The sequence below is a fragment of the Bacillus songklensis genome (assembly GCF_042649685.1).
Taxonomy (GTDB): Bacteria; Bacillota; Bacilli; order Bacillales; family Bacillaceae_H; genus Bacillus_BA; species Bacillus_BA songklensis.
Genome location: NZ_JBHRZT010000072.1, coordinates 689,461 through 746,015, shown reverse-complemented (window position 1 = coordinate 746,015; position 56,555 = coordinate 689,461). Strand labels below are relative to the sequence as shown.

General features: G+C 41.0%; 58 protein-coding genes, 3 pseudogenes, 1 riboswitch and 2 other annotated features. Of the genes and pseudogenes, 34 read left to right on the top strand and 27 right to left on the bottom strand.

Annotated elements, in window-relative coordinates; genetic code table 11:
* Positions 1–223 precede the first annotated feature (223 nt).
* The 5 genes from ACFOU2_RS22760 to ACFOU2_RS22740 all read left to right on the top strand — a co-directional run bounded on the left by ACFOU2_RS22760 (position 224) and on the right by ACFOU2_RS22740 (position 4,953).
* A complete protein-coding gene (locus ACFOU2_RS22760) occupies positions 224–721 on the top strand; it encodes a GNAT family N-acetyltransferase (protein ID WP_377918565.1) in 498 nt (165 codons plus the stop codon).
* Positions 722–821: 100 nt separating this feature from the next.
* Positions 822–1,949, top strand: a complete 1,128-nt coding sequence (locus ACFOU2_RS22755) for a recombinase family protein (protein ID WP_377918564.1) — start codon at positions 822–824, stop codon at positions 1,947–1,949.
* 222 nt (positions 1,950–2,171) lie between these two features.
* A complete protein-coding gene (locus ACFOU2_RS22750; protein ID WP_377918563.1) occupies positions 2,172–2,447 on the top strand; it encodes an adhesin in 276 nt (91 codons plus the stop codon).
* A gap of 407 nt (positions 2,448–2,854) precedes the next feature.
* Positions 2,855–3,080, top strand: a binding site (T-box leader).
* Between the two features lie 40 nt (positions 3,081–3,120).
* Positions 3,121–3,333: a binding site (T-box leader), on the top strand.
* 55 nt (positions 3,334–3,388) lie between these two features.
* The gene (locus tag ACFOU2_RS22745; protein ID WP_377918562.1) at positions 3,389–4,468 is read left to right on the top strand and encodes a bifunctional 3-deoxy-7-phosphoheptulonate synthase/chorismate mutase; all 1,080 of its coding nucleotides are present in this window, start codon (positions 3,389–3,391) and stop codon (positions 4,466–4,468) included.
* A 158-nt stretch (positions 4,469–4,626) separates the two neighbouring features.
* Complete coding sequence (locus ACFOU2_RS22740) at positions 4,627–4,953, top strand: hypothetical protein (RefSeq protein WP_377918561.1); 327 nt, start codon at positions 4,627–4,629, stop codon at positions 4,951–4,953.
* A gap of 105 nt (positions 4,954–5,058) precedes the next feature.
* On the opposite strand, the gene ACFOU2_RS22735 is transcribed toward ACFOU2_RS22740, so the two are convergent.
* The gene (locus ACFOU2_RS22735; protein WP_377918560.1) at positions 5,059–5,700 is read right to left on the bottom strand and encodes a YitT family protein; all 642 of its coding nucleotides are present in this window, start codon (positions 5,698–5,700) and stop codon (positions 5,059–5,061) included.
* Positions 5,701–5,869: 169 nt separating this feature from the next.
* Here ACFOU2_RS22735 and ACFOU2_RS22730 point away from each other — a divergent pair, with 169 nt between their 5' ends.
* The 4 genes from ACFOU2_RS22730 (at position 5,870) to ACFOU2_RS22715 (ending at position 12,219) form a co-directional block, all read left to right on the top strand.
* Positions 5,870–7,057 carry a chromate transporter gene (locus tag ACFOU2_RS22730; RefSeq protein ID WP_377918559.1) on the top strand — a complete coding sequence of 396 codons (1,188 nt, stop codon included), beginning with the start codon at positions 5,870–5,872 and terminating at the stop codon, positions 7,055–7,057.
* A 139-nt stretch (positions 7,058–7,196) separates the two neighbouring features.
* Entirely contained in the window at positions 7,197–8,147 is a 951-nt protein-coding gene (locus ACFOU2_RS22725; RefSeq protein WP_377918558.1) for a sporulation protein, read from the top strand.
* 610 nt (positions 8,148–8,757) lie between these two features.
* A riboswitch (Lysine riboswitch) is annotated at positions 8,758–8,935 on the top strand.
* A 132-nt stretch (positions 8,936–9,067) separates the two neighbouring features.
* Entirely contained in the window at positions 9,068–10,495 is a 1,428-nt protein-coding gene (locus ACFOU2_RS22720) for an amino acid permease (RefSeq protein ID WP_377918557.1), read from the top strand.
* Between the two features lie 257 nt (positions 10,496–10,752).
* Positions 10,753–12,219, top strand: a complete 1,467-nt coding sequence (locus ACFOU2_RS22715) for an S-layer homology domain-containing protein (protein ID WP_377918555.1) — start codon at positions 10,753–10,755, stop codon at positions 12,217–12,219.
* A 56-nt stretch (positions 12,220–12,275) separates the two neighbouring features.
* Here the strand turns inward: ACFOU2_RS22715 and ACFOU2_RS22710 are convergent, their stop codons facing one another.
* Positions 12,276–12,431, bottom strand: coding sequence for a YflJ family protein (locus ACFOU2_RS22710; RefSeq protein WP_377918554.1), 156 nt, complete (start codon positions 12,429–12,431; stop codon positions 12,276–12,278).
* 524 nt (positions 12,432–12,955) lie between these two features.
* Complete coding sequence (locus ACFOU2_RS22705; protein ID WP_377918553.1) at positions 12,956–13,591, bottom strand: spore coat protein; 636 nt, start codon at positions 13,589–13,591, stop codon at positions 12,956–12,958.
* A gap of 251 nt (positions 13,592–13,842) precedes the next feature.
* Here ACFOU2_RS22705 and ACFOU2_RS22700 point away from each other — a divergent pair, with 251 nt between their 5' ends.
* On the top strand, positions 13,843–14,052 hold the full coding sequence (locus ACFOU2_RS22700) for a YozQ family protein (RefSeq protein ID WP_377918552.1): 210 nt from the start codon (positions 13,843–13,845) through the stop codon (positions 14,050–14,052).
* 307 nt (positions 14,053–14,359) lie between these two features.
* Here the strand turns inward: ACFOU2_RS22700 and ACFOU2_RS22695 are convergent, their stop codons facing one another.
* The 4 genes from ACFOU2_RS22695 to ACFOU2_RS22680 all read right to left on the bottom strand — a co-directional run bounded on the left by ACFOU2_RS22695 (position 14,360) and on the right by ACFOU2_RS22680 (position 17,171).
* Positions 14,360–14,620 carry a DUF6154 family protein gene (locus ACFOU2_RS22695; protein ID WP_377918551.1) on the bottom strand — a complete coding sequence of 87 codons (261 nt, stop codon included), beginning with the start codon at positions 14,618–14,620 and terminating at the stop codon, positions 14,360–14,362.
* Positions 14,621–14,793: 173 nt separating this feature from the next.
* The gene (locus tag ACFOU2_RS22690; RefSeq protein ID WP_377918550.1) at positions 14,794–15,594 is read right to left on the bottom strand and encodes a DUF2935 domain-containing protein; all 801 of its coding nucleotides are present in this window, start codon (positions 15,592–15,594) and stop codon (positions 14,794–14,796) included.
* Positions 15,595–15,943: 349 nt separating this feature from the next.
* Positions 15,944–16,426 carry a spore coat protein gene (locus tag ACFOU2_RS22685; protein WP_377918549.1) on the bottom strand — a complete coding sequence of 161 codons (483 nt, stop codon included), beginning with the start codon at positions 16,424–16,426 and terminating at the stop codon, positions 15,944–15,946.
* A gap of 187 nt (positions 16,427–16,613) precedes the next feature.
* The gene (locus tag ACFOU2_RS22680) at positions 16,614–17,171 is read right to left on the bottom strand and encodes a cysteine hydrolase family protein (protein WP_377918548.1); all 558 of its coding nucleotides are present in this window, start codon (positions 17,169–17,171) and stop codon (positions 16,614–16,616) included.
* A 95-nt stretch (positions 17,172–17,266) separates the two neighbouring features.
* On the opposite strand from ACFOU2_RS22680, the pseudogene ACFOU2_RS22675 reads away from it, so the two are divergent.
* Positions 17,267–17,434, top strand: a pseudogene (locus tag ACFOU2_RS22675) (AsnC family transcriptional regulator); the annotation flags it as partial.
* A 109-nt stretch (positions 17,435–17,543) separates the two neighbouring features.
* Here the strand turns inward: ACFOU2_RS22675 and ACFOU2_RS22670 are convergent.
* Positions 17,544–17,978 (bottom strand): Dps family protein, encoded by a 435-nt coding sequence (locus ACFOU2_RS22670; protein ID WP_377918703.1) that lies wholly within the window; start codon positions 17,976–17,978, stop codon positions 17,544–17,546.
* A 297-nt stretch (positions 17,979–18,275) separates the two neighbouring features.
* A complete protein-coding gene (locus ACFOU2_RS22665) occupies positions 18,276–18,851 on the bottom strand; it encodes a GNAT family N-acetyltransferase (protein ID WP_377918547.1) in 576 nt (191 codons plus the stop codon).
* Positions 18,852–19,103: 252 nt separating this feature from the next.
* Between ACFOU2_RS22665 and ACFOU2_RS22660 the strand changes: the two genes are divergently transcribed.
* Entirely contained in the window at positions 19,104–19,370 is a 267-nt protein-coding gene (locus tag ACFOU2_RS22660) for a hypothetical protein (RefSeq protein WP_377918546.1), read from the top strand.
* 45 nt (positions 19,371–19,415) lie between these two features.
* Here the strand turns inward: ACFOU2_RS22660 and ACFOU2_RS22655 are convergent, their stop codons facing one another.
* From ACFOU2_RS22655 to ACFOU2_RS22645, 3 genes are all read right to left on the bottom strand, one after another.
* Positions 19,416–19,568: a hypothetical protein gene (locus ACFOU2_RS22655; protein WP_377918545.1), complete on the bottom strand. Its 153-nt coding sequence runs from the start codon at positions 19,566–19,568 to the stop codon at positions 19,416–19,418.
* Positions 19,569–19,862: 294 nt separating this feature from the next.
* Entirely contained in the window at positions 19,863–20,948 is a 1,086-nt protein-coding gene (locus ACFOU2_RS22650; protein ID WP_377918544.1) for an S-layer homology domain-containing protein, read from the bottom strand.
* 160 nt (positions 20,949–21,108) lie between these two features.
* Positions 21,109–21,351 carry an MFS transporter gene (locus ACFOU2_RS22645; RefSeq protein WP_377918543.1) on the bottom strand — a complete coding sequence of 81 codons (243 nt, stop codon included), beginning with the start codon at positions 21,349–21,351 and terminating at the stop codon, positions 21,109–21,111.
* A 341-nt stretch (positions 21,352–21,692) separates the two neighbouring features.
* Here ACFOU2_RS22645 and ACFOU2_RS22640 point away from each other — a divergent pair, with 341 nt between their 5' ends.
* Together ACFOU2_RS22640 and ACFOU2_RS22635 are read left to right on the top strand one after the other, a co-directional pair.
* Entirely contained in the window at positions 21,693–23,027 is a 1,335-nt protein-coding gene (locus ACFOU2_RS22640) for a polysaccharide biosynthesis protein (RefSeq protein ID WP_377918542.1), read from the top strand.
* A 147-nt stretch (positions 23,028–23,174) separates the two neighbouring features.
* Positions 23,175–23,465 carry a DUF5316 family protein gene (locus ACFOU2_RS22635; protein ID WP_377918541.1) on the top strand — a complete coding sequence of 97 codons (291 nt, stop codon included), beginning with the start codon at positions 23,175–23,177 and terminating at the stop codon, positions 23,463–23,465.
* A 205-nt stretch (positions 23,466–23,670) separates the two neighbouring features.
* Here ACFOU2_RS22635 and ACFOU2_RS22630 read toward each other — a convergent pair whose 3' ends face one another.
* Entirely contained in the window at positions 23,671–25,281 is a 1,611-nt protein-coding gene (locus ACFOU2_RS22630; RefSeq protein WP_377918539.1) for an SH3 domain-containing protein, read from the bottom strand.
* A 392-nt stretch (positions 25,282–25,673) separates the two neighbouring features.
* Between ACFOU2_RS22630 and ACFOU2_RS22625 the strand changes: the two genes are divergently transcribed.
* Positions 25,674–26,603, top strand: coding sequence for a cation diffusion facilitator family transporter (locus ACFOU2_RS22625; protein WP_377918538.1), 930 nt, complete (start codon positions 25,674–25,676; stop codon positions 26,601–26,603).
* A 42-nt stretch (positions 26,604–26,645) separates the two neighbouring features.
* A pseudogene (locus ACFOU2_RS22620) lies at positions 26,646–26,747 on the top strand (YnfA family protein); the annotation flags it as partial.
* Positions 26,748–27,019: 272 nt separating this feature from the next.
* Here ACFOU2_RS22620 and ACFOU2_RS22615 read toward each other — a convergent pair.
* On the bottom strand, positions 27,020–27,352 hold the full coding sequence (locus ACFOU2_RS22615) for an ArsR/SmtB family transcription factor (protein ID WP_377918537.1): 333 nt from the start codon (positions 27,350–27,352) through the stop codon (positions 27,020–27,022).
* A 168-nt stretch (positions 27,353–27,520) separates the two neighbouring features.
* On the opposite strand from ACFOU2_RS22615, the gene ACFOU2_RS22610 reads away from it, so the two are divergent.
* Positions 27,521–28,243, top strand: coding sequence for a ZIP family metal transporter (locus tag ACFOU2_RS22610; protein ID WP_377918536.1), 723 nt, complete (start codon positions 27,521–27,523; stop codon positions 28,241–28,243).
* Positions 28,244–28,350: 107 nt separating this feature from the next.
* Here the strand turns inward: ACFOU2_RS22610 and ACFOU2_RS22605 are convergent, their stop codons facing one another.
* The 3 genes from ACFOU2_RS22605 to ACFOU2_RS22595 are packed head-to-tail and all read right to left on the bottom strand — an operon-like array spanning position 28,351 to position 31,400.
* The gene (locus tag ACFOU2_RS22605) at positions 28,351–29,757 is read right to left on the bottom strand and encodes a sensor histidine kinase (RefSeq protein ID WP_377918535.1); all 1,407 of its coding nucleotides are present in this window, start codon (positions 29,755–29,757) and stop codon (positions 28,351–28,353) included.
* 3 nt (positions 29,758–29,760) lie between these two features.
* On the bottom strand, positions 29,761–30,435 hold the full coding sequence (locus ACFOU2_RS22600) for a response regulator transcription factor (RefSeq protein ID WP_377918534.1): 675 nt from the start codon (positions 30,433–30,435) through the stop codon (positions 29,761–29,763).
* Entirely contained in the window at positions 30,432–31,400 is a 969-nt protein-coding gene (locus tag ACFOU2_RS22595; protein WP_377918533.1) for a hypothetical protein, read from the bottom strand. The genes ACFOU2_RS22600 and ACFOU2_RS22595 overlap by 4 nt, the downstream gene beginning before the upstream one ends.
* Positions 31,401–31,540: 140 nt before the next feature.
* Here ACFOU2_RS22595 and ACFOU2_RS22590 point away from each other — a divergent pair, with 140 nt between their 5' ends.
* Positions 31,541–31,981 (top strand): FixH family protein, encoded by a 441-nt coding sequence (locus ACFOU2_RS22590; protein WP_377918532.1) that lies wholly within the window; start codon positions 31,541–31,543, stop codon positions 31,979–31,981.
* 74 nt (positions 31,982–32,055) lie between these two features.
* On the opposite strand, the gene ACFOU2_RS22585 is transcribed toward ACFOU2_RS22590, so the two are convergent.
* The 4 genes from ACFOU2_RS22585 to ACFOU2_RS22570 all read right to left on the bottom strand — a co-directional run bounded on the left by ACFOU2_RS22585 (position 32,056) and on the right by ACFOU2_RS22570 (position 36,327).
* Positions 32,056–33,855, bottom strand: a complete 1,800-nt coding sequence (locus tag ACFOU2_RS22585; protein ID WP_377918531.1) for a transglycosylase domain-containing protein — start codon at positions 33,853–33,855, stop codon at positions 32,056–32,058.
* Positions 33,856–34,137: 282 nt separating this feature from the next.
* Positions 34,138–34,542 (bottom strand): four-helix bundle copper-binding protein, encoded by a 405-nt coding sequence (locus tag ACFOU2_RS22580; protein ID WP_377918530.1) that lies wholly within the window; start codon positions 34,540–34,542, stop codon positions 34,138–34,140.
* 90 nt (positions 34,543–34,632) lie between these two features.
* A complete protein-coding gene (locus ACFOU2_RS22575) occupies positions 34,633–34,941 on the bottom strand; it encodes a hypothetical protein (protein ID WP_377918529.1) in 309 nt (102 codons plus the stop codon).
* Between the two features lie 240 nt (positions 34,942–35,181).
* Positions 35,182–36,327 (bottom strand): MGDG synthase family glycosyltransferase, encoded by a 1,146-nt coding sequence (locus ACFOU2_RS22570; protein WP_377918528.1) that lies wholly within the window; start codon positions 36,325–36,327, stop codon positions 35,182–35,184.
* A 178-nt stretch (positions 36,328–36,505) separates the two neighbouring features.
* On the opposite strand from ACFOU2_RS22570, the gene ACFOU2_RS22565 reads away from it, so the two are divergent.
* A complete protein-coding gene (locus tag ACFOU2_RS22565; protein ID WP_377918527.1) occupies positions 36,506–37,357 on the top strand; it encodes a metallophosphoesterase in 852 nt (283 codons plus the stop codon).
* A gap of 115 nt (positions 37,358–37,472) precedes the next feature.
* Here the strand turns inward: ACFOU2_RS22565 and ACFOU2_RS22560 are convergent, their stop codons facing one another.
* Positions 37,473–38,033: a YkoP family protein gene (locus tag ACFOU2_RS22560; protein WP_377918526.1), complete on the bottom strand. Its 561-nt coding sequence runs from the start codon at positions 38,031–38,033 to the stop codon at positions 37,473–37,475.
* A gap of 385 nt (positions 38,034–38,418) precedes the next feature.
* Here ACFOU2_RS22560 and ACFOU2_RS22555 point away from each other — a divergent pair, with 385 nt between their 5' ends.
* The 4 genes from ACFOU2_RS22555 to ACFOU2_RS22540 all read left to right on the top strand — a co-directional run bounded on the left by ACFOU2_RS22555 (position 38,419) and on the right by ACFOU2_RS22540 (position 42,253).
* Positions 38,419–39,174, top strand: a complete 756-nt coding sequence (locus ACFOU2_RS22555) for an endonuclease/exonuclease/phosphatase family protein (protein ID WP_377918525.1) — start codon at positions 38,419–38,421, stop codon at positions 39,172–39,174.
* Between the two features lie 632 nt (positions 39,175–39,806).
* Positions 39,807–40,505, top strand: coding sequence for a polysaccharide deacetylase family protein (locus ACFOU2_RS22550; protein WP_377918524.1), 699 nt, complete (start codon positions 39,807–39,809; stop codon positions 40,503–40,505).
* Positions 40,506–40,525: 20 nt separating this feature from the next.
* The gene (locus ACFOU2_RS22545; protein ID WP_377918523.1) at positions 40,526–41,101 is read left to right on the top strand and encodes a DedA family protein; all 576 of its coding nucleotides are present in this window, start codon (positions 40,526–40,528) and stop codon (positions 41,099–41,101) included.
* Positions 41,102–41,134: 33 nt separating this feature from the next.
* The gene (locus ACFOU2_RS22540) at positions 41,135–42,253 is read left to right on the top strand and encodes an MGDG synthase family glycosyltransferase (protein WP_377918522.1); all 1,119 of its coding nucleotides are present in this window, start codon (positions 41,135–41,137) and stop codon (positions 42,251–42,253) included.
* Positions 42,254–42,336: 83 nt separating this feature from the next.
* Here the strand turns inward: ACFOU2_RS22540 and ACFOU2_RS22535 are convergent, their stop codons facing one another.
* A complete protein-coding gene (locus ACFOU2_RS22535; protein WP_377918521.1) occupies positions 42,337–43,014 on the bottom strand; it encodes a BMQ_0737 family morphogenetic spore coat protein in 678 nt (225 codons plus the stop codon).
* A 530-nt stretch (positions 43,015–43,544) separates the two neighbouring features.
* On the opposite strand from ACFOU2_RS22535, the gene ACFOU2_RS22530 reads away from it, so the two are divergent.
* The 7 genes from ACFOU2_RS22530 to ACFOU2_RS22500 are packed head-to-tail and all read left to right on the top strand — an operon-like array spanning position 43,545 to position 48,509.
* Positions 43,545–43,847, top strand: a complete 303-nt coding sequence (locus ACFOU2_RS22530; RefSeq protein WP_377918520.1) for an urease subunit gamma — start codon at positions 43,545–43,547, stop codon at positions 43,845–43,847.
* Between the two features lie 18 nt (positions 43,848–43,865).
* Positions 43,866–44,189, top strand: coding sequence for an urease subunit beta (locus ACFOU2_RS22525; RefSeq protein ID WP_377918519.1), 324 nt, complete (start codon positions 43,866–43,868; stop codon positions 44,187–44,189).
* Positions 44,186–45,895 carry an urease subunit alpha gene (gene ureC / locus ACFOU2_RS22520; RefSeq protein ID WP_377918518.1) on the top strand — a complete coding sequence of 570 codons (1,710 nt, stop codon included), beginning with the start codon at positions 44,186–44,188 and terminating at the stop codon, positions 45,893–45,895. The genes ACFOU2_RS22525 and ureC overlap by 4 nt, the downstream gene beginning before the upstream one ends.
* Before the next feature lie 11 nt (positions 45,896–45,906).
* The gene (ureE, locus tag ACFOU2_RS22515) at positions 45,907–46,353 is read left to right on the top strand and encodes an urease accessory protein UreE (protein WP_377918517.1); all 447 of its coding nucleotides are present in this window, start codon (positions 45,907–45,909) and stop codon (positions 46,351–46,353) included.
* Positions 46,346–47,032 (top strand): urease accessory protein UreF, encoded by a 687-nt coding sequence (locus ACFOU2_RS22510; RefSeq protein WP_377918516.1) that lies wholly within the window; start codon positions 46,346–46,348, stop codon positions 47,030–47,032. Before ureE ends, ACFOU2_RS22510 begins: the two co-directional genes overlap by 8 nt.
* 29 nt (positions 47,033–47,061) lie before the next feature.
* On the top strand, positions 47,062–47,697 hold the full coding sequence (gene ureG / locus ACFOU2_RS22505; protein WP_377918515.1) for an urease accessory protein UreG: 636 nt from the start codon (positions 47,062–47,064) through the stop codon (positions 47,695–47,697).
* On the top strand, positions 47,694–48,509 hold the full coding sequence (locus ACFOU2_RS22500; RefSeq protein WP_377918514.1) for an urease accessory protein UreD: 816 nt from the start codon (positions 47,694–47,696) through the stop codon (positions 48,507–48,509). The genes ureG and ACFOU2_RS22500 overlap by 4 nt, the downstream gene beginning before the upstream one ends.
* 106 nt (positions 48,510–48,615) lie before the next feature.
* On the opposite strand, the gene ACFOU2_RS22495 is transcribed toward ACFOU2_RS22500, so the two are convergent.
* Both ACFOU2_RS22495 and ACFOU2_RS22490 read right to left on the bottom strand, forming a co-directional pair.
* Positions 48,616–48,798: an H-type small acid-soluble spore protein gene (locus ACFOU2_RS22495; protein WP_377918513.1), complete on the bottom strand. Its 183-nt coding sequence runs from the start codon at positions 48,796–48,798 to the stop codon at positions 48,616–48,618.
* Between the two features lie 122 nt (positions 48,799–48,920).
* Positions 48,921–49,565, bottom strand: coding sequence for a HoxN/HupN/NixA family nickel/cobalt transporter (locus ACFOU2_RS22490; RefSeq protein ID WP_377918512.1), 645 nt, complete (start codon positions 49,563–49,565; stop codon positions 48,921–48,923).
* A 343-nt stretch (positions 49,566–49,908) separates the two neighbouring features.
* Between ACFOU2_RS22490 and ACFOU2_RS22485 the strand changes: the two genes are divergently transcribed.
* Together ACFOU2_RS22485 and wrbA are read left to right on the top strand one after the other, a co-directional pair.
* A complete protein-coding gene (locus tag ACFOU2_RS22485; protein WP_377918511.1) occupies positions 49,909–50,712 on the top strand; it encodes a lipid II flippase Amj family protein in 804 nt (267 codons plus the stop codon).
* Between the two features lie 144 nt (positions 50,713–50,856).
* The gene (gene wrbA / locus ACFOU2_RS22480; protein ID WP_377918510.1) at positions 50,857–51,471 is read left to right on the top strand and encodes an NAD(P)H:quinone oxidoreductase; all 615 of its coding nucleotides are present in this window, start codon (positions 50,857–50,859) and stop codon (positions 51,469–51,471) included.
* A 115-nt stretch (positions 51,472–51,586) separates the two neighbouring features.
* On the opposite strand, the pseudogene ACFOU2_RS22475 reads toward wrbA, so the two are convergent.
* Positions 51,587–52,743: pseudogene (locus ACFOU2_RS22475) on the bottom strand (transposase).
* Positions 52,744–53,021: 278 nt separating this feature from the next.
* On the bottom strand, positions 53,022–53,303 hold the full coding sequence (locus ACFOU2_RS22470; protein WP_377918509.1) for a hypothetical protein: 282 nt from the start codon (positions 53,301–53,303) through the stop codon (positions 53,022–53,024).
* A 629-nt stretch (positions 53,304–53,932) separates the two neighbouring features.
* Here ACFOU2_RS22470 and ACFOU2_RS22465 point away from each other — a divergent pair.
* Both ACFOU2_RS22465 and ACFOU2_RS22460 read left to right on the top strand, forming a co-directional pair.
* Positions 53,933–55,396, top strand: coding sequence for a phytoene desaturase family protein (locus tag ACFOU2_RS22465; RefSeq protein WP_377918508.1), 1,464 nt, complete (start codon positions 53,933–53,935; stop codon positions 55,394–55,396).
* 170 nt (positions 55,397–55,566) lie between these two features.
* Positions 55,567–56,292 (top strand): hypothetical protein, encoded by a 726-nt coding sequence (locus ACFOU2_RS22460; RefSeq protein ID WP_377918507.1) that lies wholly within the window; start codon positions 55,567–55,569, stop codon positions 56,290–56,292.
* Positions 56,293–56,555: the final 263 nt, after the last annotated feature.

The window sequence follows — 56,555 nt, the reverse complement described above, 5'->3', positions numbered from 1 at the left end:
TGAAGAAAAGGACTGCAAACGGGCAGTTCTTTTTTGCATATAAAGAAGCCGGTACTGCTTTACAAAAGTTGAAAGCGGATTTCACCTTGGCCGTCTTTTCATGCTGGAGCCATTATTAGAAAAGGCCGATTTAACCCCATTACAACATCCGTAAATGAGCCTGCCGAAAAATGAGAAAAAATGGTATGGTTAAGAGAGACCATTTTAAAAAAGGGGGAGCGGAATGGAAATTATAACAGACCAATTAAAGCTAATTCCGTGTACGTTGAAGCTTGTGAACGATTATGGAGAGCAGGGCTATTCATTCGGGAATCATGTTCTGGAATCGGTTCAGCATCTGAACAGCGACTATTCCCAATATGGCTGGGGAGTATGGTTTGTGATTGAAAAACAAAGTAATATGCTTGTAGGGGATATGGGGTATAAAGGTAAACCCGACCATGAACAAGCGGTCGATATTGGGTATGGCATTTTACCTGCCCATCAAAATAAAGGTTACGCGACTGAAGGGGCAAAAGCCCTGATCAATTGGGCGTTTGCGACCAACAAGGTGAAAAAAATCAAGGCCCATTGCTTGCATGATAATGGCCCTTCTATAAAGGTGCTTCAAAAATTGGGAATGACACGGATCGGTATACAAGGCGAGTTGATATTCTGGGAGCTATCCTACGCAAAAGAGGCAGCATGGAGATGGGAAAATCTGTTGCAAATTAAAAAATGAGACGATGATTGATGAATGTCAATATGAATCTTCATGGACAAGGGTGTATAATACAAACGTAAAGTGTTTTATAAACCCTCGGATGAAAGGGAAGGTTATAATGGAATCATTTGTTGGACATATGGAAGGGCGTTCGATTTCCGGAAGACTAGTAGAAGGGAAGCGTAACAATGCAAGAAATGGTATGTGGGTAAATGGTTCGCCTCCCTATGGATATATGTATGACAAGAATACTCGCAAATTGGTATTGATGCTGCAAGAAGCGGCTATTGTTCGCACGATATTTGACATGTATCTTTACGAAGATAAATCGATCGCTGAAATCGTACGAACATTAAACGAAAGAGGCGAACGAACGGCTAAAGGCCATAAATGGAATGGCTCTTCCATTGCGCGCATGTTACAAAACCCTGTATATGCGGGAAAAATTATTTATGGTAAAAATCGTGAAATCAAATTACCTTCGAAAGGTAGAAAAAATAGGTCGAATGATCGGGACAAGGTGATTGTTGCACAAGGTACACATGACCCGATTATCCGATCCGACGAGTTTGAAAGAGTACAGGATATATTGAATGAAAGACGTTCCTTACCGAAGCAGCGAAATAAGGGGAAGTACGCTTTATCTTCATTAATGGTCTGCTCGTTTTGCGGAAACACGTTATCAATGGAGATGAATCATGGCCGACCTGTTGTTAAGAAGTGCAAACATATCCTCGAAGACGGGATTTCGCGTTGTACCGAAAATCGGGGAATTCAACAACAAAAGTTTATGCCGCTTCTTGTTGAGCGTTTAAAAAAACATAGGGAACGAATTTTATCAAAAGATGGTATGACCGATACGGAAAAGCAGGAACAGATTCATCGTCAATTATCCGATTTAAACGAATCCTTGCAGCGCACCATTCTTGCAAAAGAACGTATTCTTGAAACATATTATGATGGATTCATTTCTAAAGAGGAACTATCCAGGAGGATGAATGATATTGAAATGAAAATTCATCAGCAGGAAGGGGAGATTCAGCGTTTAAAGGAATCAGGCAATATTCTCGAAGAACAAGTGCAGCAAGTGAAAACGGAAACGTGGCGGGATCTCGATTTGGATTTGATGACCGAACTTGCGGAAGTCGACCCGATAGGTTGTAACCGTGTATTAAAAAAGTTAATCGACCGTATCGTCTTTAAATATACATCAGATGGCGTTAGGTTTCGTATTCAGTATAAGTAATGGTTATTTTTAATACTATCAAAATGTTCATTCTTTTAACACCTTTGTCATGGGGCGGGTGTGTATATCCAACTTTTTACTAAAAACACGTAAGCAAAAAGCAGCTATCAACCTTTTTTAGGGGCTGGCAACGTTTTGGACACAAATTTATCTTACATATGACAAAGCGGCTAACTATATAGGCTGAGCTTGCTATATTAAACAAGCATGGGAGTGAAGACAATGAAAATTACTGATTTGGCAAAAGCGGCCCTTAACGATATGCTGCAAGAATATGCAGGACAGGGCATACGCATTCATGCAGCTGACTCAGGATGCTGCACCCCGCAAATCGAAATAACCCTGGGTGCACCGAAGGCAAATGATATTGTGAAAACGGTAAACGGCATTCAAGTTGCAATCGATCCGCGAATCATTTCCACAGCCGAGAGGATAACACTGGACAAACAGAAAGACGGGTTTGTGCTGCTTGGTTTAGGTCATCATGAATACTGTTAAGAGGCTGACCCATAAGTTCAAAAAAATGATGGGTTTTATGTTTTATGCAAAATGGACCGTCAATCAAAACTCCTGGCATTACTGGGTTTATATAACGGTCCATTTTGCGTGGGGTGACTCAAAAGGGGAGATTTTATCCTTTTGAGTCACTCCCTTTTATTTTTTCACTATACTAAGGGACAAAAATGAATCACGCATTTGTAACGGAGATGAATAAATTGTGCACAATTTTTGAAAGGATTTATTATTGGCTTAAGCCTCTTTATTGAACCGTAACAGAACATGCCTAAAAAATAAAAGCGCTTTCATAATATTTTTTACTAAAAACCTATTGACGCGGAATTTGTTTCCGCCCTATAATACAAAACAAGAAGACAACAAAGTTTGAAAAAAATGAAAATTTAAATAATTGAGCAATGACAGGACACTAGTAATGTTTTCTTTCCCTGTATTCAGAGAGCTGATGGTTGGTGCGAATCAGTACAAAAAGGAACGTGAAGTTACAATCCTTGAGCATCTTTTTCGGATCGTTTACATAACGTGAGGAAAAAGACGGTGAATAACCGTTATGACAACAAGCGATGAACATATGTTCATAAATAGGGTGGTACCGCGAGAAAGCTCGTCCCTACTGGTTCACAGTAGGGACGTTTTGTTTTTAGGGGGCTGTCCAAAACAAGTGATGATAAGAACAAAGTAGCCATTTTTCTCCCTGTTTCAGAGAGCTGACGGCTGGTGCAAGTCAGAACATAGAAGATGGTGAAATTCATTCTTGGAGCTTTCTTTTCTTTCATGTGAGAAAAGACGGTGAGGAGCCGTTATCTTAATGAAGAGATGAACGATCGTTCATAATTAGGGTGGTACCGCGAAGCAATTCGTCCCTACTGGCACAACCAGTGGGGCTTTTTTATTATAGTTAAAAACCGGGAGGATTGATTGGAATGGAAAATAAAACATTAGAAACTTTACGCAAACAAATCGACGAGGTAAACTTGCAAATTTTAGCTTTATTAAATGAGCGCGGAAAGATTGCGCAGCAAATTGGTCAATTAAAAGAAATGCAGGGTGTTAAGCGTTTTGACCCAGTACGTGAGCGCGAATCGTTAGACTTAATCGCGGAGCATCATGAGGGACCATTTGAAACCTCTACAATCCAACACATTTTCAAAGAAATTTTCAAAGCAAGCTTAGAGTTGCAAGAAGATGATCACCGTAAAGCATTGCTTGTTTCCCGCAAGAAAAAGCCGGAAGATACGATTGTTGACATTAAAGGTGAAAAAGTCGGTGACGGCAATGTTCATTATGTAATGGGACCATGTGCGGTCGAGAGTTACGAGCAGGTGAAACAAGTCGGTCTGGCATTAAAAGAACAAGGCATTAAATTAATGCGCGGCGGGGCGTTCAAACCTCGTACATCTCCATATGATTTCCAAGGACTTGGTGTGGAAGGTTTACAAATTTTGCGTCAAGTAGCGGATGAATTAGATTTAGCGATCATTAGTGAAATCGTGACACCGCAAGATATCGAAACAGCACTTGATTACGTTGATGTAATCCAAATCGGTGCACGTAACATGCAAAACTTCGAATTATTGAAAGCGGCAGGTTCTGTAAATCGACCAATTTTATTAAAACGCGGTTTGGCTGCCACAATTGAAGAATTCATCAATGCCGCAGAATACATTATGTCACGCGGAAACAGCAACATCATTCTTTGTGAGCGCGGTATCCGCACATATGAACGTGCAACACGCAATACATTAGATATCTCTGCTGTGCCGATTTTAAAGAAAGAAACTCACTTGCCTGTTATGGTAGACGTAACACACTCCACAGGTCGAAAAGATTTATTGCTGCCATGTGCAAAAGCGGCCATTGCAATCGGTGCAGACGGAGTAATGGCAGAGGTGCATCCTGATCCGGCGGTGGCATTGTCCGATTCCGCGCAGCAAATGAACATCCCTCAATTCCACGAGTTCATGAGTGCGTTAAAAGGAAGCCCTGCTCATTCATTGAGATAATGTTTTTCCGGGCATTATCTTCAACCGCGGCTCGCCGTTCAGGCGGGCCGTTTTTATATTTTGAGTATAATAAAGCCTTTATTTTCCTCTATTCAGACATTTACAAAGAATCTACAATAAGGGTAGGAAAGTTTGATAAGTGAGGAATTTATACATAAATGAGAAAAGTGCTCAAGGGAATTTTTTATACCGTTTTAATCGTCATGTTTGTGTTTTTGGTTCTTGTGTTTGGAACAAGTGGAGAAAACACATTATTTATGAAAGTTTGGGTGACAACGCTTGGTTTGACCTTTTTGATGGTGGGGATTTTGTATTCTCCGAAAATTCATCAGGAACAAGATATGGGCGGCTTTGCTTCATCTTCAGGCGAATGGTGGACCTTTTTATTTAGCTTTTTGCTTGATTTGCTGCCATGGTATGTTAGAAAAACTTTTTGGGTATTACTAGGGTTAGTCGTGACAGGCATTGGCATCATGGTTTTATGAAACAGCCAGCTGAACAGCTGGCTGTTTGTTATGTAGTCAAGTTTTAAAATGATTGTGAAAGAAAACGAAGCAAAAAAATAAGGCATTTGCTTAAACAGCAATGCCTTATTTTTTTAATAAAGGAATAGGCATGACGCCTTTTCCGATAATGTCGATTATTCTTGTTCCAAGCCATTGACAAATAAGGGCATACACGACAACTTTCCAATCTACAACGATACCGGCAGCAAGCAGAATCGAGCTGTTTACCCAAAACAACACGTTTCCAGGCGGCCATTTTGCCAGTGATGAGATAATGAGGGCCAAAATATCCATCCCTCCAGAAGAAGCGCCCATTTTAAATAAAATACCGACACCAAAACCGAATAAAAGGCCGCCAATTACTAAGTCCATCCATACATTTCCAATCGGATGATGAATATGGGGGGAAAGCGCATTGATTGTTAACGCAGCAGCCCCGACGCAATACATCGTCCATAACGCATTGCTTTTTCCGAGCCATTTGACAGCGGCGGCAATCATTCCCGCATTTAAGAGCCAGATGCTCGTTGCGTACGGTACATCCCATATGTAGTTAAGCAAGATTCCGATACCGGCTGCACCGCCCGACGGAATATAGTGGGGAAACAAAAAAAGAGCCATGGCTGTTCCCTGAATGGCAGAGGCCAACGCAAGAATGAGAGCTTTAAATAATAGTTGCTGCATGAAAGAACCATCTCCTAATAGATATCCTATACTTCCCGCCATTTTCATTATACTCCCATTAAGCAGAGTAAGGGGCAAAACTTTACAAAAACTTAAAAGAGTAAGGATAAAACTTCTGTTATGGTAGCAATATCAGGGGATTAGAGGAGTTGAATCATAAATACAGAGGATCTCAGGAGAAGTAATAGAAAAAGAAGAGAGGAGATATGACATGAATGGCCAATCATCAATTTGGAGACGATGGCTTGAGATTTTGCTTGTCTCAACGAAACTTGGCTTAACATCATTTGGAGGACCAGTCGCCCACTTGGGTTACTTTCGAGATGAATACGTTAAAAAAAGAAATTGGCTCGATGAACGGAGTTATGCTGATTTAGTAGCACTTTGTCAATTCCTTCCCGGACCGGCGAGCAGTCAGGTTGGCATCTCCATCGGAATGGTGCGCGGGGGCATCGTGGGAGGAATTTTATCATGGGCTGGCTTCACATTGCCGTCTGTAATCGCACTTGTCATTTTTGCCTATGTGCTGCAAGGATTTGACGCAGCAGACTCCGGCTGGATTCATGGTTTGAAAGTTGTAGCGGTAGCCGTTGTTGCTCAAGCATTGCTTGGAATGGGGAAAAATTTAACACCTGATCGGACGCGCATTACGATAGCGGTCATCGCCGCAGTGATTACATTATTTTATCCAAGTGCCGTCGGCCAAATCATGATCATTGTCATTGCCGGATGCATTGGTTATGTACTCTACAACAATGCAGATCTAAACAAAGTGGAAGATATGTCAATTTCCATTCGCAAATCGACAGGTATCGCTGCGTGGATTTTATTTTTCGGCTTGTTGATCGGTTTGCCGTTCTTACGGCAGGCAGCGCCATCTTTATGGATTTCAATGATTGATACGTTTTACCGAGTGGGCTCTATCGTGTTTGGTGGTGGGCATGTTGTTCTGCCGATGATGGAACGTGAAGTCGTTCCGCCGGGCTGGGTCAGTGAAGAGGCGTTTCTTGCGGGATATGGTGCAACCCAGGCCGTACCTGGACCACTATTTACATTTGCCAGTTATTTAGGAACAATCACATCTGGATGGCGGGGGGCCATTATTGCCACGGTGGCTATGTTCTTTCCATCATTTTTACTTGTACTCGGTACGCTTCCGTTTTGGAATGCATTGCGTCGCCGACCGGTATTTCAGGCTGCATTAATGGGAGTCAATGCAGCGGTTGTCGGAATTTTATTGGCGGCTTTATATGATCCGGTTTGGACAAGTGCCATTAAAGAGCCCGCTGATTTTGCCCTGGCGCTTTTGGCTTTCACCTTACTTATGTATTGGAAAATCGCTCCGTGGATTGTGGTCATCGCTACAGCGGTTGGAGGATATGTAATAAACTTATTATAGAACATGAGGCACTGGCATAAATGCTGGTGCTTTCCTTACTTGTTTTTTCTTTAAATATATAAAAAAAGATGAAACGTTAAGGCAATCTGTATCGTATACTTGAATGGAACCATTATGCTCGAATATTGGAGGAATAAGTATGTTTAAAAAATTTATGGCCAAAATGGGCGTCGGCTCTGCAAAAGTGGATTTAATGTTGTCAAAACCTGAATATGCAATGAACGAAATTGTACATGGTACGATTCGTGTTCAGGGCGGCAATGTGGAACAAGAAATGAACAGTATCGCTGTAGAATTATGGCTGCAAGTGATTTCGAAAAACGGGCAAACCTATACTCATAAAATTACGTCTATCCCGGTTGTATCACCTTTTATCATTCAAGCAAATGAAGTGAAAGATTTTCCGTTTACATACAAACTGCCTGAAGGCCTTCCCATTTCAGCGGGAAACGTATCCTACCATTTTAGAACACACCTTGATATCGCCGGCGGGGTAGACAGCAATGATCATGACGCCATTCGCATTTTAGCACCAGCGCCGTTTTATGCTTTATTGGAAGCATTCGCCCGTCTCGGCTTCCGTGAGAAGCATGGATCTGGTCATTTTGATGGCTTTAAACAAGAATTTGAGCTGTTCCCGACAGGCTTGCTGGCGGGACAAGTGCAGGAAGTCGAGTTTCAGGCGGCAGTTGAGCAAGACGGGCTTCGTATTTTACTAGAATTGGACGTACCTTCATTTGGGAGAGAAGTAGAATTAAAAAGGGAGATCTTCTTTTCACATGCTTTATTAGAGGATGTTGACAGGCTTGCTGAGCAATTAAGACATATTATGGAAGAAACGCTTCATCAAGCCCATTTGTATCAGTCACATCGAATGGAGTTTGAACATGGTCATCATGGCCACCATAAAAGCGGCTTAGGCGGAGCGATTGGTGGATTTGCGGCAGGTGTATTCGGAGGGATGCTGGCTGCTGAGATGATGGATGAAATGGTGGAGGGCGCAGAAGAGGCCTTTGGAGGCACAGAAGGGGAAGAGGAAGGCGGATTCCTTGATGGTCTTGATTTCTTCGGTGACGAGGAAGATGAATAAATCCGAAACAAGAAGAGCTGGAATCAAAAAACGCCCATGTCAAATTCTTTACGCATAAGCGGCCGCCAAGCTCCCTTTCGGGTTCTTGTCAACCGCTTATATGAGAACCTTTATAAGCTCATTCAAGATGCAAGAAAGGGAGGACCCTGAATAAGATAAAGCAGAATGACTTATGCTTTGGTTTTTTAAGCTACTTACAGTTTTTTTTTTGTCTTTACATCTTGAAGAGGCTGAAAAGGTGAAAATCTGACATGGCTGCTTTTTGCCATGTCGGATTTTCAATGTGGATTTATATAGATCGATTTAGAAAATTCGACCTGACCAAAGAACGGCCATGCCAAATTTTCTAGACCTAAGCGGCTGGCACCCCCCTTGCGGGGTTGGCGCCAACCGCTTAGGTGAACCCTTGAGGGCGAATTCAAGTTGTCTGGATCACCGATTGTGATGCCTCTTGATTGAATGAAGATGTGTCGAGTTATTAAGTGGAATATATATATAATGGAACTTTTGATTCTCTAATACTTTATCTTAGTAAAATATTTCTATTGACTTTTAGGTCTATCGAACGTATTCTAGTTATTGGATTCAATAAAAATTCCTCATCAGCTCAAGATGAGGTAGAGGTCGCGGTGTTTAAGAGTAGTTTGAAGGAGAGTCAGAGAACTCCGTGAGGTCAAATGAAAGGAACCATCGCCGAAGCGTCATAATTCTCTGATTATGTCGGCTGGGACTGTATCCGAACAGGTGCAGGACTGTCATAGTTTCAGCTATGATGTACTATCTTTTTGTCTGATGCGGTTTAGTGATTTCACATCGTCTGCAGGTGTGCTTTTTTTATGCTCATTTAACCATTAATGCGATGGCAATATAGATAGTTTGTAATTTTGAGCAAGAAGGAAAAGCGAGAGGAGAATCAAGTTGTGGGTAAAAATAATAAACTGGGCTTATGGATTTTAACGGCCCTTGTAGTAGGGAATATGGTTGGATCTGGAATTTTTATGCTGCCCCGTTCTTTATCTGAAGCTGCAAGTCCGGCCGGTGTGATGGGGGCATGGATTTTAACCGGATTTGGAGTCCTTATGACTGCGTTAGTATTTGGTAATTTGGCTATAAGAAAACCAGAGTTATCTGGTGGACCCCAAATATATGCGAAAGAATTGTTTAAACCCGGTTCAAAAGCATCTACATTATCCGGTTTTATGTCTTCATGGGGTTACTGGATTGGAAATTTAGCAGGTAACATTGCCATTATTACAACTTTTGCCGGATATTTATCTACATTTTTTCCGGCACTTACAAATCAGGCAGAGCTGTTTACAATTGGTTCCTTTACATTAAAAGTGGGAAATGCTTTGACATTCATCGTTTGCACCATTCTTTTATGGGGAACACATTTTATTATATTAAGAGGGTTAGAGAATGCAGGGAAATTAAACTTCCTGGCGACGGCTGCTAAAGTGCTAGGTTTCTTTTTATTTATTTTGGTAGGTTTATTCGCATTCCAAAAAGCAAACATGCTTCCATTTGTCGCACCTAGAGTAGATGATGCAGGCCATACAGCTGGTTTGCTCGGTCAGATTAACAATGCTGCAATCACAACGCTTTGGGCATTTATTGGTGTAGAATCGGCAGTTGTTTTTGCATCTAGAGCAAAAAAACAGATAGATGTAAAGCGTGCAACGATTCTTGGATTGTTTATTGCCATTGCCATTTATGTTGGGATCAGTACGCTGACGATGGGGATGTTAAGTCAAGAAGCACTTATTCATTCTGATAAACCGTTAATCGATGCCATCCAAACCGTGCTGGGGCCTATCGGAGGCAAAATTTTGGCAGCGGTAGGATTAGTGAGTTTATTCGGCTCTACAATCGGTTGGGTGATGTTAAGTTCTGAGGTTCCATATCAAGCTGCGAAGCAAGGTTTGTTCATTCCGGCTTTCTTAAAAGAAGATAAAAATGGGATTCCTAAATTTTCGCTAATCGTAACAAACAGCCTTGGACAGTTATTTATTTTTTCAACAATCTCAAATTCTATTTCTGCGGCATTTGATTTTGTTATTTACATTGCAACATTATCATATTTAGTCCCTTACTTCATTTCATCTCTATTTCAGTTAAAGTTAGTCATTACAGGTGAGACCTATAACGGCAGCAAAGGCAGAGCAACGGATGGAGTGATCGCCGTTCTTTCTACACTTTATTCGGTTTGGGTCATCATAGCGGGTACTGCAGACTTAAAGACTTTCACTTTCGGAATGATTTTATTAGCAAGCGGTATTTTATTCTATAATCAATTAAACAAACAGCCCGTAGTAAAGCCAAACAAGAATGGAAAAGTTTCTGCATAATATATGGAGCTGATTCAAAAGCCTAATCGAGCTTTTGAATCAGCTCCTTTTTAGTTACTAGTAAAGCTGCTTATTTCACGTATTGTAAATTCTAAAAAAAGAAGTGACAAGGGTGAAATATAAGGGAAGATTGACGAACATGCTGTCTCGAAAATAATGAGGCAGCATGTTTTTAAATTGGACGGACTAGAGGATTCCTTTCTAGCAATCTAGTATTTTATGGTAGAATAGGAAATGAAAGAAAGGGGAAATCAACATTGAAAAAAATAGCTATTTCAGTTTTAGCTGCTAGCGTCTGTATGGGCAGTGCTGTTATTCCATCCATGATCCATGCCCAAAGTAATGTAACTGTACCTGTTCAGCAGTCAACGTACGAAAAACTTTCCTATGCCAAGAAAAAGGAGCTTCTCACTCAAGCAGGAATCAAGTACGGTATTCCTCCTGAAATTTTAAAGGGGATTGCCATGGCTGAAACGGATATGAACCAATTTAATGCGGATGGAACGCCGAAGATTACGGAAGACGGCGGAATCGGCATGATGCAAATTACGGCGTCAGAACAAGAATTGTCGTCCATGTTGAAAGAACCGGTTGATATGGACCGTCTCAAGGTTGATACGGCATATAACATTGATATAGGAGCACGGATTTTAAAAGTAAAGTGGAATTACAACAGTATCCCGAAAATTAATGATGCCAATCCAATGATTCTAGAAAACTGGTATTTTGCGGTGATGGCCTATAATGGCTTATCCAAAAGAAATGATCCGCATTTTAGCGAGAAAACATACCAGGATAAAGTATTTGGATATATTAGAGATTTAAGCTTCGCGGATTTAAAGCCATTCCCCCCTTTTACAGTGGAATATCCGGATCCTGCCAAGCCATCTTTAATGAAGTTTCCACAAGACAAGCTTCATTACGAATGGCCTGAATTAAATACGCCATCAACTCAAGCGTACAAAGCGGGGGATATGGTGTATACATTCAATCGTCAATTGAATGTTTCCAATTTACGAAACGGGGTGGATGGTGGTGAAATCGGCAAGCTGCGTCACTACACACCTCTTCAAATTGTAGCAGGTCCTTTTGAAAAAGAGCAAAACGGCCAATTTAGCCATTATTCGATGTATAAGGTAAAAGGCAACGGAGTGGAAGGCTATATCGCTTCTTCCAATGTCCTTCATGCTCCCGTCGAAGTCTTTTCCGACTTGAAGGCCGGTGAGGAAACGACATCAGCTGTAGCGTATCTTCAATCTAAAGGAGTATTGGACGGTTATCCGGATGGGACTTATAAACCAAATAAAGAACTAACAAGGCGCCAGGCAGCCAAGCTTTTAGCCAATGAACTCGGCTATACTTTACCTGAAGGATACCAGGTAAAATCTTCTGATATAGATCCAAACGATGAGTTTTACGAGCAAATGGCTATTTCAGAGGCACATGGTATTATGGGAAAAGGCGGAGCTTTCCGTCCACATGAAAAATTGACAAGACAGCAAATGGCTGCGATTTTGGCGCGCTCATATGTGAAGCTGTACAAGCCTGCAGCAACACAATATACATTTAAAGATGTCAACAAGTCGGACTATTATTATATCGACATCAATCTTTTGGCAAACAACGGGATCACAGTTGCAACCGAATATTTTAAACCGGCTGATAACGTGACCCGTGCCCATTTCGCGTTATTCCTCTCAAGAACAGCTGAATTGAAAGAGTAAACGGGAAGAGGTTGCCCCTAAAGCATGTTCTTTGTATTTTGGGACAACCTCTTTTTTTATTGTTTAGTTTGTTCCTTTTCTTCAACAAGCCGAAAGTAAAGGTCACGTACAATATATGTTTTGTAAGATTCCAGTTTGCGTCCTTCCAACTCTGTAATATTCGCTTCTTTTAATTTTTGAATAAACCATCCTTTTGAATATAAATGAGCCATTGCTAAAAAACCCCCTTCAACTCTATTGCTATTTACAATATATTGAAGGTCGTTTTTGATGGTGCTTTGGGCATAAAAAAATATTATGGTTAAATTAAATTATGTTCTAAATGATAAATAATAAAAAATATATGAATCCTACGTAACGTTTTAGCCTCTGTCACCAGTTCTTCTTCTATTTGCACCTTTCTGTTTTTTCATCTTGAATGAGCTGACAAAGGTTCTTGTATAAGCGATTGCCAAGAACCCGCAAGGTAAATTGGCAACTGCTTATGCGTAAAGAATTGAAAAGTTTCCCATAAAAGCTGTTCAAGGAAAAAGAAGAGGTCTGTCTAATCAAGGTATACGAAACAGGAAAGGAGCTGACTCAAAATTCCTCTTTCAATTCTAGAAGTAAACTGTGGTTAAATCAAATGAAGCGTCAAGAAATCTCTTGATTTTACTGGCTTTTCCATGACGCCTTAGTTGATGGGAATCCCCGAACAACAGGATACTTGTCGTTTGGGGATCCCCTTTCTGCACGCTTAATGCATTCCTTGTTGATTTTGCGGCTGCCCCTGGGCAGGAGCATATGCGTTTAACATTTGCTGCATATCTTGCTGTGCCAGCTGTGGAACTTGATAGTAATGATGTTTATTTTGGTATAAAGAAATTTCATAAGCCATTTCCACACAGTTTGGAACGGAGTCAGCAAGCACGCGGCGGACTACCGGGTTTGTTGTTTCCAATGCAGCTTTTGTCTTCATCCCAGCATTTGCTTTTACGGTTCCAAGCATGCAGTTTGAAATGCACGCGTCAGTAATTTCTGATGGAGATAAAGCAGGTTTTCTCGGCTGAGACGGTTTTAAACCGTATACAAAGTCATTTTCTTGCTGCATTTTATAGCTTTGTGTCGGTACTGTAGGATCTTGTCCTGTTTTAAAACATTCTACCGTTGTGTTATATTCTTGTTGCATAAATTGGTATTGACGGTCAAGAATACTAAGTAATTCTTGGTCTTTTACCATCGGACGCAATAACATGTATTGGTCTAATGTGCTAATTGAACCTGATAGTACCTCATGTACATCAAATACTTCGTGGCCGCCATGGTTCATTTGTTGTGGAACTGGGCCAGTGTGCATATTTTCATGCATTTGTCCTTGGTGGTTTTGTATCATTTGTATCCCCTCCAAATTGTATTGGCCATACGCATGTTATTATGTAACAAGAAGCAGTAGTTATTCGTTTTCTTCGAGGCGCTTTTTAGGAATATAAGGAACATTCAAGCAGTATGTCAGAAAAACCGGGTTTCCCATGTTTAGTTTATTTATACACGGGAAAAAGAAATGTAAACTGGTGTTCATAATATGAAGCCAGCCAAGAGATATTAGTTAATGAAAGTGAATTTTACGAAAGGCGGGTTCACACAATGGATCAAAAATTGCCAAAAGAGACCATGCAGTTATCCGATAAGCATTATGATGTAAAAGATTATGATGCAAAGGACCAGATTTCTTCAGGGTTAGCCATTACTCATGAACAAGTAAGCGATTATTATATGGGAGCAACCATCGACGAGGAAATTGAGAGATCTGAGGGTACACAAATTGATGTTCCGCGTAAAGGAAACGATGAATAAATCCCTCCTCTTGATAGTGATTTCATTTTTGATGAAATAATGTGCATCATTGGTCGCGATGACGCGCTTTTCAGAGCTAAACACAGCATTCACTCATGATTGAATGCTGTGTTTTTTCTTGATGAAAAGGAGAAGGTGTTTTCCGAAATATAGGTTTATATAGGTAAAGTTGATGGTAATAAATCAGCAGTATAAAATGGCTTTGTCAATCAAACGATATGCCCGGAAAAAACGGTAAAACAGAAAGAGAAAAGACAACGGATGAAAAGAAAATGGAGATGGATAAGCCCATTTGCAGCCGTCATATTTAATGAATAAGTTTCGGCAGAGGGTCTGAAGGGAGTACATCACGGTTGCTTCCTTCTCTCGCCATTCTTTCTTTTAAATTTTCAATCAAATATAATCCAAAAAGCCCGTATAACTCGTCATCATGTAATTCTTTAAGCAAGCTCAACAGATCATCGCGGCTGAGTTCATCCAAAATGGAAGCGGCGATAATTTCAGCGTCTACCTCGTCACCCGATAATTGATCTTTATAAAATTTATATAGCTCATCAACGAAAGCCATCAACCATCCTCCTTCCCAACATTAATTGCCAAACTAATCATAATCTTAGTGTGGGTATTATGATGGACTCCCATCCATTCATTCTGCAGTTTTTTCCTGGGAGCTGTTGTCAGTTTGCGTTCTTTTTAATGAAGATTTTATTGAAGAACATGGTTGATTGTATCTAGCCGATGTTATGAAAGCTTCTCCGTTCTCGGTTTGGCAGGATTGCAATCTGGAAGCTGCAGTCCTGAAGATTGAGCCAGCTTCAGCAAGTAGTAGCATTCCTCTCTTGCCATATGATCGGCCATTAATTCAGTAAAGGTTCCAAGCGCTTGCTCTGATATCTCCAGTTCTTCCAGCTCGTGCAGAAACTTGGAGAAAAGTTGAAGCTCTAATGAAACATCTTTCGTGAACTTTTTTAATGCCGGAAATGCAGGCAGTTCTGTTCGCAAATAACCTGTTAATTCTACGGCCTTTAAATAAAATTGTTCAAAGTGCTTCATATATATTTCGCTTTTTTCTTTCAGACGTTTTTCGACTTGATCTAACTCGCTTGTGATGGCTCCTGCATGGCCGGCGGCATCCAACAGCCATACTAAATGATAGTGGAGCTCATGGCTAATAGGCGGAATTTCACCTCTTATCAAATAAGGGAGAATGCGGATATACTCTTCTACTTCGTTTACCATATGATTAAGAAAAGTAGGAGAAAGGGATATTCTGATTGTTCCTTGTAAGTGTTTCCGGATTAAAGATAACTTGAAGCTACGGATATCTTGGGCTTCTTTTAAGGCTTGTTCGCTTAACTGCATCCAATCTGTTTGCCCGACCTGATGCAATAATCGATCAAATGCCTGTTTGAAATATTTGGCCTGTTCAATTTCTTCCTTTTCCTTTTCGACTAATGATTCTAAAATAAAGCGGGCATGGTCCCCGAGAATTTGAAGCCAAAATCCATGTTCCAGTACGGCTGCTACCTCATATGTAGCCATTGTGACCTCCTTATATTTTCCTTCAAAAATATATATGTTGTGTTGATCCAAAATATTAAGTGAAGCTTGGCACTAGACAGGAATAAGGGGGACATTCTTTTTATTTCTTCTATTTATGGCAGGGCATCATGGTAACGTTTTGCCGATTACAACGTCTAATCAAGAAAGTCTTTTCATCTGAATATAAGCAAAAAAGCGGGGCAATCATCAAATCGTTTATACTCGCCATCACAAGTGTTTCATTGGCATGAAGTCATCCTGCTCTTCCTGCTAAAGAGGAAGTGGATCGTAAGGATGAAAAAGCCCCAAGTCCAAAAAGGAAAGGAGCAACTTATTGCTCCTTTTCGCGTTAATACGGCATATCGATTGCCGATCTTGCCATTTTCATATCATTTTGAAGAAGCTTTTCCAGCTCATACGCAGGATAGTAGCTTTTTTGGTACATATATTCGAAAACTTGATAATGCAATTCAATGGCTTTGTTCAAGTGTCTAACAAAAACTGCTCGTAAAGATGGAGTGGCTGTTTCCGTAATCGCGGCTGCATAGTTTCGGACAGCGGTTTTTGATGCACCCAAAAGGTCGCCGGCAAAAAAAGCTCTTTCATCTTCACGGTAAGTTTCTGAAACTTCCGGGGCATATGGAATAAACTTTAGAAGTTCCTTTAAATTTTTTTCGCCGCTTTGAATGGCGGTACGATAAAGAGCCTTTAATGTAGGGCATGATATGTCTTTTATCGATTTCTTTAATTTTTTTACCACTCCAGATTGAAAGGCAACCAATTCATGGAGCTCCAATGTTTCGTGCCAGGCAAGATGATCCGGTCTTTTCATCTTATCTCCCTCCCTTATTTTATCCTCTTTTAGAGTATGAATCATCTACCCAAAAAGTAGCTAATACCAAAAAATGAAGTCATGTTTTGATTTGATTAACTGTTCTATAGATTCCGTAAATTGGTTTAATTAACGATTATATCCATCCGAAAATTAAAAACTGTTGAAATGTTCGAGTGAAAAAGGATTAACGAGTAGATTCTCTTATCCAATTATCGGCTCTTGTAACCTTTGCATATAAACCGCTTAATGCAGCCATAATGGACTGGTGAACGGTCAGAGCAGGAATTTGCTTCTCATATAAAGATAAATCCCTTGTCGTACATGCATCTTCAATGACCGTACAGCGGAATCCTAAATCGAATGCTGCACGGACAGTGGAGTCCACACACATATGTGACATCATTCCAGCGATCACAAGGTGCTGAACGTTCTTTTTCTTTAAAGTCGAAAGGAGACCGGTGTCGCGGAAGCTGTTTGGAAAATGCTTTTGGATGATGAACTCGTCTTCTTGAGGAATGACAAGTTCATGAAATTCACAACCATTTGTGTCCGGAAGGAAAAAATTTGCTCCTTCTCGGGTAGACAGATGCTGAATATGAAGGATGGACAGTTTTTTCCTGCGAAAATGATCCAGCACTTTTTTCGCATTGCAGGCGGTTTCCTCTGAACGGTCAAGTTCCATCTTGCCCCCCGGAAAGTAATCATTTTGAACATCGATTAAAAGCAAGGCCGTTTCACTCAAATTAATTCTCCTTTTCTTTTTTATCAATAGTATAAAAAAGAAGTAGGAACATTTACATAACTTGGTGAAAAGATATAGGAGGTTTTATTTTCATCGTGAAAGGATTTTTAAAAATGATGTTGGATGAAATCGATCGTCATATATTAACATTGCTGAAAGAAAACGGGCGGAGACAATGGAAAGAAATCGGGGAATTGATTCACATGACCGGCCAGGCCGTCGGAAACCGGATCAAGCGAATGGAAGAGTTAGGGGTGATTCAAGGATAAACAATCATTATTTCTTTAAAGCTTGTTCTTTACCAAAGCCATTATTAAAGAAGAAAAATGCAGGAAAAAGCAGCTTCCTAATTGAAAGGAAGCTGCTTTTTCCTTAGTTGTTCAAAAATGCGCGCAACATCCACAGATGTATTTCCACCTTTTGCGTTAGTTCCACGAACATGTCTGCTGTTGCTTCATCGTCTGCATGTTCCGCTGCTTTAACGGCATTCTTTAATTCATCACGAAGAAGGGCATAGTCGTTGATCAATGCTTGGACCATTTCTTCCGCTGTTGCTTCATGGTTTGTTTCTTCAATACTGGCATTCTCTAAATATTGCTTCATTGTAGCGATCGGTTTTCCACCGATGCTTAACAAACGTTCAGCCAACACATCAATTGTAACGGCTGCTTCATTGTAAAGCTCTTCAAATTTGGCATGAAGGGTAAAGAATAATGGGCCTTTCACATACCAATGGAAACGATGCAGCTTTGTGTAAAGGACATTCCAGTTTGCGATTTGTTGGTTCATTGCTTGTTCTAAGTTCATCATTTAGCGCCCCCTTATTTATCTTGTATTATTATTATAACAAATATTAAATTAAAATCAATATTAAATTATAATAATTATAAATAACACCAAAAAAGGTTTTTCCTTATTCGCTTACCGGTTTATAATCGTGACGGATTGAATCTTAATTAAAAGGCAGCTTCAGGGGTGGAATTTGAATACGATACAATGCGAAAAAAGGTCTATTCCAAATAAAAAAGCTGATTGTAATCAGCTTTTTTATACGCTTTGTATTTATTCAACTCCTATACAGCAGAAAGGTCAATATGGGAATAATCAAAAAGGAATCGACGGGTCAAATCCATCCTTTGTCAAATAGTCTAAAAAATCTTCTATATAAACGACATTTAAAATACAAGGTTGTTTTTCCTTTTCTTCAACAGCCTGGTGAACAGAAGGGTATTGTGTTTCAACATGGAGCGTGATGTAGGGAAGTTTTTTCTGAGCTTTTTGGGAGCGGATATTTCCTTTGCGTGTACCGATAAACACTTTTTCGAGTCCTAATTCCAAAAAAGCAATCCGAAGAATTTCTCGTTTTGCCGCTTCGTTGTATCCTTTTCTCCAATAGTCGACTCCCAGCCATGAACCCAGGGATGCTGATTTTTCTTGAGGGTCGATCCCCATTAAAGTCGTGACGCCAATCGGGACATGTTCTTCGTTTAAAATTACACGGCTGACGTCGGTCCCGTTTACTTCTGCTTGGGTGATGGATTCAATAAATTCCGCGACTTGTTTCTCGTTTTCATTTCGAAAGCTTAAATTCTCGTAAACTTGTGAATCCGCCGATAATTGAAAAAGGTATTCACCGTATTTTAGCTGGTGAGGCACGAGCGACACACTTGGCATGTTCATTTATCCCTCCATTTATTTTTTTGATAATTATGACAATTATATAAAATTTATTGATAAAAAACTAGCCTTCTTGAAAAGATAGTTGTTAAGTTCTATGTCAGTCTATCTGACAACTTCTTTGAATCCCTTTCTATTCATTGCTTCAATAAAAGAAAAGGTCTTGTTAAAGAACAAGATGGATTGTTACAATTCTTGGCCCATTCATGAAAATTGTCCATTTTGCACGTTTTCAATAGACGCTGAGAGGAGGGCATGTTCTCTTCAGTTTTCCTCTTGCTTTATCCAAATGAGCCAAAAATCAACATCAAGCTTGAACCGATCCAAAGGAAAAAAGGAGTGAGGGGAATGCTGTTGTCACATCATTTAACAGTTGAACAAAAGGCCCATGTAAAAGAGATGAAGAAGATGATGAAGGCGGCAAAAACGTCGGAAGAACGAAAGATGCTAGAAAAACAGTTGAACAGCTTTATTGAACGATTATTTTTGGAATATAAGTTACGAAGACGAAATGAATTATAAAAAACTTCCGTGCAAACGAAAGTTTTTTTATAGGAGGATATTCTCTTATTCTCCATTTATACTGAAGAGGCTTATTGTACCGATGGTGATTTCGCTTGTGTTATGGCCTCCTTGAGAACCGATGTACGCGCAATTTCCAAAGTTCACGGTACCGCCTTCTACTTTTTCTATTGTGACCGATCCTATAATAAGAGTCATTATTCTTACCTCGCACTATAGTTTCTATATAAATCCACATAAACCATTGGACATAAATAAAAAGCATTTATGTCCAATGATTTACGCGTAAGCGGCTGACAAGAACCCGTAAGGGAGATTGTCAGCCGCTTATACGAGAACCTTTGTAAGCTCGTTCAAGATGAAAAAACAGAAAGGCGCAAGTAGAAGAAGGACCAGTGACAGAGGTTAAAAAATTAAGTGGGATTTATATATATGAATACTTGTTAATTTTTTAACATCGACTAGGTCTGTGCTCCTTTTCGTATTTTCTTATCAATGATTTACAGCAAGAAAAGGTGTGTCTTCTAACTCTTCGTCGTAAGGAATGAAGTTGTAGATTTTCCATTGTCCGTTCGCATCTTTCTTCAATGAATACTCGCCGGACATATCAAAATCCATTTTCATGCCTTCGCCTTCTTTGCCAAATTTGATTTCAAGGTGATAAAGGATGTCTGTCACTTCCAATTTCACATAGTTATTGCTTAATGAAATTGTATGAACGTTGAAGTCTTCATCAGCTTTCATGCTCATTTGGACATCATCACCGTAAATATCTTTATACATTTCAAGTGAATCAAGGCCCATTGCGCGATAGTAACCTGTTGTGTTGCTGTTATATAGCTTCACGAGCTCGTCTGTATTCATCACTTCTGCGGCTCTGTTTTCAGCGATAATATGATTGCGCAAAAAGCTTTGTAATTCCTGCTCATTCGGTAAAGCGGATTTCTGTTGTTGAAGTGCACGGTGAATCATCACGATTCCTTGAGCGCGAGTCGCTAATGCAGTCGGTTTGAACACGTCTCCATAACCGGTAATGATGCCGTTTGCGGCAGCAGCATTAATTTCGTCGTAGCCGAATCGGCCTTTCGGCACATCTTTGAATGTTTTCGTTACCGGCTTGAATGTAACGCTGCTCTTGAATGCACGGTGGATCATGACCGCCATTTGATCACGTCTGATTTTCTCGTATGGATCGAATCCGCCGTCAGGACGACCTGTTACGATACCAAGGCTGTTCGCTGTTTGAACATACGGGTAAAACCAATCACTAGATTTTACATCGTTAAATGTTTTAGCTGAAGCATCACTTTTTAAATCTAATGCATTTACCAGGATTTTGACAAACTGTGCACGTGTAATTTGGCCGTTTGGCTTCACATACACGTAACCATCTTTATCTACTGATCCATCGATGATGTCAGCTGCCATGAAGTCATCCATTTCCTCATAAGCAAATTTGTCTGGCTCTAAATCTTCCGCTATGTACATATCGGATGTTTTTTCAGCTGCAAACGCTGCGTTAAATGGTAATAAACTTGCAGTCATTAATCCTGCTAAAAGGACGCGAATCTTTTTCACAAACGTTCTCCTCTCAGATAATAAAAATAGTAAACTACAAAAAGATTTTACTCTTTTGCTACCATTTTGTCATTAGGGGAAATGATGGAAAACAAAGAAAAATGAAAACAGGATGTTTTCTCCGTACGTGGAGGAAACACCCTGTTTTTGTTTTATTTATTTAATAATACTCTTTTTCAGAAATGCTATATTCTTCAAGGAGTCCCATAAATAAACCGAATCCGAACATAACCATGGCAGAACCCATTACACCAAGGCTTAACATTGTGAGGAAGAAATCACGGTTGTAATCGCTTACAATAAGGCTTAATAAAAAGAGTATTCCACCAATAATAAGTTGTACCGTTGCAATGGCTTTACACATTTCCGTCATGCCATTTGTTCGACCGCTAAACCGTTTCATCTAATCATCCCCTTTGTCCTTTGACTAAAATTTACCATAATGTTCACAAAATTTCAATATTTTTTTCACAATTTTGTCACAACTTATACAAAATTATCCTTTTATTTTATTATTTTCTATAAACGAGAAAAAATAAGCAGTACGGACATTAAAATTTGCTTTTTATATAAATTCGAAAGACGAATATATTGAACTGTTATCTCAGCTCAATAAAATGACAATCCATTCATTTACGAAAAGGGGAATGAACAATGGAACCATTTTTTTAAAAAAGACAAATAAACTTCCGGCTTGTCTACATATATATGAAAGAAAGGACAAGTGACAGAGGAGTTTAGAGAATGAACACTTTTTTAAAAGGGACTTTTATTTTAGCGGGAGCGGCCTTCGTTTCGGAACTCATCGAGTTTTTAGTGAACATGGTGCTGGCACGGGAACTTGGCAAAGAAGGAATGGGCCTATATATGTCGATTTTGCCTACGATTTTCTTGATTGCCACGATTGCAAACTTGGAACTTCCGGTTTCCATCTCCAAATTTTTGACAGAGCATGATCGGAAGGAACATCGCCATATGTTAGGGCATGCCCTTTCATTTGTAACGATGTTAACGGTGTTTCTTCTCATCGGGGGTTTTTTCCTTTTCCCCTACATTCCTATTTTTCATGAACATCATCCGCTTATAAAATGGATTGTACTTGCTTTCATCCCGATTATCTCGTATTCTGCTGTTCTGCGCGGATATTTTATGGGTGTCCATAACATGTCGACCATTGCCGTTTCCAACTTTATTCGCAAAGCGATTCAACTGACCATTTTATTTGTCGTTTTTAAGGCCTTTCATTTTGTCACAATAGAGATGGCACTATTTACTGCCATCTGTACTTTGATTGGAAGCGAAGGGGTCGTCTTATTATACTTGCTCATTATTTATCTTTCACAGCTGCATCATTTCCCTAAGGGTAAACCCCATCAAATGAGCGGGGCGGATGTACGGCGTAAACTACTATCGGTGTCCCTTCCTACAACGGGTTTACGGATTTTTAACTCGGTGGCCAATGCCATTCAGCCATTTTTAATTAAAAAAGCTTTGATTTTATCCGGTTTAACAGCGAGTCTTGCCAACCAGCATTTCGGACTGATGGCAGGGGTAGCGATGTCCATCGGTTTCTTTCCGGCGTTTTTTGCTCATTCGTTGTTGGTGGCCCTTATCCCGGCCGTATCGGAAGCATATGCCAAAAACGATCAGGGGAAATTGCAGCAATTGCTGCAGCAGTCGATGCAAATCACCATTTTATATGGCTTGCCGGCCATTGTCATGATGTATGTATTTGCTGAGCCATTAACGAATTTGTTTTTTCGTTCGCCGGAAGCGGTGTTTTACTTGCATGCTTTATGGCCGTATTTTCTGTTTCACTTCTTTGCAATCCCTCTGCAAGCTTATTTGATTGGATTGGGATTGGTTAAAGATACGTTATATCATACGATTTGGTCCTATATCGTTTCATTTTCGATGATTTATTACTTTGGATCTCAACATGATTTAGGAATGATCGGTGTTATTATGGGCATGAATACAGGGATATTGTTGTTGATGCTCCTTCACTATGTGACAATTTGCCAGGCTATCGATGTGTCTTACTTTTTAACCAAAAGAAAAAATCCTCTGTGGAAATAACCTTTCACAAATTTGTCAAAGTGAAAGGTTATTTTTTTATTTTTACGGAGAAAAAGAAAGGTCGTCTCCCTTTGTTATCACATATATTAGTAGAAAAGCAGCATAGACCAATAATAAGACGCTTTGTGCGTCGAAGGGGGAATGGGGATGAGGCTATCTCTTTTGAGCGGGGTGTTACTGTCATTATTTATGATAACGATTTCTCAAGCGGTAAGCGACTATTTTTGGCTTGTTTTGATTTGCGGGGGCTTGGGAGCGGCTTCTTTTGCGCTTTCCGGCATTTTGGTGGGTTCATGGAACGGTGGAGCCGACATACGTGCCAATGTTCATTCTGAAACAGAGGAGCATCGTGCTGAACGAACAGCATGGGCGTTACATTTGTTTTTCTTCGGCCTTCCGAATGTCGTAGCTGCATGTACAGGGTGGTTTTTGTTATAAGAGAAAAATCGCCGGTCTTGTTAAGTGCAGTGAAAAAGGAAGCCCTCAAGGATCGGCTAATAAATATTGAGGACTTCCTTTATTGTTCGTTGAAACAAAAATCGTCTTGTTTCCACTCTAGTCAAAAATGGACAAGATCGCTTTCACTATGTGCACCGGAGCCCGTTTAGACACATTCCTGGTTGGGAAGAAGGAATGGAGAGATTCATTTTTGGGCTTGAAAATAACGAACGATTCCTTCGGAAATTGCTTTTGCAGCACTTTCCTGGAAAGCCTTGGATTTAACATACTGTTCTTCGCTGGGATTTGAAAGGAAACCGAGTTCCAGCAGCACGGCTGGTTGTTTGTTTTCCCGGATAACATGGAAGTTACCGAAGCGAACGCCCATATCTTTCATGTTTGTATATTGAACTAAACTTTCTTGAATACATTTTGCCAGTTTTTCTTCCTTTGCGGCTGTGTAATAGAAGGACATTACCCCGCTGCTTTTTGGACTTGCTGAATTGTAGTGAATGCTAATGAACGCGTCGGCCTTATATTTGTGACTGACGGCCACGCGGTCGGAAAGAGAGATAAAAGTATCATCGCTTCTCGTCATGATTACGTTCGCCCCCGCTTTTTCCAGGGAGGAGACGACGAGACGTGCCGTATTTAGCGCCAGATCTTTTTCAAAAGCTCCCTTTTGACCAACTGTACCGCTGTCTTTACCGCCGTGGCCGGCATCAATGACAATGGTTTTGCCTGTTAGGACAGCAGAAGAAACAGGAGACGGCGAAGCTGGAACAGAAGGAGGAGTATTTCCTTTGGAAACAAGCCATCCTGCAATCCACGCTTCTTGATTGTTTGGCCGTTTTATATTTACCCAGCCGTTTTGCTCTTTAACAAGCGTATAAGTGGTACCGGCTTTTCCGCTCCCAACGACAGCAAAATTCGTCCCAGGTCCTTTTCGCAAGTTGGCATTTGATTTTAATGTAACCGCAGCAAAAGGAGAGGTTGGTTTAGTTGATGGTAGATCGGGCTTTTCTGTTGTCCCTCCATCGTCCGTTGCTTTCATCGTCAAATATGGTGCAGCCACCCAGCCGCTTTGACCGGTGGCCGTTTTCACCTGCGCCCAGCCTGACTTAACCCCCAGAACCGTTACTTTTGTATTCCGGGATAAGGATGCCATGATCTTACCTGATGTACTCGGCAACGACCGGAGATTTAAACTGCTGACATTGACGGTTCCCATTTTTACCGTTTGGCTATTAGTCGGAGGCAGACGCTTAGTAGAATCATTATTTGGTTGTATTGAAGTTTGCGATAATGTTAAATACTGTTTAGCGACCCAGCCAATTTGATTGTTGGCTGTTTTGATTTGTGCCCAGTTTCCTTGAATTGAAAGGATGCTGATTTTCGTATTTTTAGGTAAAGAAGCAACGACTTTACCTGACGTGCCAGCGGTAGACCGGACATTTAGATTACTCGCTTTGACAATGGCAGTTGTCCCCGTTTTTTGACCCGATGGTTGTGCTGTCCCGATTCGGGGAGTTTTGGCGCTTTCTTTTTGAACATATGTGGAAGAAATCCAGCCCTCTTTATGTTGATATGTAATTTTAGACCAGCCGTTTTTTTCATCTATAATTTCTACTTTGTTGTTTTTAACAAGCTTGCCGAGCACTAAACCATCCATACTTGGATTAGAGCGTACGTTTAAAGTATTGGCTGTAATGGTCCCATTAATAGTGGGGGCCGCATATGAGTCTATCGGATTGAGTAATAAAGGGCTTAACACGAGCGAACAGCATGTGCTGTATAAAAATGGTTTTTTTGACATTTTATCACCTCTGCTATAAGGAAATTTTATGGGACAACTTATTAATCGTCAATAAGTCCGAGAAAATTAAGGGCAAATGTACCTAAAAATGGTTGCACAATATCCATGATTACTTAATAATCTATATATGAACATATATTCATATATAGATAGATCCACATTGAAAAGCCGACATGGCCAAAAGCGGCCATGTCAGCTTTTCAACACATAAGCGGCTGTCAAGCTCCCTTACGGGCTCTTGTCAGCCGCTGATACGAAGACCTTTGTAAGCCTGCTCAAGATGAGAAAACAGAAAAACGCAAATAGAAGAAGGCTCGATGACAGAGGTTAAAAACTTAAGTTGGACCTATATAGTAAAAAGTAAGTGATGAAATGTTAAGGAGGTTAACAAGATGGGGCATTCACACCATCATCATGATCATTCTCACAACCATGGTCATCATCATCACGGAACGGCAAATAAAAAAGCGTTGGGGCTCTCTTTTACCCTTATTACTTTGTACATGATTGTAGAGGTGATAGGGGGAATTATGACCAACAGCCTTGCTTTGTTATCAGATGCTGGTCATATGTTAAGCGATGCCGCCGCACTTGGGCTCAGCTATCTGGCAATGAAGTTTGGCGAGAAAAAGGCCACTTTAACCAAAACGTTTGGTTATAAACGATTTGAGATTCTAGCTGCCTTTTTAAACGGCATAACGTTAGTCGTCATTTCACTTTATATCTTTTGGGAAGCCTACCAGCGATTCATGAATCCTCCGGAAATCATCAGTTCAGGAATGCTCGTGATTTCTATTATTGGACTTATCGTTAATATAGCGGCAGCTTTTATTTTACTGAAAGGGGATACGAGCGAGAATTTAAATGTCCGAAGTGCTTTTTTACACGTACTAGGGGATATGTTAGGCTCCTTTGGGGCGATCATCGCGGCTCTGCTTATTATGTTTTTTGGGTGGAGTATCGCTGATCCGATTGCCAGTGTTGTTGTTGCCGTATTGATCATTATAAGCGGCTGGCGTGTGACAAGGGACTCGTTTCACGTATTGATGGAGGGAGCCCCCATTAATATTGACGTTATGGAAGTGAAAAAAGTATTGTTATCACTTGATTCTATTCAAGGTGTCCATGACTTGCATGTTTGGTCGATTACCTCTGACTTTCCCGCATTAAGTTGTCACATAGTGGTGGATGCGACAACGGATTATAATGAAATCATATTACAAGTGAAGAAAGTGTTACATGATCAATTTCATATTGAACATACAACGATTCAAATTGATAGAAGCGAATTAGACTGCCCCGATCATGAGCAGTGCAACTGATTATGGTCCTGCCAGACAAAAGCCTTCCTGTTTAGCCGGGAGGGCTTTCATGTTGATAAAAAAACACCCGATACATACGATTGGATAGGAGCGATCATTTGTTCAGCAGGGGTTTCCATCATGTTGTGGGGACCGCGCCAATAATATATGGATTCACGTAAATGATGTGACATGAGCAAAAAGCGCCTATGTCACATCATGAACCTTTGTGAGCATGTTCAGGGGGAAAGAACAGAAAGCCGCGAATAGAAGAAGGACCAGTGAAGGAGGTTGAAAAATGAAGTTTAGGGTGTCCTAAAGCCGTCTTTTTTTACGGTTTGGAGGCACGCTTCTTTCGTTTTTTGTCTCTTAAAGGTAACGTTGTATGAAAAGTTGCTTGTCCGATGGCAGTATAGCGCAAGTTTCAAGAGGCGATATCAGTGATGTCTGGCATGTTCAATGGATTGTTTCAATAAATCCATCACATGCTCATCGTCATGGGAGTAATACAGAGTCGTTCCCTGTCTGCGGAATTTCACTAGACGCAGATTTTTAAGAAAACGCAGCTGGTGGGAAACGGTCGACTGAAGCAAGCCCAATTTTTCTGCAATTTCGTTCACGGAATGCTCGCGCTGAAACAACAAATGTAAAATGCGCAAACGGGTCGGGTCTGATAGTGCTTTAAATGTTTGCGTTATAATAAAGAGCGTTTCTTCATCTAACTCTTTTTCTTCCAATGCATCATCGTGTTCATTTTGTTCCTTTTCCATTACGAAAGACCTCTCATCACATATTTGTCTTTATTTTACCATATTTTTAAATATAGCTTCATCTTGGATGAAACGGGAAGGCAAAGAAACCATCAGCAAAACGGGATCGCCTTTGTCGTACAGCTTCACTGTGATTCGAAAAAACAAGTCAAACAGGGAGGGAATAAGTTGTCGGGTGTTTGGAATTTTGCACTATGGGCTATGGTTTCTTCATTTGTAGGGATGGGAATTGGAGGAGTGGTCGGAAAAATCATCTGCTCTTTTTTAAAAAGAAGTGTTTACTATGTTTACAGCTGCTGCGGTGGAATGATAACGGGTTTATTGCTAATGGAAATGGTCCCTCATTCTATTCATTATTACGGGGGGCTTGGAGTGGCAGCCGGAATGTTCAATGGCTATGTTTTCATGAAGTTGATCGAATCACAATTACATAAACATTTTTATGCTTCAGATGAAGCGCTGTTGCCTTACTTTTTGTTTATGGCCATCATTTTGCATAGTATTCCATTTGGATTAAATATAGGGCTTAATGCAGGGTACACTGCTTATGCTACTTCCTCTTTTTTGCTGGCTTTTATTCTTCATCAAATACCAGAAGGCGTAGCTTTAATAGCTGCTCTTAAAGCTGTCAAAATGAGCGATTGGCTTTTCATCGTCATGATGCTGGTGTTAGCCGCCGCATTTGGAGTCAGTATTTGGGCCGGCCATGAATTGAACATAGAATCCGTCAAACTGAATGCATTATTGACAGGAGGATCGATTGGGAGCTTTTGCTATGTAACAATGAACGAATTTTTGAGGAAATCGATAAAGGGATTATCGTTTGCTCATTTTGCCTTTTTCTTTTTGGTCGGTATCTTTTCCATCAAAATTTATTTACTTGTTTTATGAGTGGGGCATGAAAAAAGAAGAAGCTGTGTTATCGGCCTTAAAGTAAAGTGAACCGCCAAGGAACCCATTGACCTGGGATTCCCTGACGGTTTGGTATTTTTTACCAATCATTCGAAATATTCCAGCGGAAAGCATAGTGTAACCGTTGTTCCTTCATTCCATGTACTCATGATGCCTATTTTGCCGTTATGGCGCTGCACGATTTGTTTGACGATGGCAAGTCCCAATCCTGTACCGCCTTTTGTTCGGGTACGGGCTTTATCCGCCCGAAAGAACCTCTCGCCTAAATGAGGGATGTCCTCTGCCAAAATCCCGATTCCCGTGTCTTTTACGGAAAGATGGATTTTGTTATTTTTCACAAACAAAGAGAGAGAAACCTTTCCGTTAACTCGATTGTATTTAACGGCATTGTCGATTAAATTATAGAATACTTGAGAAAGACGGTCGCTATCCCCGTTCATAATCACATCCCAGTCAAGATTCACTTCATAGGCGAGTTGTTTCTGCTTAAAAGCAGGAATGAATTTTTCGATTGTATCATCCAACACTTGTGCCAGGACAAGCGGTTCCTTTTTCATGGGATACATATCTGCTTCGAGCTGGGCCAAATCCAGTAAATCCTTTACGAGCCGATGCATCCGATCCGATTCGCGATGAATAAGATTCACATAGCGCAGCGCTTCTTCTTTGCTTTGATACATTTCATCTTTTAACACTTCGCTGTACCCCTTCACATAGCTTAACGGTGTTCGCAATTCATGTGAGACGTTCGCCAGAAATTCTTTCTTTTGCTGGTCTTGGTTTTCAAGAGCCTCTATCATTTGATTAAAGGCAAGAGCTAAATGACCAAGTTCGTCCTTTGACTTGACAGGCAAACGTATTGAAAAATCACCCTGTGCAATATGCTGCGAGAAAGCTTCCATTTCCCGAATGGGAGTGACGAGTGACCGGACGAGCTTGTTTCCGAACACGACCATAAAGAGAAAGAAAAGAATACCGGTCAGCAACAAAATAGGCGTCGATTTATTGAATACTTCCTCAATGGGCGAGAGCGGCAAATATAAATAAATGATTCCTTTAAGGCGCTCTTGATCCAAAAGGGGGATGACAACCCCCATAATGTTGCGCTCGAAACGCTCTTCGTAACCTACTTTCACCAAATGTTTTCCGGCTAATAATTTTCTTCGCTCGTTTTCCGAAATGAGCGCCCGGTGGTTCATTTCGAACGGTAAACACGCACTTAATTCCCTTGGATTGTCGACAAGCAAGATTTCCGATTCGGATATCGAATTATGCCACGCGACGTTTTGTTTCAATTCGTCGGTAATCTCGCCTCCTTCATAATGGGAAGCAATCTTGTTTCCTTCTTGCAATAAAGACTTTTCAATATCTTTTACGTATATATCACGATAGAGAAAATGAATAAATAAGAACGAAAATAAAATGGTCATGCAAATGATGGTACTGACCATGATCCGAAACTTTGCTTGAAACGAAAAAGAGTTCCACTTCAATGTCTACACCTCGATCTTATAGCCGATACCCCACACCGTTTGAATGACATCAGCGGCATCTCCAAGCTTTAAACGCAATGTTTTGATATGGGTATCGACGGTGCGCTCGCTTCCTTCGTAGTCAAACCCCCAGATTTTTTCCAAAAGCTGCTCCCGTGAAAAGACCTGTCCTTTATGATCACAAAGAAATTGAAGCAATTCGAATTCTTTTAGAGTAAGGGAAACAGGCTGTTCATTTATGAATACTTGGCGTCCCTTTTTGTTAATGGATAAAGGACCGATTTGCAAAAGGGGAGAGGTTTTTGGTGACGGCTGTGTGCGCCGAAGGACCGCCTGGACCCTTGCAATGAGTTCACCGAAGCTAAATGGTTTAATGATATAATCGTCTGCCCCGATATTTAAGCCGTGAATGCGGTCCCATTCATCCCCTCGAGCCGTCAAAAAGATAATGGGCACTTGCAGCTGCTCCCGGATTTTCGCTGCGACGGTAAAGCCGTCCATTTTTGGCATCATCACGTCAAGTAAAATAAGATGGGGAAGGGTTTTGTCCAAAATGGTTAAAGCCTCTTGTCCGTCTGCTGCTTCTATACAATGAAAACCTTCTTTTTCAAGATATAATTTGATGAGCTGCCGCATATCTGCTTCATCATCAACGATTAAAATGGATATATGTTTCAAGGTGTCTCATCCTCTCTCACCAATAGTTGAAAAGGTCCCGTTCCGACGGGAATTTGCTTAATCGTTTGAAAAGTGGACAAATCAATAATTTGTACTTTGTTGCTGTCATAGCTGGCGATATAGAGTTTATTTCGAAATCGTTTCATCGAGAATGGATTTGAACCCGTCTCGATTTTTTTCATAATGCGTTTCGTTTTATAATCAATTTTCCAAAGGTCATTGGAACCATGGCTTAATACATAGAGTTCGTTTCCGGATTTTGCGAAATCAACGGGCATGACCGGAGCCGCTATTTTTTCTTTTAATGTACCATTGCTTAATGAGTATATATAAATGTCATCTTGGATCATTTCGCCTGAACCGTGGCCTCCGAGCCATAATTCATCCTTCTTTTCATCAATAAACCCGCCGACTGCCCGGGGGTGGGTTTGGAAACGGTCCGTCACTTTCCATGATGCCTTATCAATTACATACATATCTGCTTTTTCATAACTGCTGACATATAATTTATCGTTACTTTCGATGATCGTAAACGGAGCACTATCCAGCTTGACTTCTTTCAATTGTTTTCCTTCTGGAGTGAATACGCGCAGCGATCGGCGATGTTGATCGGCGGCATACACCTTGGAAGCATCGGAGGAACGGATCATGTTTTCGATTCCTTTACCGGTTTTCCATTTATCCAGTTGTTTTCCGCTTGAAAGCTCATAAATGTATACACCATCGAGTTCTTTTCCGTATAATAATAATTGGTCACTTGTTAAAAACTCTGCACGCTGAAAGGAAAAAGGCATGACCCATGTTACTTCTTTATGGGAATCCGTTTCAATAAATGAAAGGGAATGATCTTGAATATTGACGGTCACTACATAGTCTTCTTTCGGAGACACCGATGATAAATGCTCAGATGAGCAGCCTGTCAAAAGCAAAAGACATGCAGGGACGAATAAAGCCGTTTTTTTCAAAGGTTTGCCCTCCTTTAAAAAGTTACTGACTTCATTATAGTCAAAAAATGTGAAAAAAAAATGAAATTCTTGAATTTCAAAAAGCTCTCACATTTATGTGTTACCGTTTCGTTAGAGTGCACAGGGAAGGAGAAATACATATGAAAAAGTGGATAGCTGTAGGAGCAATCGGACTGGTCGCGGTCATGTCGGGCTGCGGCCAGCCAAAAGCCGAAAAAGAACCGGATGTCAAAGTGGTGGAAGTCCAAATTCTCGCTGATGAAAAAGGAAAAATCAATGAAACAATGCCAATCGAGGCAAAAGTGACATACGGAGATGAAGTAGTGGAGGATGCCGAAGTAACATTTGAGCTTATTAACGGGAACGAGAAAGAAAGAATTCAAGCAGTGGGACAAGGGGAAGGAATTTATCATATTGAAAAAGCGTTCAAAAAAGAGGGGACATACGAAATCATCGCCCATACGAATGCGAAAGGCATGCACACGATGCCAAGAACAGAGATTCAAATTGGGGAAAATACAGCAGAAGATGTTTCCAAACCGGCAGAACAAGAGTCGTCTGCCCATGAACAACATTCATGAGTCATAGATGAAAAATCGTGATGAGAAATCCGTTTAATCCGAGGATTTCTCATCACGATTTTTTGTAAGGTGTATTATTGAGCTTTGTTAATAATCAGACGAAACATTTTTGCAGGAGCGTCGCCGCCGCTGCTTTTCAAGTAGTGCTGATCATCAGGGCGGTCAAAGCCAACATGAATCGCCATGACGGTATTCTCGGTATATCCGACAAACCAGGCGTCCTTGTTGGCCTCTCGATTTGTTTCGCTAAGCTGGGTTGTACCGGTTTTTCCGGCGACTTTCGTTTCATATGACCGCGCTTTTCTTCCTGTTCCATAAGGTTCTTCAACAACGCTCCTTAATATATCGGTCATTTCCTGTGCATTTTCAGCGGTCATAAGCTGCTTTGAGCGTTTATGAGATTCTGTTTGTCCGTCGGGCTTGATTACACGTTCTATGGCTCTTGCTTCATTCATGATACCGCCGTTTGCGAATGTTGTATAAGCCTGTGCGAATTGAAGGGGGGAAATGCCGGTTGCTGTACCGCCAAGCGCCAAGGCGAGATTTTTATCGTCTTCTTTCAAATCAATGCCGCTTTCTTCGATAAAATCAAATCCTTGATCCACGCCAATCTCGTTCAATAAGGAAACAGCAGGGATGTTCAGTGAACGGGCTACCGCTTCTTCCATCGATACTTCCCCGAAATAATGTTCGTGATAATTTTCAGGTTTATAATCGTTGAATGTTTTCGGTTCATCAATGAGCGTAGAAGAACGGCTCCATTCATTTGTTTCTAAAGCAGGAGCGTAGACGGCCAATGGTTTAATCGCCGATCCGGGTTGATACGGAATGACCGCGTGGTTGAGACCTTTTGGTGTATAATCGCGGCCCCCGTATAAAGCCTGTATGAGTCCGCTTTCAGGAGCAACGGCGGCAATGCCCACTTCGACCTTTTGATCGGATCGATCTTCTGGGAACCGGTAGTCATTTGCTGCATCGTTGATCGCGGCTTGCAGTTCTTCTTGAAAACCTGTATGGATTTTATAGCCGCCTCGATACAGCTGCTCTTCGGTAATGTTATATTGATCTTTCGCTTCCTTGACTACATAATCGATAAATGATTGGTAAGGGGATGGTTCTTTAATGGTAACTGAAGGAACCCGTATTTCTTCATCCTTCGCTTTTCTTAATTCCTCCTGTGAGATGACGTTGTTTTTATACATCAGATTTAAGACAACATTTCTTCTTTTTTCGGCCTGCTCTACATTGTTCGCAGGAGAGTACTTACTTGGGGCTTTAGGTAAACCTGCAAGAAGTGCTGCTTCTGAAATGGTGAGGTCTTCGGGTTCTTTGTCAAAATAAAGTTTAGAGGCGGCCCCGATTCCATAAACGCCGCTTCCAAAGTAGATTTGATTCACATAAAGTTCTAAAATTTCGTCCTTGGTCAACTTCCTCTCCAATGCAACGGCCATAACCATTTCGCCGATTTTTCGCTGAATCGTTTTTTCCCTTGTTAAATATAGATTCCGAACGAGCTGCTGGGTGATGGTGCTGGCGCCTTCCGCTTTGCGCCGTTCCACAATGTTAGTTGCAACGGCACGAAAAATACCGCGAATATCCACACCGAAATGATGATAAAAACGTTTATCTTCGGTGACGACAAAGGCCATTTTCGCGTAGTCAGGGAGTTCATCAAGGGTTACGTTTTTTCTCGGAACGGTTTTATACAGTTCATCCAATACGTCCCCTTGTCCATCATAAACGACCGTGCTTTCAGCCGTAAGAAGCTTTTTGGCATCCAGCTCATTAAGGTCTTTGATGTCGCTAAAAGAGCAAGCTGTAAAAAGAGATAAGGATAACGATAATAACACCACATAGGCCGCTAATTTTCTCATAGACACCTCTAAAGAAAGCTTTTCTTTTAGTTTTTTATAACTAAATCAAATTATGTATAGAGGGGAGGTTGTTATTCTTTTTTCGGAGATGAACCGTCATGAAAAATCCAAGAAAATCACAGATTTCAGTGACGGTTCATCGGAGAAAAAATAGATGATTGTCCTTCCCTGGACAGCCCCCACAATGACTTGAGAGCGGGACTGATTTTTTATTTTATAATCTGGCGTAGCTGTTATTGGCTTTATGGTTCATTTTACCAATATCAAAGAGAAGAATATAAATTAACGTCCAGCTCCAGCAAAATCCCGACACTCTTGAGCGCAGTTTAAGCAAATTTGGCCGCAAGCCTGTGATGTTTTATCAGAATGTTTTAAACAATGGCTTCCACAAACCTTACATACTTGAGCACATAAAGAAGCAAGCGATTTGGCGAATCTGCTTTGACTTGCAATATATTTAGCAGTCAAGGTACAGATATTGGCACAATCAGATAGTAGTTTTAATTGTTCTTGTCTAGATCGTGTATCTTCCATTTTGAGTATTTCATTTCTTGTATATTCGCATGTAGCTTCACAGTTTTGAACCATCTGTAAAACTCGATACTGCGGAAAGCGGTAATCGTTTTGATGAGCAGCTACAGGATGATGAACGATCATCGGATAAGGCATCATATTAGTTGGGTACATTTATTTAATGATTCCCCTTTCTTTTTTAATGACAACTTCACAAGCTTATACTATGTTCGCACACGTAACGCATTTGGTATGGGTTCATTTTTAAAACATTTCATTAATTTCCCAAGATTCCACGGTTAAATAGGCAGTATACGGATCCATGCCTTTACCCATTAAATAGGCCATCGCAGCAACTTCTTGTAACGCATGCTTATAGGAAGTAGCTTTCGCCTCCTTTAGGCCGTATTTAACAAAAGGGTTAATGGTATTTAATACCTGTGGTTTCAAATGAGGGTATAAAGGTTGTTGGATTAGTTGCTCTGCCCATATCTCAGACTGTGGGTATTGCGGAAACTGGCTGGCATGTTGCGGTTGATAATAAGACATGTGGTAAGGATATAATTGATCCATTTTTATCCCCCTTTCTTATGATTGATTACATTCAATCTTATACTATGTTCCGCGGATGTCCCGGGAACTAGACAGTTGCCTACATACCCCAAATCGAACATGGCTTATTTTTGATTTTACTCAAACCAAGAAACCATATAGGGAGGTAACCAAAAAACCTTAGCCCGATTTCGGACTAAGGTTTGTGCTATTCAGCCAATTAATATCGCCATGGCTTAGCATTCTTTCGCCATCACTTTGTCATTTCATATTCGCCATCAGTTCCTCGATAATTTGGGAGGGCTCTTTTGCGATAAGGTGGTGGTGATAGTTTGTGATGGAATTTTGATATTGTTGAACCTGATTTTTGTTTTGGAAGAACGAATAAAGTTGGTCTTCGATTGTGTTTTTTTCATCTTTCCACTTGTTTAGATGGATGATGACACCAAGCTGTTTTAGTTGTTGTAAATTGATTTCTTCCTGCCCTGGCAGTGCGTGATAAACGAAAATGGGTTTTCTTTTAAACAAACTCTCACTTATCGTAACCCCTCCCGGTTTTGTGATGATCGCATCCATCTGATCGTAAAGTTCATTCATTTTGTTTCGGCATTTTATATATTTTAAAGGCGTGATATGAGTTTTCTGTAATGTTTGGAGCTTCTGATACAATTTCTCGTTTTTTCCGCATAACACGTAATAGTGGATGTTCTTTTCCAGTTCTATTTTTTTGATTAAATCTTCCATTGCGCCAACACCGAGACTCCCTCCGGTGATCAATACCGACAATGAAGGGGAAGGAGAAGCATTGACTACTTGCGTTTCCTGTTTTTTGATATTTTTATGGATAGGGATTCCCGTGATAAAAATTTGCTCATCGTTTATCCCCTTATTTTTTAGAAATTCTTTCATGTGATGGGAGGGAACAAAATGAAAATCGATATGCCTGATTCCCCAAAAGCGGTGAATGAAGTAATCTGTATATACATTTATGACCGGAGTTTTCAATTCGCCTTTTTCCTTTAGATAATTCAGCATATAGGAAGGCAGGGCATGGGTACAGACAATCAGGTCGGGTTGCTTTTCCTTTATCAATCGTTTCATAAAAGTTATAAATAAAAGCTCATATAGGCGATAGCGTTTGTTTTTTTCGACGTTTTTGTAAACGGAGCTTTGATAGATCCAATTGTAAAAATCGGGAAATGCTTGAATCCATTTAAGATAGATGGTTGAAACGAGCGCTTCCATCTTTCCGTAACTATATGAAAGAATATCGACTTTGTCGCATTTTACATTTGGCTCCCTTTTTTTTATTGCTTCCATAAGGGCATTTGCAACTTGATGATGACCAGAGGGAATCTGCAAAAATGGTAAAAACAAGATGGTTTTGTCCTTTGGATATTGTTCCATAAGTCACCTCCGCATTTTTGAAAGATTATGCTTCTTTCCATTTCCTTTAGAAACCTATTCTTCCCTTTTCCTTTCTATCGAGAAATTTAGGGCAAATTTCCATGGATTACGTTCCATGAATTACATGAAGAATAAAAGGATTTTTCATGTATAATTTTTATAGAAGGAGGGGTTACGGTTGAATATTTTATTTTTTTCTAGTATCTTCATTATTCTTTTCTTTCTATTCAAAAAAGCTTATACAAACACGAAAGATATAGTAATCAATAGAGTTCGCATCAATCAAAACGAAACGCGGGAACATGATCCGGTTCTCAATATTCTACACCTTTCCGATATGCATCTGGAAAACATCTCAATTTCCCCGCGTCAGCTGTACGAGAAGTTAAAAGGTGAATCAATCGACTTGATCGCACTAACTGGAGATTTCCTCGATCGAAAACGTACGATACCCAAGCTTATTCCTTATTTGGAAGTATTAACTGAATTGAATGCACAACATGGTGTGTATGCTGTCTTTGGCAACCATGACTATGTATTGCGCGGAAAAAACTTTCAAAAGTTAAAGGATACACTTGAAGCGTACGGATGCAAGGTCATGCAAAATGAAAACCATGCCATCTATGTTCAGGATAGGCTTGTAAATATTATTGGCATTGATGACTTTAGTACGGAACACAGTAATTTAAAGGCTTCCTATACGGGAATTAAGCAAGGAACGAATTTAGTGTTGACCCATGATCCCAATATTGTCCTTCATATGGAAGGATATCATTTTGATTACTTGCTGGCAGGTCACTTCCATGGCGGGCAAATTTGCTATCCAAAAGCTTATCATCTTGTAAAAATGGGCAAACTGGCAAGAATGAACATTGTAAAGGGCCTTCATATGCAGGATGGAAAACCTTTTTATATTAGTGAAGGGCTTGGTCAAACGGGAGTCAATATTCGGATTGGAAGCCGGCCGGAAATCACTTTGCACCAATTATCCATTTCATCAGCTGAACAAGAAGTGTTACCTGCAATATAGGATAGGAGAGCTGTTAACGTAATCGTTTAACAGCTTTTTTGCCTACTGATTGTCCCGTTAAAAATGGGTAAGGCGGGAAACCAGACGCATTGAAAAACAGTGACCAATTGCGCTTTTATACTTTGTACATACTCGATAATTTTGCCTTTGACATAAATAAATAGCTTGGCCCCGATTGCTTTAAGACATTTTTTAAAGAGGGACTCGTGGTGGATAACATATTGATGGGCAATAAACTTGTCCATTTATACCATTTGTACAAAGGATTAGAAATGGGAACAATCTCAAAACCAAGTCGATCGGCCCCTCTGTCCAACATGGTAATGCCGATTATGCCTTTGATTTCATCGGATTTATCATGTTTTTGAATATAAGACACAAGGCTCGGCAAAGATTTTCTGATCGATTGATAAATGAATCGACCTCTTTTTATATCGCTTTTAATATGCTGCATTTTATTTAATAAATGGACATTATGCAGATGGATTTTCACTAAAATATCGTTTTTATTGATCTGTGTACCATCGGAAAGGATCGCGTCTTTCCCCTTGTAACGAGTGAGTCTGACGCGTAAAATATTTTCCTCAGGGATTTCGTTATAAATATATGTTAAACGGGTAAGGCTGTAATATATTGGATCAAATAAATTCCAGGCAACCAATAAATAACTTCTCATATTCCTTTCACTATCCTTTCACTATCCTTTCATTTCCCTTAGGAGTTTTCGGCAAGATTATTTTGTATTTTTTTCGGGAAAATATTTTGGGAAACTCAGGCTGTTTTACCAAGGAAGAATAAAGAATATCTCCTTACCTTATTGCATAGGCCAACAGCAAAAAAGGAAATATAAAAACGCCGGCCAAACTAGATGGTTCGCTTTTAACGGGTACATATCATCACAAACTTCCCGGATTAGTGCGGGTTAATGATAAAGAAAAACGACCCATCAATGATGGAAGCCATTGAAGAGAACCGATGAAGCCGGGTCTTCTAAGGTCAATTAAAGATATACTTTATTATGTAAATAACCTTACTAAATGGAGTTTAGAGGAGATGGTATTTTGCAATTCAAGGTCATGACCTACAATATTCACCATGGCAAGGGCATGGATAAACAAGTGGACTTGAATCGAATTGCCGAAGTGATTGAAAAAAGCGGCGCGGATATCATCGGTCTTAACGAGGTTGATAAATATTTTTCCAAGCGGAGTTACGATGAAGACCAGGTCGGCTGGCTTGCAAAAAAACTAAACATGCATCAAGCTTTCAGTCCATCACTTTCTTTAAAGCCTAAACATTCAACGACAGTACGGCAGTATGGAAATGCTCTTTTGTCCCGCTATCCGATTATCACAAAAAAGAGCTATCCGTTTGATTTTATATATGGTCTAATCGAAGGAAGGTCATTGCTTGAAGCTACCATTCAAGTGAATGAACAGCCTCTTCAAATATACGTGACCCATCTAAGTCTTCATCCCTTTCTTCATAAAAAGCAAACAGACTTTATTGTAAACCAGCTTCATAAGTGCTCCGGTCCTGCTATTGTCATGGGGGATTGGAATATGAAGCCGAGATCGAGAGGGTGGAAAAAAATGACCGATGGGCTTCAAGATGTTTGGCAGATTGCGGGAAAGGGGGGAGGATTCACTTATCCGTCGCTTCGGCCAAGAAGGAGATTGGACTACATATTTGTCAGCCGCAATTTCCAGGTGATGGCAGCAGAAGTTGTGACAAAGATGCCAAAAGGCTCTGACCATCTGCCTTTAAAAGCAACACTATCATACAAATTTCCTGTTGAGAAAGTCCCTCATCATTAGGCATGCAAGGAACTTAAGGTTGAACAGGGCATGTCATCGCGGCCATTGAATCGTCATCATAAAGGAAACTTCCATCAGTGGGGTTTACTGCCTGTTAATGCGGGGTAAAAAGCAAACGCAGCTCTTTTTATTAAGAGCTGCGTTTGTTTTGTGCCTGCCATGTTTTGAACAGACAGATTGAGGCTGAAAAGGGGTGTAACAACTTTCCCGCTCATATGGTTTTATAGGCAGGCAAATCCAAAAGAGAAAAAAAGGGTTCGTTGGACTAGCCATCTTTTCTTTTCTCCGTTAAGATATTGTTTATGGTAACTATATAAATCCACATAAATCATTTGACGTGTATAAAAAACATCCACGCAAATCATTTACGCATAAGCGGCCGCCAATCTCCCTTACGGGTTCTTGTCAGCCGCTTATACGAAGACCTTTGTAAGCTCGTTCAAGATGAAAAAACAGAAAGATGCGAATAGAGCAAAAATAGATAATAGGTGTTAAAAATTTAACGTAGATTCATATATTTGCATCTTTTATGTTTCTTTCTGGGCGTTATTTAAAAAAAGCCGGAAATTATCTTTGAAAATATGAAAGTACAGCAAAAAGTTTAAGAGCAAAAAAGTGGTGAATTTTTTACAATGGAATGGATGTTTAGTTTAATTGGATTATTTTCGATTTATAGTATTATCCCTACCATTTTAATTCGTTCTTTTTCATACAGAATTGTAAAGAGAAAACCAAAGGACAAGCAGTTCGCACTCACGTTTGACGATGGTCCCCATCCTGTTTATACATCTCGACTGTTGGATTTGTTAAAGGAATTTGATATGAAAGCAACATTTTTTGTTGTCACGACAAATGCCAGACGTCATCCTGAAATCATTCAAAGAATGAGGGATGAGGGACATGAAATCGGTGTCCATCATGACGAGCATATTAGTACCTGGGTGATGACTCCGTTTCAGGTGGGGAAGCAGCTGCGTCGGTCGAGGGAAGCCATCATTGAGTTAACGGGAGATACTCCTGTTTATTACCGGCCTCCTTGGGGGCATTTTAATATTAGTACTCTTTTTGTGGTAAAACCTTTTCAAGTTGTGATGTGGTCTGACATTTTTCAGGATTGGAAATTAAGTATGGGAAAAAACCGGTTAGCAAGAAACATGAGAAGTCGTTTAAGTGACGGCGCCATTTTTGTCTTACATGATAATGGAGATACATTCGGAGCGGACCAAGAAGCGCCTGAGATGATGCTTGAAGCACTAGAACAATTCCTTCCTTATGTAAAAGAGAGAGGGTACAAAAGTGTAACTGTTCGTACGCTGCTTCAAGACACATAAGAAATGTGTTGGAGGAATTTATGGACTTACAGTTTATTTCAGATTATATTCGCCTATTTGGACCAATCGTTATATTTGTGATCCTGTTTTGCGGAATTGTCGGAATTCCAGCCCCTGAAGAATCGTTTCTCCTTCTGCTCGGTGTCCTTATTTCTAAGAACCAATTATCACTGGACCGGAGTTTATTAAATGCGTTTTTGGGTACGAGTGTAGGGATGGTTGTCGCTTATGTTGCAGGATATTTCATTGGGGCACCTTTTTTATATAAATACGGAAAATATATTGGCTTTAACGAAGAAAAGTTGAGAAAAGCAGAAAAAGGGTTCAGCAAGTACGGAAAATGGACCATTTTATTTGGTTTTTTCATTCCAGGGCTTCGTCAGTTATCACCTTATCTTGCGGGAATCAGCCACTATACGTTTTGGCTTTTTCTGATCCTGTCCGTGTCGGGAAGTGCCATTTGGACATGTACGTTTCTTTTTCTCGGCTATTATGTCGGTGGATCGATTGATGTGTTTTATTTTCCACTCGTTTTTGGCGGGGGATTTGTTTTGTATGTGATTTGGCGTAAATTCGGTAAAAGAGTGACAGCATGATCAGGAGATAGAGTCGTTTAGGGGGAGTTGTGGTTGAAGAAGATTTTGTTTATGCCATTATTTCAAATGCCTTCCGGCCATCATAAGGCGGCAGATGCGTTGATGGCGAACATTCAGCAAGTTTATCCGAGTGTGGATTGTAAAAAAATCGATTTTTTAAGCTATTGGAATGAACCGATTGAACGAATGATATCATCTTTTTACTTGAAATGGATTCGTTTATTCCCAAGGCATTATGAGTCGTTTTACCGTCAGCATATGTATCATTCTCATCCTCTGTCAAAAAATCGCCAAAAGGACAGGCACTGGTTATTTGATCAAAAGTTAATGCGGCTGCTTGAAGAAGAAAAACCAGACCTGGTTGTTTGCACGCATTGCTTCCCATCCAAGCTCCTCAGTGCTTTGAAACGCAGGAATGTTATTAAAATACCGGTCATCAATGTCTATACAGATTTTTTCATCAATGATGTATGGGGAATAAAGGATGTTGACTTCCATTTTGTTCCGGATAAAGAAGCGAAAGAATATTTAATGAGTAGATGGGGAATCGGGGAAAAGCAAATTTTTGTAACTGGTATCCCTGTCCACCCCGGTTTTTATCGTTCCCAAACAGCACGAAAACAGGACAAACCCGTTATTTTGGTTGCGGGAGGAAACGGCGGACTTGGAAATGTAACGCATTATTTGAAACAAGTGAGTTTCCATTCATCTTATCAATTCAACGTGTTATGCGGAAATAATCAAAGATTGTACGAAGAGCTTTTATCATGGAAAAATCCATGCATCAAGCCGCTGCCATATATCTCAGATCGCAATCAAATGAATGAGCTGTATAATCAAGCGGATGCGATCGTCACAAAAGCCGGGGGGATTACACTAAGCGAAGCTTTGATCAAACGGCTGCCGATATTCATCCACACTGCCTTACCGGGACAGGAACAAATCAATGTTGAGTATTTAACGAAAAAACAGCTTATTATTCCATTACAGTTCGATGTCCCGTTTGAAGAACAACTGAAAAGCTTGCTGCAGAATGATATGGAACGAAATCGTATGAACAAACGGATTGAACGATATGTGGAGGAGAGGGAGCATATTCTAGAGGAATTAATTCGTTTTAATCCTTCATCCTCGTTGGCTTTAGAGCCATAAAGATTTAAATCTCAAGGTCCCGTATCCCGAATAAATATAAATGGTCAAAAAAAAACGCCTTCATCTTTTATGATGAGGGCGTTTCAGCTATTGGGGAAAATGAAACATGATTCAGGAGGCGCGGGGTCCGGGCAGAGAAGGTTCTCGACGGACTCGCTTCGCGGTTTACAGGTAATGCCCATTATTTCGACTTTGACATCCGCTTGGGCCACAATATGTTGGCATAAAAGGATGATGATCACTACTTCAATGGTAGAGGAGCATTTATCAGGAGGAGGGATGATATGGGCTTTGCAATCTGTTTCTAATAGTTCACAATCGACGTCGATTCCGGGAGGAGCGTATAAAAGTAGCGTTTCAACTTCGGAAAACGGCAACGTACGCTGGAGGCATACTTGTTCTTTTTGATTCAACAATTGGACGGTCACGAATCCTTGTTTTAAGAGATCCACTCGTTGCAGCGTCACGGCGTTTCCTTTCGGAGTCCATGTTTGGATATCGGTTCTATCTTTTGGTGAAGTCAATTCACTACATTCAATTGTATCGTGGTGGGATGGAGAAACGGAATGGCCATGACGATCAGATAGAAAGCAATTTACTTTTTTTATGTCTTGGAAAGAGCAGTCATCTGAATGATTTTCAGATTCGAAGCGGATTTGGATTTTTTCCCTTAGCTTAATTGACGTTGTACGATTCACCCAATCAAAAATCTTGGGAATTCGCAGGCAATGGGGGGACATCCCTTTTGGCGGCACCTTCATACTGGCATACGCTCCCCTCTAAACTGATCTACCCTCAATTTATGCGGCGCCCAGAAAAAGGTGCCTGGAAACCGTACTTAAAATAGTATGTTCTTATTTTAATGAGCATTCTTCACGCGATAAAGAAGCTGTCTTATCAAAACAATAAATGGCTCTAACTTATAATTGTTAACGCTTCCATTAATAAAAATGGATGAAATTTACTCAAAAAACCTTGATTTTATCAGAAAATTTAATATAATTTAACTATCATCTAATGTTAGAATACTTAACATGTAATGTTAATGTTCATGACAGATGGGGGTCGGATGACAAAATAAAAAAAGCTTCCCATGGCAGCGAGAAGCTTTTGTAGAACAGGCATAAATGGTCAGCATGCATATGCCTGATTCTGATTATATCACACCTAATTGGAATCTGATAAGGGGTGTTGAAACGGGAAACATATTCTCGAAACAATTTTAACGGCAGGTGAGATTCAACACCATCTAGTCGTATAGACTAAGAGAATAAAAGAAAGGAAGAAAAATATGAGGTTAACAGCACGGGAGCAAGAGAAGCTCATGGTTGTCATCGCGGCAGATTTGGCCCGCCGCCGTCAGCAAAGGGGGCTCAAACTGAATTACCCTGAAGCTGTCGCCATTATTACATATGAGGTGATGGAAGGGGCAAGAGACGGAAGAAGTGTGGCGGAGCTGATGCAATACGGAGCGACCATTTTATCAGCAGAAGATGTGATGGAAGGGGTAGCGGATATGATTCATGATATTCAAGTAGAAGCCACCTTTCCGGATGGAACGAAGCTTGTGACCGTTCATGAGCCGATTCGTTGAAAATGGGAGGGGAAACAGATGAAGCCGGGAGAGTTTATACTACGGTCAGATGGCATCCTTTGTAATCACGGCAAAGAAGTCGTGAAACTAACCGTCTTGAACCGGGGAGATCGTCCCATACAAGTAGGTTCACATTTTCATTTTTTCGAAGCGAACTCCGCGCTCGAATTTATACGCGAAAAATCATTCGGGATGCATTTGGACATTCCCGCAGGTACGGCGGTTCGATTTGAGCCTGGGGATGCAAAAGAAATACAGTTGGTGCCATTTTCAGGAGAGCGGTTTGTGTACGGATTAAATAACGCAACGAATGGACCGCTTGATAAGGGGGAGAAATCATGAGTTTTTGCATGTCCCGGAAACAATATGCCGATATGTTCGGTCCGACAACAGGTGATGCCGTCCGTCTTGCCGATACGGACCTTTTTATCGAAATCGAACGAGACTTCACGACATATGGCGATGAAGTGAAATTCGGAGGCGGGAAAGTCATCCGTGACGGTATGGGTCAGCATCCGCTTGCAACAAGAGAAGCGGTGATGGATCTCGTTTTGACGAATGCCATCATTGTCGATTATGCCGGCATTTATAAAGCCGATATCGGGGTAAAAGACGGACTGATCGCGGCAATCGGCAAAGCGGGCAACCCGTTGTTAATGGATGGAGTGAATATGGTGATCGGAGCGGCAACCGAGATTATTGCTGCAGAAGGAATGATCATCACCGCAGGCGGAATCGATGCCCATATCCATTTTATATGTCCCCAGCAAATCGAAACGGCGCTGTCATCCGGCATTACGACGATGATTGGCGGCGGGACCGGCCCTGCCACGGGTACGAATGCGACAACATGTACGCCGGGTGAGTGGAACATCCATCGCATGTTGGAGGCGGGAGAGTCTTTTCCGATGAATCTCGGATTTTTAGGGAAAGGAAATGCATCCGCCAAAGAACCGCTCATTGAGCAAATTGAGGCCGGGGCCATCGGTTTGAAACTGCATGAGGATTGGGGAACGACGGCGGCGGCAATCGATACATGCTTAACGGTTGCGGACGAATACGATATCCAGGTCGCGATGCATACCGACACATTAAATGAGGGAGGATTTGTCGAGAATACGATCAAAGCGATCGATGGGCGGGTTATCCACACGTATCATACAGAAGGGGCAGGAGGAGGGCACGCTCCGGATATCATAAAGGCTGCGAGTTTTCCTAACATCTTGCCTTCTTCTACAAATCCTACCCGCCCGTATACGATCAATACACTGGAAGAACATTTAGATATGTTGATGGTTTGCCACCATCTTGACCCCTCCGTCCCTGAGGACATTGCCTTTGCGGATTCCCGCATTCGAAAAGAAACGATTGCGGCAGAAGACATCCTGCACGATCTTGGCGTTTTTAGTATGATCAGTTCAGATTCACAGGCAATGGGCCGTGTCGGAGAGGTTCTATCACGAACATGGCAAACCGCTGACAAAATGAAAAAACAGCGGGGAAAATTAGATCAAGATACAGGAGTGGGGGATAATTTCCGCGTAAAGCGCTATATCGCCAAATACACAATCAATCCGGCTGTTGCACACGGAATTTCCGACTATGTCGGCTCGATAGCAGTAGGGAAACTGGCTGATTTAGTCGTCTGGAATCCGGCTTTTTTCGGAGTGAAGCCAGACCTTGTGCTGAAGGGGGGAATGATTGCCCACAGTATCATGGGTGATCCGAACGCGTCCATTCCTACTCCTCAGCCTGTCTTATATCGGCCGATGTTTGCAAGTTTCGGGTCAGCCGTTCACAAAACGTCGATTACATTTTTATCTAAAGCCGCATATGAAAAGGGAGTTCATCATCAGCTCGGTTTAAAGAAAATCATCAAAATCGTGTCCAATATAAGACATTTAACGAAACAGGATATGGAACTAAACGGAGAAACACCGGAAATCCAGGTCGATCCGCAAACTTATGAAGTAAAAGTTGATGGTCAGCTTGTAACATGTGAACCGGCAGAAACATTGCCGATGGCACAACGATATTTTTTATTTTGAGGTGATGGAAGATGATTATTGAAAAGGTGATAGGAAATATCGCTGCGATGGAAAAGAAAGCTCCTCATATTGAACGGGTATATATGGAAAGCGATGCACTGCTCAAGCGGATCCAGCGGGTTACAACCGACCACGGAAAGGAAATCGGCATACGCCTAAAAGAAAATAGAGAGCTGCTGGATGGAGATATTCTATACATGGATGAGCGGAATATGATCGTCATTCAAGTATTGGAGGACGACATCATCACGATTTGTCCCACCTCCATCCAGCAAATGGGGGAAATTGCCCACCAACTAGGAAACCGCCATCTTCCTGCGCAGTTCGAAGAAAATGAAATGCTTGTGCAATATGACTATTTAGTCGAGGAATTACTTCAGCAGCTGGACATCCCGTACAAAAGGGAGAAGCGAAAGGTAAAGCAAGCGTTCCGGCATATCGGTCACAGCCATGATTGATTCACTGTTGCCTTTGCTGCAGTTATGCGATTCAAATTTTCCATCAGGTGCTTTTTCCCATTCATTCGGGATGGAGACTTACATCCAAGAAGGAGTCATCACAGATGTACACTCCTTTCAAAAAATGCTCGACATCTATATCGGGCATCAATTAGTGTATACGGACGGCCTTGGATGCCGACTTGCATATCAGTATCTGGAAGGAAATCTTCCCGCTCAAGTATGGGAGTTGGATGAACAGTTATTTGTTCTAAGTTTAGCCCGTGAAACAAGGGAAGGAACAAAAAGGATAGGAGAACAAATGACAAGGTTATGTGCTGCTCTTTATTCTTCACCAACGTTAGCCGTATATGGACAAAGAATTCGAGAAAAAAAGAACTTTGGACACCCGGCCATTGTCTTTGCGATGATTTGTCGCCAGTTGGAGATTGGGATGCAAGAAGCAATTGCGGGCTGCCTTTATGCTTCTGTTTCATCCTTAATCCAAAACGCGGTTCGGGGCGTTCCGCTCGGTCAAACGGATGGACAGCGCCTTCTCTTATATAGCCAAACACAGATAAAGGAAGTTTTGCCGGGCATTCTGCGGTTAGAAGCTGAGGAATTGGGCAGGTCGCTTCCGGGGATGGAAATCGCTCAAATGCGGCATGAACAATTGGGCGTTCGTTTGTTCATGTCTTAAAAAAGAAAGGAGGGAGCTTTCGTTGCTTCATGACGAAAGCGGATCACATGAAAGAACCTATTCGTATCGGGATTGGAGGACCGGTTGGTGCCGGAAAAACGATGCTTGTCGAAAAACTGACGAGAGCGATGCAGGAAGAATTCAGTATGGCAGTCGTGACGAATGATATCTACACGAAAGAGGATGCACTATTTTTAATGAAAAACGGAATTCTGCCCCAAGATCGTATCATTGGGGTTGAAACGGGAGGATGCCCTCATACGGCAATCCGTGAAGATGCATCCATGAACTTTGCGGCCATCGATGAATTAAAAGAGCGTCATCCTGATTTAGACCTTATCTTTGTCGAAAGCGGAGGGGATAACCTGGCTGCTACATTCAGCCCGGAGCTTGTGGATTTTTCCATTTATATCATCGATGTGGCCCAAGGAGAAAAAATCCCCCGTAAAGGCGGCCAAGGCATGATTAAATCGGATTTGTTCGTCATCAACAAGATTGACTTGGCACCATATGTCGGTGCCAACCTTGAAGTCATGGAGCGCGATACAATTGCGACGAGAGGCAAAAGGCCATTCATTTTCACGAATTTAAAAGACGAAACAGGATTAAAAGAAGTGGTAGATTGGATTAAAACAGAAGCACTGCTTGAAGGATTGGAAAAATGAGTTTAACGGGAACGTTAATCCTTCGGGCAAAAGCAAAACATGACCGAACCATTCTATCCGATTGCTATTATGATGGTGCCTTAAAGATGTCGCGTCCTGTTTATTTAGAAGATGGACATCCGATATTTTATCTTATTCATGTTGGCGGAGGATATGTAGGCGGAGATTTATACAACACACGCATTGTTCTCGATGAAAAAGCGGAAATATCTCTTACTACCCAATCCGCAACTAAAATATATAAAACAACGAAAGAGCCGGCCAGACAGGAAACAGAGATTAGATTAAAACGAGATAGTTTTTTGTCATTGGTTCAAGACCCGCTCATCCTCTACCAGGACAGTCAATTTGTTCAAACGACAACTGTTTATCTGGAACAAGGGGCTTCTTTTCTTATGACGGATATACTGACACCGGGCTGGGCAGAGAGCGGTGAGTTGTTTACATATGATTGGATTCGTTCAAAACTGGCCATGTATTATGAGGGACGGCTCGTTTTGTTGGATCATCTCTATTTAAAACCGGCAGAACAAATCGAGTCGATGATGATGATGGAAGGGTATACGCATTTCGGTTCTATGCTTTTTGTCCATGAAGAGACAACGGAGACTTTTATAAATCAAATTCAAGAATTGTTGGATGGATATGATGAAGAAGCGAGAATCGGTATTTCAACTTTAGCAATCAAGGGATTTATACTGCGAGTGCTTGCCCGCCATACTCAGGTGATCGAGGAGATTTTTACGCGTTGTGAAACATACATTCGCGAAAAAGCACTTCAGAAAAGGGCTGTTTGCTATCGGAAATACTGACCCAAAATCCAACGCTCCCTTCAGTAAAAATAAAGGGGTGTTGGATTTTGGCTTCTATAAAAGCTCAACAGCTTTTCTCAAGGACGAAAAAACATGCTTTATGTATCTAAACGGACTCATGCAAACTGTTTAACGGTACGGTCTTTTCGAGTTCAGGATGCTGCTTTTCGTATATACGGGCCGTTTCATTGTTTTCATCCACATTTTGGATCATAACGGGCCGGCCAAGATAAGTCACGTTTATTGTATCAGCAGACTCAAGAATTTCTTTTGCGCGTCTTGCGTTCATAACTATATTCCTCCTTTTTGGTTCCATTTTAGATTGTCTCAAGCGGTAAGTTTTATTCAAAATGATCAGCCCAAAAAAGAACAGCTTGCTAAGACAAATCTTTTGTTCCGACAAGCTGTCGATTACCGAAACCAGATGGAAAAAAGGCCTTCATTTACACCCAGGTTGTACATGTAATAAACACCGAATAAGGTACTCACGGCACCAGCGAGCTGAGTGAAAGAACGGTTAATGATTTTGTTGTCTTTCGTTGTCACAAAAGGAATTCCGAGTACGGTCGTAAAGGCAAGCATCCCCATGCATGTGCCGATGCCGAAAATGAAAATGTAGACAGCTCCTTGCCATGCTTGTTCCACCGAACTCATGGTGAGCAAAACCATTGCTGCACTTCCGGCAAGACCATGAACAAAGCCGATCATCATTGATTTTAGGTAGGAGGAACGCCCGCGTTTACTGTGAACGTGAGAATGCTTCCAGGAAAAGATCGCAGACATTCCCAAATATACGAGCATAATCCCGACTAAAAACTCGAGGGACATGGCCCAACCCTCTGGAATTTCATCTTTCAAAATAATCAGCACCATTCCTACAATGAAAAGGGTCATTGTATGTCCGATTCCCCAAAATACGCCAGCTAACGACGAACGCCAAAGTTTTTTGCTTTGGCTGGCAATCGTCGAAACGGCAATAACATGGTCCGGTTCAATCGCGTGTTTGATTCCGAGCACGAATCCTACAGCCAATACAGATAGTAAACTTGCTTCCATTTCTGTCACACCCTTTAACGTTTTAATTATGTAATAGTATAAAGCGTGAAAGGATAAATGGGAATAAAATTAATAGAAAATTCATATTTTTAAAAAGGATAATCATAGAGTAAGATATTGGGATAATTCTTGAAAATTGCGACAATTGGAAGGGGGATTTTGTTGAATATAAAGCTTGCTCTTGCTTCTAGTTCCAGCTATGAATGGGTAGCGGGAAACCTGGATAAGGAGATGTCGTTCACGGAATTATTTTCCTTGATCAAAACAAAAGTTTCGGTTTAAACAGAAAGACAGCTCGTTGAGTTGTCTTTCTCTCTATGCGCAAAGAGAGGAGAATACCATAGTGGCTGAGAAATTGTTGGTAATTTGTATATTCACGCTGATTATTCATATGATTGATACATTGTCATATTCCGTTCGGATTGCGGGTGTTCGGACGGGAAAACTTGCGGTGGCGTTATCTCTTTTCAGTATCATAGTCATTTTCTCCAGGACAGCCAATATGGTGCAGGCCCCATTAACCGGAGGATTGGTGGATGCGGCGAAAAAAACGGGGAATCTCCTTGTTTTAAACGAGCAATTTCAATGGATTCTTGCTTCTGCTTCAGTTGGGACTTTGCTGGGAGCATTTTTCATTCCAACTTTTATTTCATTATTTTCTCGCTCCATTTCTCATCTGGAGGCAGCAGGATCTGTCCCGAAAATGATGAGAAATATTGCAACCGTCCATCACCTTCATTATTCTGCGAAACATGTGCGCATACCCAGACGCAGGATGTTGGCACAGCTAAGAATCGGATGGGTTCCAAAACGATTGTTTCTATTGAATATTTTTGCGACGATGATTTATACGGTTGGCGTTTTGGCGACATTGTATGCATCGTTACTAAATCCGGAATACAGCTCGATCGCTCTTATGTCTTCCGGGCTTATTAACGGAATTGCAACGATTATTCTCGTTGTCTTTGTTGACCCGCAAGTCGCTTTATTAACAGAGCAGGTGATGAAAGGGACCCGAGGGAATGCCGCTTTAAATAAAACGGTTGGTGTGCTCGTATTGGCGCGGTTTTTAGGGACAATCGGTGCTCAGTTTTTACTAATACCGGCTGCTTATTATATTGCCTGGTTCAGTCAGTTTTTTGCGTAAGAAAAGAAACGTTGAATAGAGTGAATGAAAAAGGGAAGAGAGTACGGTACGGAAAGCTCCCCAAGGATAGGTTTAATGATTTTTTATTGTGGTAAAGGCTCTATAGCTTCATATAAAAATATCATTCAGAAGGAGAGAAGCGAGATGTTAAACGTTAAGTTAGCAGTTATTTATTACAGCTCAACCGGAACGAACTATAAACTTGCGCAAATGGCGGCAAAAGGAGGGAAAGCATCGGGAGCCGAAGTGAAAATTTTAAAGACTGCTGAAACAGCCCCGGAATCTGCCATTGATTCCAATCCGGCATGGAAGGATCACTTAGAACAAACCGCTTCTGTGCCAACAGTTGCATTAGAGGACTTGGAATGGGCGGATGCCATTATTTTTAGCGTACCTACACGCTATGGAAGTGTACCGGCTCAAATGAAGCAATTTTTGGATACAACGGGAGGTCTATGGTCAAAAGGCAAGCTTGCCAATAAAGTTGTAAGTGCGATGAGTTCAGCAAGCAATCCCCATGGTGGACAAGAACAGACCATTTTATCTTTATATGCGACCATGTATCATTGGGGAGCCATCATTGCAGCGCCGGGCTATACAGATGAGTCTGTTTTCGGGGCAGGGGGCAATCCATATGGGACAAGTGTAACTGTGGACCAGGAAGGAAATATGAAAGAAGACGTAGAAGAAGCAGTCATGTATCAAGCAAAGCGCACGGTACAGATTGCCCGGTGCATCAAAGGAGGAATCCGTCATTAGGAAGCTGGGTCAAAAGGTCGTTAATCAACGACTTTTTTGACCCAGCTTTTCTTTCTATTGCGATATTTTGGTTATGATTGGATAAAGGAGGTTTATTTGAGGATATTCTCTTCTCTTACCCTGCTACTTTTTGCTCTCTATTCGTTTTCGTTGCCCATTTTTTTGAATTGTGGGCAACACAAATAAGACCCCATTCCACCGTATTTTTGGAAAGGCCTCTTACTTGAAATCGGTTGTATGCCCGATTGTGTTTGATTTGTCCAAAGACAGGCTCCACTTCGATTTTTCGCTTCCTATACTTTTGGGCGCCTTCTTCCGATGCAAGCCGTTCGCGTACCTCTTTTCGCTGCCTTTGATTTTCCATGGAAACTTGAATACTTTTGGTCTCCTTGTCTTTGGCGCAGGCAGCTTGAAAAGGACAACCCGGACATTCTGTACAAAGGTACGTTCTTTTGATGGTTTCATAACCGTTATCCGTTTTCCTTCGGCTTTCATATTGAAAAATCAACCGTTTGTCGTTGGCGCAAATCCATTCATCCAGCTCTTCATCGTACATCATATTCTCCAAACGACCGACTTGTTCTTTCCAGCTTTCGTTTGTTCCTTATCCAACGTATTGTATTTGACATACGCCTTGATTTTTTCCGTTTCGCAATACGCGTAGTTTTCTTCACTTCCGTATCCTGAATCGGCCGTCAATGCCTTCGGTTTGGGACGATGGTACTGTTTTAATAGGTTCAAGTGAGGAATCGGGCAATTCGTATCTCCAGCCTTTTGGTGAAGACTGAATCCTGTGATGAACTGGTCCTCGGTTCCGATTTGCACATTGTAGCCAGGCTTAAGCTGCCCGTTTTTCATGTGATCATCCTTCATGCCTTCCAGCTTCACCATCCCTTCCTGATGAAGTAAATCAACGATGGAGAAAAAGGTTTCATAGATGATATCTTTCATCCGCTCGGAACGGAAACGGTTGATGGTGCGGAAATTGGGCTTTTGATGGCCAGCCAACCACATAAAATAGATGTTTTCTTCTAACTGTTCAGCTATTTTTCGGGAGGAATAGATTCCCTTGATGTAGGCATAAACAATGATTTTTAACATCAGTTTGGGGTGAAAGGAAGGGCGGCCGCCTCCAGGATACTGTGACAGAAACAGATTCATGTCCATCTGTTCGATCGCATGGTCGACTACTCGGCAGACGTGGTGTGGGGGGATGAAAACTTCTACATCTAATGGAAGAATGAGTTGATTTGTGTTATACTGTTGAAACATAAGAATCGCTCCTGTTGATTTATTGTTTGTTGTGGTGACTACAGTATATCAAAAATGGGCGGTTCTTTTTATTTTGTACATAAAAAACAGGGGTGTCCCGAAAAGGTTAGCGCCGTGCGCTACCTTTTGGGACACCCTCTTCGATACGTCTCGGGTATCTTAAATCGGCTTGTTTATTCACAAGGTGGTTTTATTATTTTATAAGGCTATGTAATACCATATCTTCTAAATCATACAGTAAATCTTCATGTTTATTAATTTTTCCGATGTGAAGCACTCTAGGCCTTGTTCATTTCCCCAAAAAGGTCCAAAAATACCGCGATGACAATATTGACTAAACTCGCTATATTGATCGCGGTGCTGATGAAGCTCACACTAAGTCCCTCTATCTCTTTTAGTACGAATATACCGGTCAAAATGCCGCCAAAAGAAAGGACAAACACGAAAATGGCTGGAATATATTTCAAAGAAGGTCTCTGTTTATATCGTTTATAAAGCAACACGGTAAAAATGAACATGGCGCTAAAGCAAACGATTGCCGCCAATGTAAATTCATTCATGTACGATCACCTCAAGTTTGCTCCTGTTTCATGGAATGTCAAGTCAATGGAAAGTGTTTTCTAACTTTTCAAGAAGATCACAGCCTTGGTGTCGGCCGGGCTTTTTTAGTTAATAAGAAAGGACAAGCTGAGTTTTCAAATTGTCCAGCTGCACGAGCCAGCTCCTACGGTCATTTCCCTCCTTCCTACAGAAGCAAAAAGCGCTTCTTTGTCAGGAGTTCCAATGCCCTATGGAGGAGAGCCATGGATGGCGAAGGTTACAGCGTTGCTCACAGGACGTGAGCGTTTTTAGCTGTAACTTGGCTCGTTCCGCTTTTCTTTATGTAGTGTACCACGCATATGTAAATTTAAGGTAAATATGATAAAGGCAATGATAAAAACACATTAAATTTATGTTTAAAAGAAGAGAACATTTATAATAAAGCTCATTGAAAAGGTAAAAGGGATATAAGACGATTAGTGAATGGTTTACGTGATGGAAGGGGAAAATGAAAAAAAATATGACATGTCACATGTCGGTTGCTTTATCTATGGCACGAACATGCGAGTTTGGAAGGATTCGCGAAAAATGATTCCATGGCGGCAAGTGTAATGAGAATGGGGTATGAGTGGAAAGGAAGACGATACGAATGAAGCATGTCCTGATTGTTGGTGGAGGCCTTGGAGGCCTTGCCGCTGGTATAAAGCTGCAGGCAAACGGATATCAAGTGACTATTTTTGAGCAAAATGGTCACTTTGGCGGCAAGATGATGCCCGTTCAGCTTGGAGACTATTCGTTTGATTTCGGTCCGAATACGATTACGATGCCTTATGTGTTTCAAAAAGTGCTAAAGGAGGCAGGGGAAAATCCGGACAATCACCTTGAATTCGTCCATATTGAAAAGCATACCCATAATCTTTTCCCGGACGGAACGTCATTTTACATGACGACAAATCGAAACGAGATGGTGGAGCAATTCGAGCAACTCGATCCCCATGCAGAAATCAGCTATTATGATTATCTAGAAGAAGTGAAACTGCTGTATGAAACAGCGGAGAACCATTTTTTCCATCGTACGTTTTCTTCTTGGACCGACTATTTAGACTCTAAATTGTTTCGGGCTTTATGGTCTGTTCGGCCGTTTGAAACGATCGACCATTTTCACCGCCAATTTTTCCGAAACGATTATATTCGCAATGCATTTAATCGCTATGCCACTTATGTCGGATCTTCCCCTTTTACATCCCCCGCAGCATTTGCCTTAATCGGCCATCTTGAAATGGGGGAAGGTGTCTACTATGTCAAAGGGGGCAATACAAAAATCGTAAAGGCGTTTGAGGATACGCTGCGAACACTTGGAGCAAGTTTACATTTGAAGACAAAAGTAAACAAAATCATTGTACAAGAGAAACAAGTAAGGGGGGTTGAATTGGAAAACGGGGAGATCATCACCGGAGATATCGTCGTTGTTAACGGCGATTTGCTGACCGCTTATCCTGAACTGGTAGAAGAAGCACACAGACCTCATTTTAAAAATAAAAAGGCAAAAAGCTATGAGCCATCTATTTCTGCATTTGTCATTATGGCCGGGTTAAAGAACCGAAATCCGAATTTGATTCACCATCAAGTGTACTTTGCGGAAGATTACCAGGCTGAATTTCATGAGTTGCTCCAGGAGAAAAGGATGCCGGGCGATCCGACCATATGCGTTTGCAATTCCTCGTACATAGATCAAGATGCAGCGCCGGGTGACAATTTGTTCATTCTTGTCCATGCGCCTGCTGTAACGGATGAGGATTCTTACGATAAAGAAGAGTATAAGCATCTTATTTACGATAAACTAAAACGGTACGGCTTGGATATTCCATCCCAGCTTGTGGTTGAAAAAGTGGTCCAACCATCTGATATAGCCTCTACGTTTTCGGGATATAAAGGGACTTTGTACGGCATCAGTTCCAATCGAAAACTTGATAGTTTTCTGCGTCCAAGCAATGTATCGAAAGATGTCGCGAACTTATATTTTGCCGGAGGTACGGCCCATCCGAGAGGAGGGTCCCCAATGGTCGTTATCAGCGGGATGAATGTCGCGGATAAAATCATTCATCATTCATAGAAGGAAAGAAGGTCGACAGAAAAGAATGCTTTCATCAACCTTCTTCTTTTTCTTTTAAGGATCAGCATTTATAATGGTAAAAAAGACCTTTGACAAATCTTCAGTTGTTTCGCTAGTATAAGAAAATGTTCGTGCTTTTTTAATTTCATCAAAGGTGGATTACATCATTTATGATTTGGTTTACATTTTTATTATTGTTCGTCATCATCATTCGCCCATATTTCGAAAGTGTTTCCATTCCAAGAATTGTGACAGAACGTAAACGAATTCGCTTTTACAGAGAGCAGATCGTTTTTTATTGTTTCAACCTTTTTTTGTTTGCCGTGATCTTAACGTTTTATGAAATTCCTCTTTCATTTGTCGGATGGAACGGTGCTTTTTTAGAAACGGTTAACGAGTCTCCTTATTTTCCTAAAGTGATCAGCTATTTAGTTCTGCTGGGCTACGTTCTATACCTTCTTTTATGCATCGCCCTTCAATGGATGAGAGACAGCGGAGAAAAGGTATTTGAAGAAGATGAACTGCCTCCTTCGATTGAAGTGACATTGCCTCAAAAAAAGAGAGAATATCCATGGTGGATTGGATATTCAGTCATTTCTTCTCTTACAGAAGCTATCGTGTATATTCCTTTATTTATATATTATGTTCAACAATTGCTGCGCGTGGAAAATGCCTATTTGATGGTATTATGGACAGCGGTTTTATATTTCATGAGCCATTTAGGTTTTCAAAAGGATCGACTGAGCATTCAAACGCTTTTAGTCGGTGCCTTTTTGGCGGCTCTTTATATGGTGACCAATTCGATCGTCCCGTTGCTCCTGTTCTATGGGATGAGCTTTATCATTTCAGATATGTATCAAGAATCGCAGCGCAACAGGAAAAGGCCCTCGCCATAAGCAGGGGCCTTTTCTTTGTATTGAAAGGGGGTTTGCAGGGTACATAAAGTTAGACGGATAAATTGGATAAAAGTTTCAAAAAATTAATAGATAATGAATGATGAAATGTATCCGTAGAATAAGAGGATTCAATCTCCGCCCGTAACGTCATCGCTAGTGTCGATACTTGGTTAAAATATGCGGCCGCTGTCGGTTTATTAAAAGAAGAGAATGAAGTTTCTTGTTGTGATAGTGATGCATGATGATGCTAAGAGCTTTTACAC

What these genes read in the sequence shown, in the direction of transcription:
- ureE (WP_377918517.1), top strand. Translation starts at nt 45,907, where the DNA reads ATGATTATTGAAAAGGTGATAGGAAATATCGCTGCGATGGAAAAGAAA.
- ACFOU2_RS22710 (WP_377918554.1), bottom strand. Translation starts at nt 12,431, where the DNA reads ATGGCTCATTTATATTCAAAAGGATGGTTTATTCAAAAATTAAAAGAA.
- ACFOU2_RS22645 (WP_377918543.1), bottom strand. Translation starts at nt 21,351, where the DNA reads ATGAAACGGTTTAGCGGTCGAACAAATGGCATGACGGAAATGTGTAAA.
- ACFOU2_RS22490 (WP_377918512.1), bottom strand. Translation starts at nt 49,565, where the DNA reads ATGGAAGCAAGTTTACTATCTGTATTGGCTGTAGGATTCGTGCTCGGA.
- ACFOU2_RS22670 (WP_377918703.1), bottom strand. Translation starts at nt 17,978, where the DNA reads ATGAACTTAGAACAAGCAATGAACCAACAAATCGCAAACTGGAATGTC.
- ACFOU2_RS22495 (WP_377918513.1), bottom strand. Translation starts at nt 48,798, where the DNA reads ATGAACGCAAGACGCGCAAAAGAAATTCTTGAGTCTGCTGATACAATA.
- ACFOU2_RS22635 (WP_377918541.1), top strand. Translation starts at nt 23,175, where the DNA reads ATGAGGCTATCTCTTTTGAGCGGGGTGTTACTGTCATTATTTATGATA.
- ACFOU2_RS22585 (WP_377918531.1), bottom strand. Translation starts at nt 33,855, where the DNA reads ATGAGAAAATTAGCGGCCTATGTGGTGTTATTATCGTTATCCTTATCT.
- ACFOU2_RS22510 (WP_377918516.1), top strand. Translation starts at nt 46,346, where the DNA reads ATGATTGATTCACTGTTGCCTTTGCTGCAGTTATGCGATTCAAATTTT.
- ACFOU2_RS22525 (WP_377918519.1), top strand. Translation starts at nt 43,866, where the DNA reads ATGAAGCCGGGAGAGTTTATACTACGGTCAGATGGCATCCTTTGTAAT.
- ACFOU2_RS22630 (WP_377918539.1), bottom strand. Translation starts at nt 25,281, where the DNA reads ATGTCAAAAAAACCATTTTTATACAGCACATGCTGTTCGCTCGTGTTA.
- wrbA (WP_377918510.1), top strand. Translation starts at nt 50,857, where the DNA reads ATGTTAAACGTTAAGTTAGCAGTTATTTATTACAGCTCAACCGGAACG.
- ACFOU2_RS22730 (WP_377918559.1), top strand. Translation starts at nt 5,870, where the DNA reads ATGAATGGCCAATCATCAATTTGGAGACGATGGCTTGAGATTTTGCTT.
- ACFOU2_RS22690 (WP_377918550.1), bottom strand. Translation starts at nt 15,594, where the DNA reads ATGGCTACATATGAGGTAGCAGCCGTACTGGAACATGGATTTTGGCTT.
- ACFOU2_RS22545 (WP_377918523.1), top strand. Translation starts at nt 40,526, where the DNA reads ATGGACTTACAGTTTATTTCAGATTATATTCGCCTATTTGGACCAATC.
- ureG (WP_377918515.1), top strand. Translation starts at nt 47,062, where the DNA reads ATGACGAAAGCGGATCACATGAAAGAACCTATTCGTATCGGGATTGGA.
- ACFOU2_RS22575 (WP_377918529.1), bottom strand. Translation starts at nt 34,941, where the DNA reads ATGGATCAATTATATCCTTACCACATGTCTTATTATCAACCGCAACAT.
- ACFOU2_RS22470 (WP_377918509.1), bottom strand. Translation starts at nt 53,303, where the DNA reads ATGAATGAATTTACATTGGCGGCAATCGTTTGCTTTAGCGCCATGTTC.
- ACFOU2_RS22655 (WP_377918545.1), bottom strand. Translation starts at nt 19,568, where the DNA reads ATGACTCTTATTATAGGATCGGTCACAATAGAAAAAGTAGAAGGCGGT.
- ACFOU2_RS22760 (WP_377918565.1), top strand. Translation starts at nt 224, where the DNA reads ATGGAAATTATAACAGACCAATTAAAGCTAATTCCGTGTACGTTGAAG.
- ACFOU2_RS22615 (WP_377918537.1), bottom strand. Translation starts at nt 27,352, where the DNA reads ATGGAAAAGGAACAAAATGAACACGATGATGCATTGGAAGAAAAAGAG.
- ACFOU2_RS22530 (WP_377918520.1), top strand. Translation starts at nt 43,545, where the DNA reads ATGAGGTTAACAGCACGGGAGCAAGAGAAGCTCATGGTTGTCATCGCG.
- ACFOU2_RS22590 (WP_377918532.1), top strand. Translation starts at nt 31,541, where the DNA reads ATGAAAAAGTGGATAGCTGTAGGAGCAATCGGACTGGTCGCGGTCATG.
- ACFOU2_RS22705 (WP_377918553.1), bottom strand. Translation starts at nt 13,591, where the DNA reads ATGATACAAAACCACCAAGGACAAATGCATGAAAATATGCACACTGGC.
- ACFOU2_RS22740 (WP_377918561.1), top strand. Translation starts at nt 4,627, where the DNA reads ATGAGAAAAGTGCTCAAGGGAATTTTTTATACCGTTTTAATCGTCATG.
- ACFOU2_RS22725 (WP_377918558.1), top strand. Translation starts at nt 7,197, where the DNA reads ATGTTTAAAAAATTTATGGCCAAAATGGGCGTCGGCTCTGCAAAAGTG.
- ACFOU2_RS22750 (WP_377918563.1), top strand. Translation starts at nt 2,172, where the DNA reads ATGAAAATTACTGATTTGGCAAAAGCGGCCCTTAACGATATGCTGCAA.
- ACFOU2_RS22735 (WP_377918560.1), bottom strand. Translation starts at nt 5,700, where the DNA reads ATGGCGGGAAGTATAGGATATCTATTAGGAGATGGTTCTTTCATGCAG.
- ACFOU2_RS22700 (WP_377918552.1), top strand. Translation starts at nt 13,843, where the DNA reads ATGGATCAAAAATTGCCAAAAGAGACCATGCAGTTATCCGATAAGCAT.
- ACFOU2_RS22535 (WP_377918521.1), bottom strand. Translation starts at nt 43,014, where the DNA reads ATGAAGGTGCCGCCAAAAGGGATGTCCCCCCATTGCCTGCGAATTCCC.
- ACFOU2_RS22640 (WP_377918542.1), top strand. Translation starts at nt 21,693, where the DNA reads ATGAACACTTTTTTAAAAGGGACTTTTATTTTAGCGGGAGCGGCCTTC.
- ACFOU2_RS22745 (WP_377918562.1), top strand. Translation starts at nt 3,389, where the DNA reads ATGGAAAATAAAACATTAGAAACTTTACGCAAACAAATCGACGAGGTA.
- ureC (WP_377918518.1), top strand. Translation starts at nt 44,186, where the DNA reads ATGAGTTTTTGCATGTCCCGGAAACAATATGCCGATATGTTCGGTCCG.
- ACFOU2_RS22695 (WP_377918551.1), bottom strand. Translation starts at nt 14,620, where the DNA reads ATGGCTTTCGTTGATGAGCTATATAAATTTTATAAAGATCAATTATCG.
- ACFOU2_RS22625 (WP_377918538.1), top strand. Translation starts at nt 25,674, where the DNA reads ATGGGGCATTCACACCATCATCATGATCATTCTCACAACCATGGTCAT.
- ACFOU2_RS22660 (WP_377918546.1), top strand. Translation starts at nt 19,104, where the DNA reads ATGTTCTCTTCAGTTTTCCTCTTGCTTTATCCAAATGAGCCAAAAATC.
- ACFOU2_RS22460 (WP_377918507.1), top strand. Translation starts at nt 55,567, where the DNA reads ATGATTTGGTTTACATTTTTATTATTGTTCGTCATCATCATTCGCCCA.
- ACFOU2_RS22500 (WP_377918514.1), top strand. Translation starts at nt 47,694, where the DNA reads ATGAGTTTAACGGGAACGTTAATCCTTCGGGCAAAAGCAAAACATGAC.
- ACFOU2_RS22560 (WP_377918526.1), bottom strand. Translation starts at nt 38,033, where the DNA reads ATGAGAAGTTATTTATTGGTTGCCTGGAATTTATTTGATCCAATATAT.
- ACFOU2_RS22550 (WP_377918524.1), top strand. Translation starts at nt 39,807, where the DNA reads ATGGAATGGATGTTTAGTTTAATTGGATTATTTTCGATTTATAGTATT.
- ACFOU2_RS22685 (WP_377918549.1), bottom strand. Translation starts at nt 16,426, where the DNA reads ATGAAAAGACCGGATCATCTTGCCTGGCACGAAACATTGGAGCTCCAT.
- ACFOU2_RS22465 (WP_377918508.1), top strand. Translation starts at nt 53,933, where the DNA reads ATGAAGCATGTCCTGATTGTTGGTGGAGGCCTTGGAGGCCTTGCCGCT.
- ACFOU2_RS22755 (WP_377918564.1), top strand. Translation starts at nt 822, where the DNA reads ATGGAATCATTTGTTGGACATATGGAAGGGCGTTCGATTTCCGGAAGA.
- ACFOU2_RS22570 (WP_377918528.1), bottom strand. Translation starts at nt 36,327, where the DNA reads ATGGAACAATATCCAAAGGACAAAACCATCTTGTTTTTACCATTTTTG.
- ACFOU2_RS22580 (WP_377918530.1), bottom strand. Translation starts at nt 34,542, where the DNA reads ATGTACCCAACTAATATGATGCCTTATCCGATGATCGTTCATCATCCT.
- ACFOU2_RS22665 (WP_377918547.1), bottom strand. Translation starts at nt 18,851, where the DNA reads ATGAACATGCCAAGTGTGTCGCTCGTGCCTCACCAGCTAAAATACGGT.